Source organism: Parerythrobacter lacustris, from assembly GCF_024626475.1.
Taxonomy (GTDB): Bacteria; Pseudomonadota; Alphaproteobacteria; order Sphingomonadales; family Sphingomonadaceae; genus Parerythrobacter_A; species Parerythrobacter_A lacustris.
The window spans coordinates 112,430-168,929 of sequence record NZ_JANKHH010000004.1; the positions used below are offsets into that span (position 1 = coordinate 112,430).

The 56,500-nt window shown below is 63.7% G+C and carries 55 protein-coding genes (2 of these 55 cut by a window edge); 40 read left to right on the forward strand and 15 right to left on the reverse strand.

Going from position 1 to position 56,500, the window contains the following annotated elements; translation table 11 throughout:
- Positions 1–1,785, reverse strand: partial view of an Rne/Rng family ribonuclease gene (locus NSO95_RS07095; RefSeq protein WP_257595485.1) — the 5' portion only. 897 nt of this gene lie to the left of the window's left edge; only the first 1,785 of its 2,682 coding nucleotides appear in the window; the start codon lies at positions 1,783–1,785; the stop codon falls past the left edge of the window.
- A 426-nt stretch (positions 1,786–2,211) separates the two neighbouring features.
- Between NSO95_RS07095 and NSO95_RS07100 the strand changes: the two genes are divergently transcribed.
- From NSO95_RS07100 to NSO95_RS07125, 6 genes are all read left to right on the forward strand, one after another.
- Positions 2,212–3,084: an N-acetylmuramoyl-L-alanine amidase family protein gene (locus tag NSO95_RS07100; RefSeq protein WP_257595486.1), complete on the forward strand. Its 873-nt coding sequence runs from the start codon at positions 2,212–2,214 to the stop codon at positions 3,082–3,084.
- A gap of 73 nt (positions 3,085–3,157) precedes the next feature.
- Positions 3,158–5,707, forward strand: a complete 2,550-nt coding sequence (locus NSO95_RS07105; protein WP_257595487.1) for a penicillin-binding protein 1A — start codon at positions 3,158–3,160, stop codon at positions 5,705–5,707.
- A 79-nt stretch (positions 5,708–5,786) separates the two neighbouring features.
- On the forward strand, positions 5,787–6,914 hold the full coding sequence (gene prfB / locus NSO95_RS07110) for a peptide chain release factor 2 (protein WP_257595488.1): 1,128 nt from the start codon (positions 5,787–5,789) through the stop codon (positions 6,912–6,914).
- A 60-nt stretch (positions 6,915–6,974) separates the two neighbouring features.
- Positions 6,975–7,718, forward strand: a complete 744-nt coding sequence (locus NSO95_RS07115; RefSeq protein WP_257595489.1) for a class I SAM-dependent methyltransferase — start codon at positions 6,975–6,977, stop codon at positions 7,716–7,718.
- 25 nt (positions 7,719–7,743) lie between these two features.
- Entirely contained in the window at positions 7,744–9,150 is a 1,407-nt protein-coding gene (locus NSO95_RS07120) for an NAD(P)H-dependent flavin oxidoreductase (RefSeq protein WP_257595490.1), read from the forward strand.
- Between the two features lie 143 nt (positions 9,151–9,293).
- On the forward strand, positions 9,294–9,857 hold the full coding sequence (locus tag NSO95_RS07125) for an alpha/beta fold hydrolase (RefSeq protein WP_257595491.1): 564 nt from the start codon (positions 9,294–9,296) through the stop codon (positions 9,855–9,857).
- Between the two features lie 3 nt (positions 9,858–9,860).
- Here NSO95_RS07125 and NSO95_RS07130 read toward each other — a convergent pair whose 3' ends face one another.
- Entirely contained in the window at positions 9,861–10,877 is a 1,017-nt protein-coding gene (locus NSO95_RS07130; RefSeq protein WP_436278026.1) for a 2-hydroxyacid dehydrogenase, read from the reverse strand.
- A 99-nt stretch (positions 10,878–10,976) separates the two neighbouring features.
- On the opposite strand from NSO95_RS07130, the gene NSO95_RS07135 reads away from it, so the two are divergent.
- Complete coding sequence (locus tag NSO95_RS07135; protein ID WP_257595493.1) at positions 10,977–11,447, forward strand: SH3 domain-containing protein; 471 nt, start codon at positions 10,977–10,979, stop codon at positions 11,445–11,447.
- Between the two features lie 78 nt (positions 11,448–11,525).
- On the opposite strand, the gene NSO95_RS07140 is transcribed toward NSO95_RS07135, so the two are convergent.
- Both NSO95_RS07140 and NSO95_RS07145 read right to left on the reverse strand, forming a co-directional pair.
- Entirely contained in the window at positions 11,526–11,975 is a 450-nt protein-coding gene (locus NSO95_RS07140) for a hypothetical protein (RefSeq protein WP_257595494.1), read from the reverse strand.
- Positions 11,976–12,014: 39 nt separating this feature from the next.
- On the reverse strand, positions 12,015–13,211 hold the full coding sequence (locus NSO95_RS07145) for a thiolase family protein (RefSeq protein WP_257595495.1): 1,197 nt from the start codon (positions 13,209–13,211) through the stop codon (positions 12,015–12,017).
- A 167-nt stretch (positions 13,212–13,378) separates the two neighbouring features.
- On the opposite strand from NSO95_RS07145, the gene NSO95_RS07150 reads away from it, so the two are divergent.
- The 28 genes from NSO95_RS07150 (at position 13,379) to NSO95_RS07285 (ending at position 38,196) form a co-directional block, all read left to right on the forward strand.
- Positions 13,379–14,812, forward strand: a complete 1,434-nt coding sequence (locus tag NSO95_RS07150) for a coniferyl aldehyde dehydrogenase (RefSeq protein WP_257595496.1) — start codon at positions 13,379–13,381, stop codon at positions 14,810–14,812.
- Positions 14,809–16,035, forward strand: a complete 1,227-nt coding sequence (locus tag NSO95_RS07155; protein WP_257595497.1) for an SMP-30/gluconolactonase/LRE family protein — start codon at positions 14,809–14,811, stop codon at positions 16,033–16,035. Before NSO95_RS07150 ends, NSO95_RS07155 begins: the two co-directional genes overlap by 4 nt.
- Positions 16,036–16,136: 101 nt before the next feature.
- A complete protein-coding gene (gene ndhC, locus NSO95_RS07160) occupies positions 16,137–16,511 on the forward strand; it encodes an NADH-quinone oxidoreductase subunit A (protein WP_257595498.1) in 375 nt (124 codons plus the stop codon).
- A complete protein-coding gene (locus NSO95_RS07165) occupies positions 16,502–17,050 on the forward strand; it encodes a NuoB/complex I 20 kDa subunit family protein (RefSeq protein ID WP_257595499.1) in 549 nt (182 codons plus the stop codon). The genes ndhC and NSO95_RS07165 overlap by 10 nt, the downstream gene beginning before the upstream one ends.
- On the forward strand, positions 17,047–17,931 hold the full coding sequence (locus NSO95_RS07170) for an NADH-quinone oxidoreductase subunit C (RefSeq protein ID WP_257595500.1): 885 nt from the start codon (positions 17,047–17,049) through the stop codon (positions 17,929–17,931). Before NSO95_RS07165 ends, NSO95_RS07170 begins: the two co-directional genes overlap by 4 nt.
- Positions 17,928–19,139 carry an NADH-quinone oxidoreductase subunit D gene (locus NSO95_RS07175; RefSeq protein WP_257595501.1) on the forward strand — a complete coding sequence of 404 codons (1,212 nt, stop codon included), beginning with the start codon at positions 17,928–17,930 and terminating at the stop codon, positions 19,137–19,139. Before NSO95_RS07170 ends, NSO95_RS07175 begins: the two co-directional genes overlap by 4 nt.
- Entirely contained in the window at positions 19,136–19,318 is a 183-nt protein-coding gene (locus NSO95_RS07180; RefSeq protein ID WP_257595502.1) for a hypothetical protein, read from the forward strand. Before NSO95_RS07175 ends, NSO95_RS07180 begins: the two co-directional genes overlap by 4 nt.
- On the forward strand, positions 19,311–20,309 hold the full coding sequence (locus NSO95_RS07185; protein ID WP_257595503.1) for a hypothetical protein: 999 nt from the start codon (positions 19,311–19,313) through the stop codon (positions 20,307–20,309). The genes NSO95_RS07180 and NSO95_RS07185 overlap by 8 nt, the downstream gene beginning before the upstream one ends.
- Positions 20,302–20,970 (forward strand): NADH-quinone oxidoreductase subunit NuoE, encoded by a 669-nt coding sequence (gene nuoE / locus NSO95_RS07190; RefSeq protein ID WP_257595504.1) that lies wholly within the window; start codon positions 20,302–20,304, stop codon positions 20,968–20,970. Before NSO95_RS07185 ends, nuoE begins: the two co-directional genes overlap by 8 nt.
- Entirely contained in the window at positions 20,970–21,110 is a 141-nt protein-coding gene (locus NSO95_RS07195) for a hypothetical protein (RefSeq protein ID WP_257595505.1), read from the forward strand. Before nuoE ends, NSO95_RS07195 begins: the two co-directional genes overlap by 1 nt.
- The gene (locus tag NSO95_RS07200) at positions 21,107–21,331 is read left to right on the forward strand and encodes a hypothetical protein (protein WP_257595506.1); all 225 of its coding nucleotides are present in this window, start codon (positions 21,107–21,109) and stop codon (positions 21,329–21,331) included. The genes NSO95_RS07195 and NSO95_RS07200 overlap by 4 nt, the downstream gene beginning before the upstream one ends.
- The gene (gene nuoF, locus NSO95_RS07205) at positions 21,321–22,625 is read left to right on the forward strand and encodes an NADH-quinone oxidoreductase subunit NuoF (RefSeq protein WP_257595507.1); all 1,305 of its coding nucleotides are present in this window, start codon (positions 21,321–21,323) and stop codon (positions 22,623–22,625) included. The genes NSO95_RS07200 and nuoF overlap by 11 nt, the downstream gene beginning before the upstream one ends.
- Positions 22,626–22,771: 146 nt before the next feature.
- A complete protein-coding gene (locus NSO95_RS07210) occupies positions 22,772–23,347 on the forward strand; it encodes a hypothetical protein (RefSeq protein WP_257595508.1) in 576 nt (191 codons plus the stop codon).
- Positions 23,344–24,003 (forward strand): hypothetical protein, encoded by a 660-nt coding sequence (locus tag NSO95_RS07215; protein ID WP_257595509.1) that lies wholly within the window; start codon positions 23,344–23,346, stop codon positions 24,001–24,003. The genes NSO95_RS07210 and NSO95_RS07215 overlap by 4 nt, the downstream gene beginning before the upstream one ends.
- 48 nt (positions 24,004–24,051) lie before the next feature.
- Positions 24,052–24,702, forward strand: coding sequence for a hypothetical protein (locus NSO95_RS07220; protein WP_257595510.1), 651 nt, complete (start codon positions 24,052–24,054; stop codon positions 24,700–24,702).
- The gene (gene nuoG, locus NSO95_RS07225) at positions 24,702–26,711 is read left to right on the forward strand and encodes an NADH-quinone oxidoreductase subunit NuoG (protein WP_257595511.1); all 2,010 of its coding nucleotides are present in this window, start codon (positions 24,702–24,704) and stop codon (positions 26,709–26,711) included. Before NSO95_RS07220 ends, nuoG begins: the two co-directional genes overlap by 1 nt.
- A complete protein-coding gene (locus tag NSO95_RS07230; protein ID WP_257595512.1) occupies positions 26,708–26,983 on the forward strand; it encodes a hypothetical protein in 276 nt (91 codons plus the stop codon). The genes nuoG and NSO95_RS07230 overlap by 4 nt, the downstream gene beginning before the upstream one ends.
- Before the next feature lie 166 nt (positions 26,984–27,149).
- Positions 27,150–28,220, forward strand: a complete 1,071-nt coding sequence (gene nuoH / locus NSO95_RS07235; protein ID WP_257595513.1) for an NADH-quinone oxidoreductase subunit NuoH — start codon at positions 27,150–27,152, stop codon at positions 28,218–28,220.
- Positions 28,217–28,705, forward strand: a complete 489-nt coding sequence (nuoI, locus tag NSO95_RS07240; protein WP_257595514.1) for an NADH-quinone oxidoreductase subunit NuoI — start codon at positions 28,217–28,219, stop codon at positions 28,703–28,705. Before nuoH ends, nuoI begins: the two co-directional genes overlap by 4 nt.
- Before the next feature lie 27 nt (positions 28,706–28,732).
- Positions 28,733–29,353: an NADH-quinone oxidoreductase subunit J gene (locus NSO95_RS07245; protein WP_257595515.1), complete on the forward strand. Its 621-nt coding sequence runs from the start codon at positions 28,733–28,735 to the stop codon at positions 29,351–29,353.
- Positions 29,350–29,655 (forward strand): NADH-quinone oxidoreductase subunit NuoK, encoded by a 306-nt coding sequence (gene nuoK / locus NSO95_RS07250; protein ID WP_257595516.1) that lies wholly within the window; start codon positions 29,350–29,352, stop codon positions 29,653–29,655. Before NSO95_RS07245 ends, nuoK begins: the two co-directional genes overlap by 4 nt.
- Before the next feature lie 102 nt (positions 29,656–29,757).
- Entirely contained in the window at positions 29,758–31,749 is a 1,992-nt protein-coding gene (nuoL, locus tag NSO95_RS07255) for an NADH-quinone oxidoreductase subunit L (protein ID WP_257595517.1), read from the forward strand.
- A complete protein-coding gene (locus NSO95_RS07260) occupies positions 31,749–33,314 on the forward strand; it encodes an NADH-quinone oxidoreductase subunit M (protein WP_257595518.1) in 1,566 nt (521 codons plus the stop codon). Before nuoL ends, NSO95_RS07260 begins: the two co-directional genes overlap by 1 nt.
- The gene (gene nuoN / locus NSO95_RS07265; protein ID WP_257595519.1) at positions 33,314–34,777 is read left to right on the forward strand and encodes an NADH-quinone oxidoreductase subunit NuoN; all 1,464 of its coding nucleotides are present in this window, start codon (positions 33,314–33,316) and stop codon (positions 34,775–34,777) included. Before NSO95_RS07260 ends, nuoN begins: the two co-directional genes overlap by 1 nt.
- On the forward strand, positions 34,774–35,493 hold the full coding sequence (locus NSO95_RS07270) for a biotin--[acetyl-CoA-carboxylase] ligase (protein WP_257595520.1): 720 nt from the start codon (positions 34,774–34,776) through the stop codon (positions 35,491–35,493). Before nuoN ends, NSO95_RS07270 begins: the two co-directional genes overlap by 4 nt.
- Positions 35,494–36,270, forward strand: coding sequence for a type III pantothenate kinase (locus NSO95_RS07275; RefSeq protein WP_257595521.1), 777 nt, complete (start codon positions 35,494–35,496; stop codon positions 36,268–36,270).
- Positions 36,267–37,910 carry a ribonuclease J gene (locus NSO95_RS07280; RefSeq protein ID WP_257595522.1) on the forward strand — a complete coding sequence of 548 codons (1,644 nt, stop codon included), beginning with the start codon at positions 36,267–36,269 and terminating at the stop codon, positions 37,908–37,910. Before NSO95_RS07275 ends, NSO95_RS07280 begins: the two co-directional genes overlap by 4 nt.
- Before the next feature lie 7 nt (positions 37,911–37,917).
- Positions 37,918–38,196: a DUF1467 family protein gene (locus NSO95_RS07285; RefSeq protein WP_257595523.1), complete on the forward strand. Its 279-nt coding sequence runs from the start codon at positions 37,918–37,920 to the stop codon at positions 38,194–38,196.
- A gap of 21 nt (positions 38,197–38,217) precedes the next feature.
- On the opposite strand, the gene NSO95_RS07290 is transcribed toward NSO95_RS07285, so the two are convergent.
- Complete coding sequence (locus NSO95_RS07290) at positions 38,218–40,833, reverse strand: coiled-coil domain-containing protein (protein ID WP_257595525.1); 2,616 nt, start codon at positions 40,831–40,833, stop codon at positions 38,218–38,220.
- Positions 40,834–40,903: 70 nt separating this feature from the next.
- Here NSO95_RS07290 and NSO95_RS07295 point away from each other — a divergent pair, with 70 nt between their 5' ends.
- The 4 genes from NSO95_RS07295 to NSO95_RS07310 all read left to right on the forward strand — a co-directional run bounded on the left by NSO95_RS07295 (position 40,904) and on the right by NSO95_RS07310 (position 44,842).
- Positions 40,904–41,212: an Hpt domain-containing protein gene (locus NSO95_RS07295; RefSeq protein WP_257595527.1), complete on the forward strand. Its 309-nt coding sequence runs from the start codon at positions 40,904–40,906 to the stop codon at positions 41,210–41,212.
- 320 nt (positions 41,213–41,532) lie between these two features.
- Positions 41,533–42,483, forward strand: coding sequence for a hypothetical protein (locus tag NSO95_RS07300; protein WP_257595528.1), 951 nt, complete (start codon positions 41,533–41,535; stop codon positions 42,481–42,483).
- Between the two features lie 37 nt (positions 42,484–42,520).
- Positions 42,521–43,468, forward strand: a complete 948-nt coding sequence (locus NSO95_RS07305; protein ID WP_257595529.1) for a hypothetical protein — start codon at positions 42,521–42,523, stop codon at positions 43,466–43,468.
- Between the two features lie 3 nt (positions 43,469–43,471).
- On the forward strand, positions 43,472–44,842 hold the full coding sequence (locus NSO95_RS07310; protein WP_257595530.1) for a sensor histidine kinase: 1,371 nt from the start codon (positions 43,472–43,474) through the stop codon (positions 44,840–44,842).
- 7 nt (positions 44,843–44,849) lie between these two features.
- Here the strand turns inward: NSO95_RS07310 and NSO95_RS07315 are convergent, their stop codons facing one another.
- Together NSO95_RS07315 and gltX are read right to left on the reverse strand one after the other, a co-directional pair.
- Positions 44,850–46,136: a citrate synthase gene (locus tag NSO95_RS07315; RefSeq protein WP_257595532.1), complete on the reverse strand. Its 1,287-nt coding sequence runs from the start codon at positions 46,134–46,136 to the stop codon at positions 44,850–44,852.
- A gap of 35 nt (positions 46,137–46,171) precedes the next feature.
- On the reverse strand, positions 46,172–47,596 hold the full coding sequence (gene gltX / locus NSO95_RS07320; protein ID WP_257595533.1) for a glutamate--tRNA ligase: 1,425 nt from the start codon (positions 47,594–47,596) through the stop codon (positions 46,172–46,174).
- Between the two features lie 28 nt (positions 47,597–47,624).
- Between gltX and NSO95_RS07325 the strand changes: the two genes are divergently transcribed.
- Entirely contained in the window at positions 47,625–49,829 is a 2,205-nt protein-coding gene (locus NSO95_RS07325; RefSeq protein ID WP_257595534.1) for a ComEC/Rec2 family competence protein, read from the forward strand.
- On the opposite strand, the gene lexA is transcribed toward NSO95_RS07325, so the two are convergent.
- From lexA to NSO95_RS07365, 8 genes are all read right to left on the reverse strand, one after another.
- Entirely contained in the window at positions 49,823–50,509 is a 687-nt protein-coding gene (gene lexA / locus NSO95_RS07330) for a transcriptional repressor LexA (RefSeq protein WP_257595535.1), read from the reverse strand. The genes NSO95_RS07325 and lexA overlap by 7 nt on opposite strands.
- A gap of 82 nt (positions 50,510–50,591) precedes the next feature.
- On the reverse strand, positions 50,592–51,782 hold the full coding sequence (locus NSO95_RS07335; protein WP_257595536.1) for a molybdopterin molybdotransferase MoeA: 1,191 nt from the start codon (positions 51,780–51,782) through the stop codon (positions 50,592–50,594).
- The gene (gene moaC / locus NSO95_RS07340) at positions 51,772–52,251 is read right to left on the reverse strand and encodes a cyclic pyranopterin monophosphate synthase MoaC (protein ID WP_257595537.1); all 480 of its coding nucleotides are present in this window, start codon (positions 52,249–52,251) and stop codon (positions 51,772–51,774) included. Before moaC ends, NSO95_RS07335 begins: the two co-directional genes overlap by 11 nt.
- Positions 52,252–52,439: 188 nt before the next feature.
- On the reverse strand, positions 52,440–53,225 hold the full coding sequence (gene trpC, locus NSO95_RS07345) for an indole-3-glycerol phosphate synthase TrpC (protein ID WP_257595538.1): 786 nt from the start codon (positions 53,223–53,225) through the stop codon (positions 52,440–52,442).
- 270 nt (positions 53,226–53,495) lie between these two features.
- Positions 53,496–54,488 (reverse strand): anthranilate phosphoribosyltransferase, encoded by a 993-nt coding sequence (trpD, locus tag NSO95_RS07350; protein ID WP_257595539.1) that lies wholly within the window; start codon positions 54,486–54,488, stop codon positions 53,496–53,498.
- The gene (locus NSO95_RS07355; RefSeq protein WP_257595540.1) at positions 54,485–55,084 is read right to left on the reverse strand and encodes an anthranilate synthase component II; all 600 of its coding nucleotides are present in this window, start codon (positions 55,082–55,084) and stop codon (positions 54,485–54,487) included. The genes trpD and NSO95_RS07355 overlap by 4 nt, the downstream gene beginning before the upstream one ends.
- A gap of 115 nt (positions 55,085–55,199) precedes the next feature.
- Positions 55,200–56,165: a prolyl aminopeptidase gene (gene pip / locus NSO95_RS07360; protein ID WP_257595541.1), complete on the reverse strand. Its 966-nt coding sequence runs from the start codon at positions 56,163–56,165 to the stop codon at positions 55,200–55,202.
- A protein-coding gene (locus NSO95_RS07365; protein ID WP_257595542.1) for a phosphodiester glycosidase family protein crosses the window boundary here: on the reverse strand, positions 56,162–56,500 show its final stretch. The gene runs 483 nt beyond the window's last position; only the last 339 of its 822 coding nucleotides appear in the window; its start codon lies beyond the right edge, outside the window; the stop codon is at positions 56,162–56,164. The genes pip and NSO95_RS07365 overlap by 4 nt, the downstream gene beginning before the upstream one ends.

The window sequence follows — 56,500 nt, forward strand, 5'->3', positions numbered from 1 at the left end:
GATCTCGACCAGATCGGCGCGCTTGGCGTTGAGCAGGTAAACCGCGGCCTCGGTGCTGGCGGCGAGGGTGATCAGCGTTCCCTTGCCCTTGGCTGCTTCATCCTCGATCAGGCGCAGCGCAGAAAGCCCCGCGCTCGATGCTGTGCGGACGAGCCCGGTGCCGTCGCAGTGCGGGCAGTCGCGGGTGGTCGCCTCGAGCACGCCGGTGCGCAGCCGCTGCCGGCTCATTTCCATCAGTCCGAAGCCCGAAATGCGCCCGACCTGGATGCGCGCGCGGTCGTTCCTCAGGGCATCCTTCATCGCCTTTTCGACTTTGCGGATGTTGGAGTTGTACTCCATGTCGATGAAGTCGATCACGACCAGACCGGCCATGTCGCGCAGGCGCAGCTGGCGGGCGATTTCCCTGGCGGCTTCGAGGTTGGTCGCGGTCGCGGTCGCCTCGATCCCGTGTTCCTTGGTCGAGCGGCCCGAGTTGATGTCGATCGACACCAGCGCCTCGGTCGGGTTGATCACCAGATAGCCGCCTGATTTGAGCTGGACCACCGGATCGTACATCGCGCGGAGCTGATCCTCGGCGCCGTAGCGCTGGAATAACGGGACGGGATCGGAATAGGCCTTCACCCGGCGTGCGTGGCTCGGCATCAACAGCTTCATGAAGCTCTTGGCGAGCTTATAGCCCTCCTCGCCCTCGACGACGACTTCCTCGATTTCCTTGTTGTAGATATCGCGGATCGCGCGCTTGATCAGGTCGCTGTCCGAATGAATCAGCGCCGGAGCCGCCGAAGCAAGCGTCTTTTCGCGGATTTCGTCCCACAAGCGGGCGAGATAGTCAAAGTCGCGCTTGATCTCGGGCTTGGTACGGCTGAGCCCTGCGGTGCGGACGATCAGCCCCATCGACTTGGGCAGCTTGAGATCGCCGACGATCGACTTGAGACGCTTACGGTCCTGCGCGCTTGATATCTTGCGAGAGATGCCGCCGCCATGGCTGCTGTTCGGCATGAGTACGGTGTAACGACCGGCAAGGCTGAGGTAGGTGGTCAGGGCAGCACCCTTGTTGCCACGCTCTTCCTTGACGACCTGGACCAGCAGCACCTGGCGGCGCTGGATGACGTCTTGGATCTTATAGCGGCGGCGAAGCTCCTGGCGGCGGGCGCGGACTTCGTCGACTTCTTTGGCGCGGCTTCTGCTGCCCTTGCCCTTGCCCTTAGTCTGGCGGCGGCCGCGTCCGCGACCCCGGCGATTGCCGTTCTCACCGTCTTCGTCGGCTTCGGAGGCTTCGTCATCCTCGTCGTCGTCTTCGTCGTCGCCGTTCTCGAGCTGGCCTTCATCGATGGTCGAAACATGATCCTTGTCGGACGTGTCGATCTCCTCGACTCCGTCTTCGGCCATATCTTCGGCCAGCGCCTCGCCGGACTGCTCGTCTTCGGCGTCGTATTCGTCGCCCGGCATTTCGCCGCGATCTTCTTCTTCGGCACGCAGGCGGGCCTCTTCCTCAGCAGCCTCGGCCTCCTCGGCCAGCAGGCGCTCGCGGTCTTCCTTGGGGATCTGGTAGTAGTCGGGGTGGATTTCGCTGAAGGCGAGGAAACCGTGACGATTGCCGCCGAAGTCGACGAAAGCCGCCTGCAGCGATGGCTCGACCCTGGTTACCTTGGCGAGATAGATATTGCCCTTGATCTGCTTGTGTTCGGCAGATTCGAAATCGAATTCCTCAATCCGGTTTCCCTTGAGCACCGCCACCCGAGTTTCTTCGGTGTGGCGCGCATCGATAAGCATGCGGGTTGCCATTCAAATGTCTCCAAACGCCGCCGGGCGGGGCAGACCCCAAGCAGGACGGGCGTTCATATATGTGGAAGCCGCCCGCCGAGAGTGGCGTAGCGGCGATATCGGACCGGTCATGGCGCAGTTTGCGCCCGTACCGGGGTGATGTGTCTGCGGAAGAGAGAATGCGCGTCGAGCGTGCGGCCATCGCCGACCATGCAGCGACATCGGCGATGCGCCGTGTCGTCTGGGTCGGGGGGAGGCTTCTCATGTCTGCATCAACCTGTTGCGAACCCGGTTTCGATTATCCGGGACCATCTGTTGGCCTGCGGGTCCGGTCGCTTGTAAGGCTCGGGAACGGAGGCGAAACTGGTTTTGATGGGCTAGCACCGTGGGTTTCGCATCGCAACCATATTGCGCAACCATGCCGCAACACCGTAACGAGAACCGGCAATGTCATTGCGTGCGCAAATCCTGCTGGTTTTTCTCGTACCGGTTTTTCTGGTCGGCGGGCTGGTGGCGTTCGGGCTGACGATACCGATCCCCCATCTTGGCCGCGCCTATGTCATCAAGTTCGATTTGCCCGAGGCGGGATCGCCCGTCGACCTGCCCGAGATCCTCGGGCCGGAGGATCGTTCGCGGCCCTTGATAGTGATCGATGCAGGTCATGGCGGCAAGGACCCGGGTGCCAGCGGCGCGGGATTCCGCGAGAAGGATGTCGTGCTGGGACTCGCCATCGCCCTGCGCGACGAGTTGCTCCGGCAGGGCGGGGTGCGCGTCGCCCTGACTAGGAGTGACGACCGCTTCCTTGTGCTGGAGGAACGCCCGGAGATCGCGCGCCGCCTCAATGCCGACCTGTTCATCTCGATCCACGCGGACTCCGCCGGTGAAATCCGCGATGTCAGCGGCGCCAGCATCTATACCCTGTCGAGCGAAGCTTCGAGCGAGGCGGCTGCTCGTTTCGCCGAACGGGAGAATAACGCCGACCGGGTCAATGGTGTGGCCTTGGAGGGGACGAGCGACGAGGTAAGCACCATTCTGGTCGAACTTGCGCAGCGCCGGGTGCAGGAAACCAGCGCCGAATTTGCTGTCCTGATCACGCGCGAAGGGCAGGGCACGCTGCGCTTCCACCCGCAGGCGCGCCGCTCGGCGGCGCTGGCCGTGCTGCGCGCGCCGGATGTCCCTGCGGTGCTCTACGAATCCGGCTACATCACCAACCCGGCCGATGCCGCACGACTGACCTCCGAGCAGGGCAAGCAAGATTTCGCCGAAGCGATGGCCCGCGCGATCCGCATCTTCTTCGCCCGGCAGTCGGGTTCGACGTGATGCAAAGCCCCCGTAGATAAGCCTCAAACCGGCTGGCGCGATGCGGAATCGGCGTGCTAAAGGCCCGGTCACCATGGCTGAAAGCACGCTTCAATCGATCAGTTACCGCATCCGGCGCGAGGCCAGCGGTGTCTTCAATTGGGTGAAGGCTAAGACCCGTCCGGTGAACGAGTGGTTCGGTCGCAATTGGCGGCACAAGCGCTGGTTCCGCTGGCTGAGTTCAGCACTGGGCGCGTTCCTGCTGGTGTTTCTGGCTGGCTACATAGTGCTCACGCGCAATCTGCCCGATGTCGAAACGCTGCGCGACTACCAGCCGCCGCTGCCCACGGTGGTGCGCGGCTACGACGGCGAAATCGTTCACAGCTATGCCCGCGACCGGCGAGTCCAGTTGCAATATGCCGATTTCCCTGAACCGCTGATCGAGGCGTTCCTTGCGGCGGAGGACAAGACCTTCTTCAGCCACGGCGGGATCGACGCGGGCGGGCTGTTTGGCGCAGTCATCGACTATGTCAGCAAGATGGGCAGCGGCGAGCGTGCGGTCGGCGGGTCGACGATAACCCAGCAGGTGGCGAAGAACATCTTCCTGTCGAAGGAGTATTCGATCACCCGCAAGCTCCGCGAAATGATCCTGGCTCGGCGTATCGAAGGCGTGCTGAGCAAGGAGGAAATTCTCGAGCTTTACCTCAACGAAATTCCGCTCGGCCGCCGCAGTTTCGGAGTCCAGGCGGCGGCGAGGACATATTTCGACAAGGATGTTGCCGATCTCGAACTGCAAGAGGCAGCGTTCCTCGCGATCCTGCCCAAGGCACCCGAGACCTACAGCCGCGAAAAGAATTTCGACGAAGCAATCTCGCGGCGCAATTTCGTCCTCGACCAGATGGCAGAGAACGAGTTCGTCACCCCGGCCGAGGCCGCCGCTGCCAAGGCAGCGCCGCTCGGCATCGTACCAGCACGCACCCAGCGTTCGGCAGATGCGGGTTACTTTCTCGAGGAGGTGCGGCGGCAACTGCTCGAAGACTTCGGCGAAACAGCCGAGAATGGCCCCAACAGCGTCTACGCCGGCGGCCTGTGGGTGCGGACCTCGCTCGACCCTGAGTTGCAGGCTGCCGCACGCGACGCGCTGCGCCAGGGCCTCATCCGTTACCACGCAGGAAGAGGCTGGAGCGGCCCACTCGCAACGATCGATTTCGACGACGGGCCGTGGGCCAGTCAACTGGCTGCGTCACCGCTTGGCATCAATTACCAGAACTGGCGCGTCGGCGTTGTCACCGAACGCAATGGCGGGAGCGCGCAAGTCGGATTTTCCGACGGCAAGACCGCACCGCTCACCGGATTGCCGCAGGCGATCAAGGTGGGCGATGTTACCGCAGTTCGGCCGTCGGGCAACGGCTATGCGGTTGGTACGGTACCCGCCGTCTCCGGCGGATTTGTCGCGCAGGCACCGCAGACCGGGAGAATTCTTGCGATGCAGGGCGGGTTTGACGACCGGCTGTCGGACTTCAACCGCGCCACACAGGCGGACCGCCAGCCTGGTTCGACGATCAAGCCATTCGTCTATGCCTCCGGGCTCGACAACGGCATGACCCCGGCGAGCGAGATTCCCGACCAGACATATTGCTATTACCAAGGCTCGAACCTCGGCGAGAAGTGCTTCCGCAACTCCGGTGGCGGCGGGGGCGGCGTGCACACCATGCGGTGGGGGCTGGAGCAGTCGCGCAACCTGATGACGATCCACATCGCGATGGAGACGGGCATGCCCAAGGTGATCGACACCTTCGAGACGATGGGCATCGCGGACGAGGGCGTTTACAAGCCGTATCCCGCCTTCGCGCTGGGCGCGGGCGAGACCAAGGTGATCAATATCGTCAATGCCTATTCGGCGTTGGCAAACCACGGCAGACTCAACCGGCCGACGCTGATCGACTATGTTCAGGACCGCAAGGGCAAGGTTATCTGGCGCGCCGACCAGCGCGATTGCAACCGGTGCGACATGGAAGAGTGGGACGGCAAGCCGATGCCGCGCTTCGGCTTGTCGGGCGTGCAGGCGATGGACCCGCGCACTGCCTACCAGACCGTCCATATGCTCGAAGGCGTGATCCAGCGCGGGACAGCGACCGTGCTGCGCAGCCTCGACATGCCGATGTTCGGCAAGACGGGGACCACCACCGGGCCGACCGACGTATGGTTCATCGGCGGTACCTCGGACCTCATCGCCGGGGTTTATCTGGGATATGACACGCCGCGCAATCTGGGCGGCTATGCGCAGGGCGGCACGGTTTCGGCACCAATCATCAAGGCGTTTTTCGAGAAGGCCAAGCCAAAGCTGCGGCCCGAACCCTTCGTTGCCCCGGCGGGTGTACGGATGGTGCGGGTCGATCGCCTCTCAGGCAAGCGCGTGTTCGATGGCTGGCCGACCGGTGATCCCAAGGGCTCGATCATCTGGGAAGCCTTCAAGCCCGACACCGAACCACCCCGGGCGACCCGGCGCGATGAAATCGAAGCCAAGCGGCAGGAAATTCTCGCGCTTATCAGGCGCGGGCAGCGGGCGGCACGCACCGAAGAGCAGGAAGTCGTCGAGACCGACCAGCAGGACTTCGTCGAAGGTCAGGGCGGCATCTACTGACGGCCGGAGCGGGCGGGGCTTCCCTTTACAATCCAATTCCGTCCGCTAAGCGGGCCGCCAATCTGTTGGAGTGAACGCCATGCGTGCCGAAGGGCAGGCCCATATCGACCGGATCGAAGCCGCGCTGCAACTCGTCCGCCAGTCGCTCGACTGGGAGCGTGCTTTGCGCCGGCTGGAGGAACTGAATTCCCGCGTACAAGACCCTTCGCTGTGGGACAATCCGAAGGAAGCGCAGGCGATCGGCCGCGAACAGAAGCAGCTCGAAACCTCGGTCAATACGGTGAAGGCGATCTCAAGCGAGATGGCCGACGCGATCGAATTCGTCGAGATGGGTGAGGCGGAAGGCGACGACGACATCGTCGCCGAGGGACTTGCCACGCTCGCCAGCCTCGCCGAACGGGCGGATGCCGACAAGGTACAGGCGCTCCTTTCCGGCGAGGCAGATGGCAACGATACCTATCTCGAAATCCACGCCGGCGCAGGCGGTACGGAGAGCCAGGACTGGGCCGAGATGCTGTTCCGAATGTATGCCCGCTGGGCCGAACGCAAGGGCTTCAAGGTCGAAACGGTCGAATACCAGGCGGGCGATGCCGCAGGGATCAAGTCCGCAACGCTGCTGTTCAAGGGTGAAAACGCCTATGGCTATGCCAAGACCGAGAGCGGGGTGCATCGGCTGGTGCGCATCAGCCCCTACGACAGCAGCGCGCGGCGCCACACCAGCTTCAGCTCGGTGTGGGTCTATCCGGTGATCGACGACACGGTCGACATCGAGATCAACCCGGCCGACCTCAAGATCGACACTTACCGCGCGTCGGGCGCCGGCGGGCAGCACGTCAATACGACCGATTCCGCCGTCCGCATCACCCACCAACCCAGCGGCATCGTGGTCGCCAGCCAGGTCGACCGCAGCCAGCACAAGAACCGCGACATCGCGATGGGCATGCTGCGCGCACGCCTTTACGAAGAGGAAATGCGCCGGCGCGAGGAGGCAGCAAGCGCCGAGCATTCGTCGAAGAGCGATATCGGCTGGGGCCACCAGATCCGCAGCTACGTCCTCCAGCCATACCAGATGGTGAAGGATCTGCGCACCGGTGTAACCTCGACAAACCCGGATGCCGTGCTCGACGGGGCGCTGGACGACTTCATCGCCGCCTCGCTGGCGCAGCGTGTCACGGGTGAGACCGTCGACGTTGAGGACGTGGAATAGGTGCTCTGGCCAGCAGCGTTGCCATTTGCGCAACTTGCCGGTGCCGCCTAGATGTTATCCATGACCCGCGCCGCGCTCCTCGCTCTCGTGCTACCTGTCGCGCTCGCCGCCATATCCTGCACGCCGCCTGCGTCCGATCGCCGCGAATCCTCGCGGCAGTTCCCGGAGCCTGACCGCCCGGTTTCCTCGCTCGGCTCGAACGAGTTCTCGACCGAAACCACGCGTGACAATCGCGGTGAAGCGGAGACGGTGATGGATCTCGCCGGAATTGAGACCGGCATGACGGTGGCCGATATCGGGGCCGGCGAAGGCTATTATACCGTCCGCCTCGCCGACCGAGTGGGCAAGGGCGGACGCGTGCTGGCGCAGGATATCGACGATGCCGCGCTCGGGCGGCTCGGCACGCGGATCGAGCGCGAGCGGTTCGACAATGTCTCGATCAAGCTCGGCGCTCCGGACGATCCACGACTGCCCGAGAACAGCTTCGACCGGATATTCCTCGTCCACATGTACCACGAGGTGCAGGAGCCTTACGCGTTCCTGTGGCGGATGTGGCCCGCGCTCCGCGAAAACGGACAGATCATCGTGGTCGATGTCAACCGGCCGACCGACCAGCACGGGATCGATCCGTTGCTGTTGTCGTGCGAATTCCGCAGCGCCGGGTTCGAACTGGTGGCATTCAAGGACAAGCCTGAGCTTGCGGGGTACTATGCACAGTTCAAGCGAGCCGCTAACAGGCCCGAGCCAAAAGACATAAAGCCGTGCCGAGGGTCGCCGCAAGATGCGGGCAATGCAACCGGCTGAGGTTGCCTGAAAGAGTGGAATTGTAATGAGTTTCAAGGGACTGAGCCCGATCGTTTACGGCGGCCGCGAAGTGTGGCCGCTGGTTGAGGGGGGCAAGGGCGTGTCGGCCACCAATCATCTGAGTTCGGGCGCGTGGGCCGCTGCCGGCGGCATCGGCACGGTCAGCGCGGTCAATGCAGACAGCTACGACGAGGACGGCAACCCGGTCCCCCAAGTCTACCCCCAAGCAACCCGCAAGGAGCGTTTCGAGCAGCTCGTTCGCTATGCGATCGACGGTGCCACCGAACAGGTGAAGCGCGCGCACGAGATTGCCGGGGGCAAGGGCGCGATCAACATCAATGTGTTGTGGGAAATGGGCGGCGCCCCGCAGGTGCTCGAGGGCGTGCTCGAGAACTGCAAGGGCCTGATTACCGGCGTCACCTGCGGTGCAGGCATGCCCTACAAGCTGGCCGAGATCGCCCAGCGCCACAACGTGCATTATCTCCCTATCATCAGCTCGGCGCGCGCCTTCCGCGCGCTGTGGAAGCGCAGCTATTCCAAGGTGCCCGAACTGATGGCGGCGGTGGTCTATGAAGACCCGTGGCTGGCCGGCGGGCACAATGGCCTGTCCAATGCCGAGGACCCGCGCGTGCCGGAAGACCCGTACCCCCGGGTCAAGGCGCTGCGCGAGACCATGCGCGCCGAGGGTGTGTCGGAGGATACTGCTATCGTCATGGCTGGGGGAGTTTGGTTCCTGCGCGAATGGAACGACTGGATCGACAATCACGAACTGGGCAAGATCGCGTTCCAGTTCGGCACACGGCCGCTACTGACGCACGAAAGCCCGATCCCGCAGGTATGGAAGGACATGCTGCGCACGGTCGAGCCGGGTGACGTGCTGCTGCACAAGTTTTCACCCACCGGTTTCTATTCGAGTGCGGTCAAGACGCCGTTCCTCTACGACCTGATCCATCGCAGCGAGCGCCAGATCCCGATCTTCAAGCGTGACGAGGAAGAGGGCACCGTGCCGCTCTCCGACCATGGCAAGGCGAAGTATTTCTGGGTCCATCCGGGCGACCAGCGCAAGGCGCTCGCCTGGATGCACGAGGGCTTCACCGAGCCGCTCAAGACGCCGGACAATACGGTGGTCTTCGTCACCCCCGAAAGCGCCGAGCAGATCCGCGCCGACCAGCAGGGGTGCATGGGCTGCCTCAGCCACTGCCAGTTCTCGAGCTGGAAGGATCACGACGATCACACCACCGGCCGCCTGGCCGACCCGCGCAGCTTCTGCATCCAGAAGACCCTGCAGGACATCGCCCACGGCGGCGACCCGGACGAGAACCTCGCCTTCGCCGGACACGCCGCTTACCGCTTCAAGCAGGACCCGTTCTATTCGAACAACTTCACCCCCACGGTGAAGGAACTGGTGGACCGGATTCTGACCGGGGATTGATGATAGTGGCGGCAGGCGACCGACCGGCCACGCCGCCGCCCCTCCGCAATGTATGGCGGGAGTTTGCCGCCGCTCCCAAGCTTGCGATAGGGCCTCTGCGACCACCCGTCACCATATCGGGGGCTGGGCGGGGACGACCGGTTATGGTCATTCCCGGGATGATGTCTGGAGACAGCTCGACAGCCTATCTGCGCCGGTCGCTCGAGGCTTCGGGATTCGACGTGCGCAAGTCGGGCATCACCTTCCAAACAGGCATCGAAGCGACGCGGTTCGGGAGCCTTCAGGCACGCGTTTTGAATATTCGCGAGGCAACCGGCAAGAAGCCGTTGCTGGTCGGGTGGAGCCTTGGCGGATTGTATGCGCGCGCGCTCGCCCATGCAGCGGCGAAAGATGTTGCAATGATCATGTCGCTCGGTTCCCCTTTTTCGGGCCCTCGGACCGCCAATCGTGCATGGCGGCTCTACAATCTCGTCAACGACCATTCGGTTGATAGTCCGCCGATCGCAATCGATGTGTCGTGCAAACCGCCGGTGTTTACGATAGCCGCTTGGTCGCGTCGGGACGGGATCGTCTCGGTTGCCAGCGCCCAAGGCTTGCCTGAGGAAAGCGACGAGACGCTCGAACTCCCCGGCTCCCATTTCGACTTGGGCACGTCGAGTCGCTGCGTGCGCCCAGTAATCGAGCGCCTGGGCAGGGTGCCCGAATAGGGCCTAGACCAGCGCATCCAGCACCTGGTCTGGCGGTCTGTGTCCGTCGGCCCAGAAGCGGATGTTGGCGATCACCTTGGCGCCCGATGCCTCGCGGCCTTCGCGGGTAGCGCTGCCGATGTGGGGGAGAGTCATCACATTGGGATGCGCGAGAAGGCGCGGGTCGACCTGCGGTTCGTCCGGATAGACGTCGAGACCGGCCCCGGCGAGCTTGCCCGATTCCAGTGCCGCGATCAGCGCCTCCTGATCGACCAGCTCGCCTCGCGCGGTGTTGATGAAGGATGCCCCCTCCGGCATCAGGCCGAACCGCCGTGCATCCATGAAGCCGATGGTCGAAGCGGTGGCCGGACAATGCAGCGTCAAAATGTCGGCCGCGGCGATCAGATCGTCGACATTCTCGACATAGCGCGCGCCGAACATCGATTCGAGCGCCCGCGGCAGCGGCTTGCGGTTGTGATAGGCGATTTCCAGCCCGAAGGCGCGAGCGCGGTGCGCGACCGCCTGCCCAATCCGGCCCATGCCGACGATGCCGAGGACCTTGCCGCCCAGCTGCCTGCCCAGCATCCGCGACGGGGCCCAGCCGGTCCATTCGCCGCTCCGCACCAGTGCTACGCCCTCGCGGACCCGGCGCGGCACGCCGATGATCATCTCCATCGTGATATCGGCGGTATCGTCGGTGAACACGCCCGGCGTGTTGGTGACCATGATCCCGCGGTCGCGCGCGGCCTTCAGGTCGATATGGTCGGTTCCCGCGCCGAAATTGGCGATCAGGCCGAGCCGGTCGCTCGCTCCGGCGATCAGTTCGGCATCGATGCGGTCGGTCACCGTGGGGACGAGCACGTCGCAATCCTGCATCGCTGCGGAAAGCTGATCGCGGGTGAGGGGTTCGTCGCCAACGTTTAGCACTGCATCGAACAACTCGCCCATGCGCGCTTCGACGCTCGGCATCAGGTGGCGAGTGACAATGACGCGAGGGCTGCCTTCGACGCGGCGGGACGATCGATTGTGCGCGGAATCCATGTCGGCGGGGCTAAGCTGGGGGCGTCTGACGGTCAAGCCGCTTGCGCAAGCGATGCGTCCCGCTTGAAGCACCCCCGTCGCTCGTTCTAGGGGAAGGGCATGACCATGCGAATCCTAGCCGCGGCCCTTATCCTCCTGGCCGCCCTGGCGACTCCCGGCTCGGCGCAGGATCGGGAGGTTCCCTATTGGGCCACGATCAAGACCGACGAGCTCAACATGCGGGTCGGGCCGAGCGTGGAATACAAGATCGCCTGGGTCTACAAGCGCAAGGGGCTGCCGGTGAAGGTGATCCGGGTGGTCGAGGGCTGGCGGCTGATCCGTGACCACGACGGCGACGAGGGCTGGGTCACCGCCAACCTGCTCTCCGCCGAGCGCGGCGGGCTGGTTGTCGGCGAGGGGTTGGTGGCAATGCGCGAAAGCCCAAGTTCCGCCAGCAAACTGCGCTGGAACGCCCAACCGGGAGTAGTCGGAAAGCTGGGCGAGTGCGAAGCCGGTTGGTGCCGGTTCGATGTCGCCGGGCGCGCCGGTTGGGTCGAAGCCGGACGGTTGTGGGGTGCCGGCGAGCCCTGATCCGCTCTATTCGGCCGCCACCAACAATAAGGGGCGGCACCAATTGCCGCCCCTTTGGTATTTACCGGTGATGGCAGTTTACATCCCTGCGGCCGCGTCTTTGCGCTTCATCACCGTCACTTTTTCACCGTCGTCATTAGTGGCGACATAGCTGCCGTCTGCAGCCGGTTCACCGTCGGTCCAGCAAACCGGCGCCGAACCCTCTGCCGCCGCATTGAAGCAGGTCTGGTCCTTGGTCATCGCCACGGTTCCGCGTTCGGCTTCCTTGCCATCGGCCATAACGGTGTAGTTGTTTGCCGCATCGATTGTGACCGTTGTTTTCGCACCATCGGCAGCGGTCACATCATAGGTGCCGGCCAGAACCTCCTCAGCCGGAGCTTCGGCAGCAGCGGTCTCGGTGGTTGCAGTTTCACCCTCTTTCGGTGCCTCGGATTTCGAACACGCAGCCAGCGCAATGCAACCGGCGATCAGAATCAGTTTTTTCACGGTGGTTCCCCTCTCGTTGAGAGCGCGCACGATACCATTCATCTCCGGCAGTGCCGAGTCTTCAGTTAGGCGAACCGGGAATCAGGCGAGTTCGACCGCGATCGCCGTCGCCTCGCCGCCGCCAATGCACAGGCTCGCGACGCCGCGCTTCTTGCCCTGATGCTTGAGCGCATTGATCAGCGTCACCACGATCCGCGTGCCGCTCGCGCCGATCGGATGGCCCAGCGCGGTCGCGCCGCCGTTGACGTTGATCTTCGCGTGATCGATCCCGATGTCGCGCATGGCGAACATGGCAACGCAGGCGAAAGCCTCGTTGACTTCCCACAGGTCGACGTCGTCGACGCCCCAGCCCGCGTTCTTGAGCACTTTCTCGATCGCGCCAACCGGGGCGACGGTGAAGTCTTTCGGCTCGCGCGCATGGGCCGCCATGCCGACGATCTTCGCCGCCGGCTCAAGCCCCTTCTCGGCTGCCACGCTGGCGCGGGTGAGAACCACCGCCGCCGCGCCATCGGAAATCGAGCTGGAAGTTGCGGCGGTAATCGTGCCATCTTTGGCGAAGGCGGCACGCAGGGTCGGGATCTTGTCCGGCTTGCCTTTGCCGGGCTGCTCGTCGGTATCGACTGTCATTTCGCCCGCGCGTGTGGCGAAGGTGACTGGCACGACTTCGCCCGCGAATGCCCCGCTTTCGATCGCGGCATTGGCGCGGCGCAGGGATTCGATCGAATAGCCGTCCATGTCTTCGCGGGTGAGCTGGTACTCGTTCGCGGTATCCTGCGCGAAAGTGCCCATCGCACGGCCTTCCTCGTAAGCGTCTTCAAGCCCGTCGAGGAACATATGGTCGTAGGCGGTGTCGTGGCCGATGCGCGCGCCCGAGCGGTGCTTCTTGAGCAGGTAGGGCGCATTGGTCATGCTCTCCATCCCGCCCGAGACGACGAAATCGATCGAGCCGCTGGCGAGCGCCTCTGCGCCCATGATGATCGTCTGCATCCCGCTGCCGCACACCTTGTTGACCGTGGTCGCCTGGACCGACTTGGGCAGCCCGGCCTTGATCGTCGCCTGGCGGGCAGGGGCCTGGCCGAGCCCGGCGGGCAGGACGCAGCCCATGTATACGCGGTCGAAGTCCTCGCCCGAAACCCCCGAGCGTTCCACCGCAGCCTTGACCGCCGCTGCGCCAAGATCGGTCGCGGAAACATCGGACAGAGCACCCTGCATGCCGCCCATCGGGGTACGGGCATAGGACAGGATGACGATCGGATCGGCTTCGGAGAACTGCGGCATGGGGTGTATCCTTGGCTGCTGAATTTGTCAGCCTGCGCTGTAGTGCTGCACTGCGGCGAAGGCAAACGGGATAGGTATTCGCGCCTCGGTACGTCGTCCCGTTTCGCTTGTGTTTGCCGCACCGCTGCGCAACAACGGTGGCAAAGCGAAACCTTTAGGAGAGCATCATGGCCGCCGATCACGCAAGCGAGCTTCAGTCCATCCTCGACAAACAGCGCAAGGCCTTCACCGCATCGCGCCCCGAAAGCCTCGACGTGCGCCGCGACCGCATCAAGCGGGCGATCGCGCTGCTGGTCGATCATGGCGACGCGCTGTGCGATGCGATGAGTGAAGATTTCGGCAGCCGCAGCCGGCAGCAGAGCATGATGACGGACATCGTCGGGACGATCAATCTCGGCAAATATTGCCTCAAGCACCTCGATGGCTGGGCGAAACCGGAGAAGCGCAAGCTGCAGTTCCCGCTCAGCCTGCTCGGGGCAAAGGCGCAGCTGCGGTTCGAACCCAAGGGCGTGATCGGCATCCTCAGCCCGTGGAACTTCCCGGTCAACCTCAGCATCGGCCCGCTTATGCAGGTTCTTGCAGCGGGCAACCGTTCGATGATCAAGCCGAGCGAATTCACCGAGCGGACATCGGATTTGACCAAGGAGCTGGTCGAAAAGTACTTCTCCGAAGACGAGGTCGCAGTCTGCACCGGAGGGCCGGAAGTCGCCCATGCCTTCTCCTCGCTCCCGTTCGATCACCTGGTCTTCACCGGCTCGACCGCGACCGGGCGCAAGGTGATGGAGGCTGCCGCGCGCAATCTCGTGCCGGTGACTCTCGAACTGGGCGGCAAGTCGCCGGTGGTGCTCGGCCGGAGCGCCAATTTCGAGCAGGCGGGCGAGCGGATCGCGATGGGCAAGATGATGAACGCCGGGCAGATCTGCCTCGCGCCCGATTACATGTATGTACCTGAAGAGCGCGAAGAGGGCGCGATCGCGGCGGTCGAGCTAGGCGTGCGCAACATGTACCCGACGCTGCTCGAGAACGACGACTACGCCTCGGTCGTCACCGATCGGCACTTCGACCGCCTGCAAGGACTGGTCGCCGACGCCCGCGACAAGGGCGCCGAGGTGATCGAGATCAACCCCGCCGACGAGGATTTCTCCAACACCAACGCGCGCAAGATGCCGCTGACTATCCTGCGCAATGTGACCGATGACATGCAGGCGATGCAGGAGGAAATTTTCGGTCCGGTCTTGCCGGTCAAGACCTACAAGTCGGTCGGCGAGGCGATCGATTACGTCAATGCGAACGACCGCCCGCTCGGCCTATACTATTTCGGCGACGATGCGGGTGAGCGCGAAGAGGTGCTGACCCGCACCATCTCTGGCGGGGTGACGGTCAACGATGTGCTGTTCCATGTCTCGATGGAGGACCTGCCGTTCGGCGGGGTCGGCCCGTCGGGCATCGGCAGCTATCACGGGCCGGAAGGATTCCGCGAATTCAGCCATGCGCGCTCGGTCTACACCCAGTCGAAGCGCGATATTGCCGGCATCGCGGGCTTCAAGCCGCCCTATGGCAAGAAGACGGACAAGGCGATTGCGAGCCAGCTGAAAAAATGAGGTTTCGCGTTGCCATTGCGATCCTCGCCTTGGGGATCGCAACGCCGGTTCCGGCGCAGGATTTGCCCGCATGGCGCTCGGTCGATGCGGCAACCGGCCAGATCGACGACCTTACCGGTCTGGAGCGATTGGCGAGTGATTTTCCCGACAGCACCAGCGTGCGGCGGCGGTTGCTCAATGCGCAGCTTGAGGCGGGTGATGCCGAAGGAGCGCTTGCCTCTCTGGCCTGGCTCCGGGTCCGTGGGCATGTCTTCAGCGCAGGTGCGCAGACGCAAATCCCTGACCTGGTCGGTGCGGAGCATGCTGAGGCGGCGCGGGGCCTGCTGATCCAGTATCCGATGGTGATTGCGGCAAGCGAGGTGGTTGCAACGGTGCCGGCAGAGGCGGGGCTGGTCGAATCCGTGGTCTCGCCCTTGCCGGGAGAAGTCTTCGTCGTAACGTCGATCACCGAACATGCGGTCTATCTGCACGCCCCCGACGGGCAATGGCGACGCGGAGATATAGCAGGTGCAAGCGACCTTTCGGGCATCGTCGCCGACGAAGCGCGCAACATCGCGTGGATCGCTTCGGGCAATCTCGACGAGTCGAGCGACAGCGAGGCGCGCTTTTCGGGCCTGTTCATGAAGGCACCCGACCCGGACGCCACTATCGGCGTTGCCGCGCCCGAAGGCGTTACCCTGTCCGATCTCGCGCTGGGACCGGATGGGACGGTTTATGCCAGCGACCCGCTGGGCGGCGGGGTTTACCGCGTCCGTCCGGAGAGTGAGCTGCTCGATGTGCTGGTCGCCCCCGGGATCCTGCGTTCACCGCAGGGGCTGGCTGTGACCGCCGACGGCGCGCGGCTCTATGTCAGTGATTATCGCTATGGCCTTGCGGTTGTCGATCTCGCGAGCGGGGCTGTCGCGCGGCTGGCTAGCGATGTTCCTGCAGCCCTCGACGGGATCGACGGCTTGTGGCGTTATGATGGCGAATTGATCGCGGTGCAGAACGGCACTTCGCCCCTGCGGATCAGTGCATTTGCGCTCTCGCCTGACGGCGCGCGGATCGTTGGACATCGCGCACTCGAACAGACGCATCCGGATTGGACCGAGCCGCTCGGGGGCAGCATCGCGGACGGCGCGCTCTATTATATCGGCAACGGCCAGTGGGACAAGTTCGAGGCGGGCAAGCCGGTCGAGGGCAAACCTGTCGTCGCGACCCAAATCCGTCGCCTGAAGCTGTGAGTGAAACGCACGGGAAATAGCCAAATATGCAAGTTCCCGCCCTTGCACCGGCGCGGATGGGGGCCTAGAGGCGGGCACGAATTTAACCCTGGGATTCCCGCGTGGTCGACTTAAGCCAATATCTCCCGATCCTGTTGTTCCTGTTCGTGGCACTGGCACTGTCGGCGGCCTTCGTGTTCCTGCCGATGGGAGTCTCGCGCCTGACCGGCACGCACAACCCGGACGCGGAAAAGCTGAGCGAATATGAGTGCGGCTTCCCCGCATTCGAGGAGCCGCGCAGCCAGTTCGACGTGCGGTTCTATCTCGTCGCGATCCTGTTCATCATCTTCGATCTCGAGGCGGCGTTCCTGTTCCCCTGGGCGGTCAGCCTCGACATCACCGGATGGGCGGGGTGGATCACGATGATGGTGTTCCTGTTCGAACTGATAGTGGGCTTCGCCTACGCATGGAAAGTGGGAGCGCTCGAATGGGAGTGAACGAGACCCTTCCGACCGCTCAGGCCGGAGACGTGCGCCAGCCCGATGAGGATTATTTCCGCGCGCTGCAGATCGAGGTGAACGACAAGGGCTTCCTCGTCACCAGCACCGAGGACCTGTTCCAGTGGGCGCGGACGGGCAGCCTGTGGTGGATGACCTTCGGCCTTGCGTGCTGTGCGGTCGAGATGATCCACGTCAACATGCCGCGCTACGATATGGAGCGGTTCGGAGTCGCCCCGCGCGCCAGCCCGCGCCAGTCCGATGTGATGATCGTCGCCGGCACGCTGTGCAACAAGATGGCCCCGGCGCTGCGCAAGGTCTACGACCAGATGTCGGACCCGAAATATGTTATCAGCATGGGCAGCTGCGCCAATGGCGGCGGCTATTACCACTACAGCTACAGCGTGGTGCGCGGCTGCGACCGGATCGTGCCGGTCGATATCTATATCCCCGGCTGCCCCCCGACCGCCGAGGCGCTGCTTTACGGCGTGATGCAGTTGCAGCGCAAGATCCGCCGCAGCGGGACGATCGCGCGGTGACCGTCCTGCACTCCGCCCCGAAAATCAGCTCTAACGAAGGCGTTCGTGCTACGCTTTCGAACGCGCTCGGCAGCTATCTGGTCAAGGCGCATGAGGAGCATGGCGAGATCCTGCTGCGGGTGAAGCGCGAGAGCATTGAGGACGTGCTGCGGCTGCTGCGCGACGATCATGCCTACCAGCAACTGATGGAAATCGCCGGGGCCGACTACCCGTCGCGGCCTGAGCGGTTCGAAGTGGTCTACATGCTGCTCAGCCTGACGAAGAACCACCGCATCATGGTCAAGGTCTCGACCGACGAGGCGACCCCGGTGCCGACCGTCACCACGCTGTGGCCCAACGCGGGCTGGTTGGAGCGCGAGGTGTTCGACATGTACGGCGTGCTGTTCGACGGCAACACCGACCTGCGGCGGATCCTGACCGATTACGGATTCGAAGGGCATCCTTTCCGCAAGGACTTCCCGCTCACCGGCTATGTCGAACTGCGCTATTCCGAGGAGGAAAAGCGGGTGGTCTACGAGCCGGTCGAGCTGGCGCAGGATTTGCGCCAATTCGATTTCATGAGCCCGTGGGAAGGTGCGGACTACGTGCTCCCGGGCGACGAGAAGGCGGCGACCTCGCCGGTCGACGAACCCAAGACGACCGAGAAGAAGGGCGATACCGGCGCGGGCGAAAAGACCGACGCCAAGGCCGCCGAAAAGGTCAGCAAGGGCTCGCCGGCTGAAAAGGGCAGCACTGCCGATAGCGACGCGCCCGAACCGACCGAGAGCCGCCCCGATCGCAAGCCGCGCAAGGGCAAGTCGAAGGACACCGCCGCCGCGACCGAGCCGGCGACCAAGCCCAGGGCCACCCGCAGCCGCAAGCCCAAGGGAGACGGTGCATGAGCATGCAGCTCGAACAGTCGCCCACCACTGGCGACGAGGTGATCACCAACTACACGATCAACTTCGGCCCCCAGCACCCGGCGGCGCACGGCGTGCTGCGGATGGTGATGGAGCTGGACGGCGAGATCATCGAGCGGATCGACCCGCATGTCGGCCTGCTCCACCGCGGCACCGAAAAGCTGATCGAGCACAAGACCTACTTCCAGGCGCTGCCCTATTTCGACCGGCTCGACTACTGCAGCCCGCTGGCGCAGGAACACAGCTATGTGCTGGCGATCGAGAAGCTGCTGAACGTCGAGGTGCCGATCCGCGCGCAATATCTGCGCGTGCTGTTCGCCGAGCTGACCCGCATTTGCAACCACATGCTCAACATCGGCGCGCATGTGATGGATGTGGGCGCGATGACGCCCAACCTGTGGGTGTTCGAACTGCGCGAGGATTGCCTCAACTTCTTCGAGCGTGCCAGCGGCGCGCGGATGCATAGCGCGTGGTTCCGCCCGGGCGGAGTGCATCAGGATGTGCCCGAAAAGCTGCTGGTCGATATCGGCCACTGGGTCGACACGCGCCTGCCCGAGCTGTTCGGCGACGCGATGAGCCTCGTGATCGACAACCGCATCTTCAAACAGCGCAATGTCGATATCGCGGTCGTCAGCCGCGACGACGCGGTGGCGTGGGGCTTCAGCGGCCCGATGATCCGCGCGGCGGGCATCCCGTGGGACCTGCGCAAGAGCCAGCCCTACGATGTCTACGACCGGATGGACTTCGACATCCCCGTCGGCACCAATTCGGACTGCTATGATCGCTTCATGGTGCGGGTGAAGGAAGTCTACGAGAGCGCGAAGATCATCAAGCAGTGCCTCGCGGAGATGCCCGCCGGCCCGATCGCCAGCTCCGACGGCAAGGTCTCCCCGCCCAAGCGGGCCGAGATGAAGCAGTCGATGGAAGCGCTGATCCACCACTTCAAGCTCTACACCGAAGGCTTCCACGTGCCGGCGGGCGAGGTCTATGTCGCGACCGAGAGCCCCAAGGGCGAATTCGGCGTCTATCTCGTGAGCGACGGGTCGAACAAACCCTACCGCTGCAAGATCCGCCCCACGGCGTTCTCTCACCTGCAGGCGATGGACTTCATGTCCAAGGGCCACATGCTGCCCGACGCAACCGCCATCCTCGGCGCGATCGACGTGGTGTTCGGGGAGTGTGATCGGTGATCGCTCGCGAACTTTTCATCCTGATCGCGGCATTCGCGGCCTTCGCTTCGGCGGTGGGGGCTTATCTCGCCGCGTTTCACGGCAGCCCGAGCGTCAAGGAAGTGCTTTCGACGGCGTTCGCGGCGGTGATCGGCCTCTATGTCGGGCGCTATCTGCAGGTGAGGTTGCCGCGTGGCTAGTCGATCTGCAATCATCCTCTCGGCATTCTGCGCCATGCTCTTTGCGCTGCCCCTGCACGCGCAAGATGCAAAGGCTGACAAGGCGCCGCCGCATCCGGCGATGGCCGGTTTCCTCGCGGAACTGTCGGCGGGCGACCTCGACGGGGCGGCGGCGAATATCTCTCGCATAGGCGATTTCGGCGACGAGAAATTCTTCGCCTTCGAACCGACGCGTGAAGAACTTGTCGCATTTCTGGCCGGTTGCGAGCTGGTGGCTGGGGACTACGGCCTCACGAACCAGACCGCGACACCGTTGCAGAAAACCGAGTGGGATTGTGCAGAGGGACAGCGCTATTTCATCAGCATGCTGCCGGAAGATGCGCTGGTTATACGTGTCGATCGGGCGCGCCCCTATCTCTGGGTCGCTTCGATCGAGACCGCTGAATCGCGCGCCGCCCGCGAAGCTGCGAGGCTCGCCGAGCAGGTATCGCGGCGCGCAGCTTTCGGTGGCATGGTCCCGCCTCCGCCTATTCCCGTCGTCTTTTCGGACGAGGAGCAGCGCGCGCTCCGCGAGCGGGACGAGCGGGAACGGATCGAAGCTCACTCTAACCGCGACGCAGTGGGTCAGGCGGTCTTGAGCGGCCAGCTCGATGCGATCAGGACATTCGCGACAGAAGAAACCCGCGCACGCTACGCGATACGCGATCCGTTTTTCGATGTTTCGATCGAACAGGCGCGCGGGAAGGGTGCCGATTCGGCAGTCGCGCTCCTGAAGCAGGCCATCGAGGAACTGGGCACGCCCGAATCGGTCGAATGCCATCTGTCGGAGCAAAAATTCGGGCCGCATGTCTGCCGCTGGGGATTGTCGAATTCGCAGAACGGCTTGCTGGCCGAAATGTACTTTCGCGGGCCGGGTGGTTCGCTGAATTCGTTCACCGTGTTGCGCGAGACCCCGGTCGAGACCGCTGAGTTCCGCCAACGCGCAATGGAAGCTGGAGTTATCGATGGCTGACCGTCATCTCGCCCCCGATACGCCCGAGCTGCGCGCGCGGTGGGGATCGTTCGCTTTTTCGCCTGAGGTCAAGGCGAAGGCCGACTGGCATATTGCGAAGTACCCGGAAGGCCGCCAGAAATCGGCTGTGATGCCGCTGCTAGACCTCGCCCAGCGACAGGTTGGCGAGGAAACCGGGACGCAGGGCTGGCTGCCGTTGCCGGTTATGGAATATGTTGCGCAATATCTCGATATGCCGGTGATCCGGGTGGTCGAGGTCGCGACCTTCTATTTTATGTACAACCTTGTTCCGGTCGGCAAATTCCACGTGCAGGTTTGCGGCACGACGCCGTGCGTGCTGCGCGGCAGCGACAACATCATCGCCGCGTGCAAGAAGCGCGGGATGGTGAAGGGCGGGGTTTCGGCGGATGGGCTGTGGACCCTGACCGAAGTCGAATGCATGGGCAATTGCGCGACCGCGCCGATGGTCCAGATCAACGACGACAATTACGAAGACCTGACGGTAGATCGGCTCGACGCGGTGCTCGACGCGCTGGCGGCGGGCGAGACGCCAAAGGCCGGGACGCAGGAGCCGGGCCGGCACACGTCCGAGCCTTCGGGCGGGCCGACCACGCTCAAACAGATGGTCGACGCCAACCACGATTACCGGGGGGAATGGTGATGGAATACGCACCCTTTATCGTTGCCGCATTGCTCGCCTTCATCGCCTACAAGGCGATCGCTGGCATCGTGAAGTTTGCCGCCATCGGCGCGCTGCTGATCGGCGCGGCCTATGTCTATTCGCAAGGCTATTTCGCATGATTACGGATAGCAAAAGGATACAGTGGCGGGACCGGGATGTTGGCCAAAAGATGTCGATCATCTTCGGCTATCTGCTTTTTGCACTAGCGGCAGCATTCATGGTGTACACAACCTTTATTGCGGCACCCTTCGTTGAATGGCCCAAGCTGATTTTGGCTTTTTCCCTAGGAATGGGTTTCAATGAGTTAATTCGTCGGTGGAGGCTGCATAATGCTCGCTGACCGGGATCGCATCTTCACCAACCTCTACGGCTTCCAGGACTGGGGGCTGAAGGCGGCGCAGGCGCGTGGGGACTGGGACGATACGAAAGCCCTGATCGCGCGCGGGCAGGATGCAATCATCGAGGAAGTCAAAGCCTCCGGTCTGCGCGGGCGGGGCGGAGCGGGTTTCCCGACCGGGCTCAAGTGGTCGTTCATGCCGAAGGAAAGCCGCGACGGCCGCCCGAGCTTCCTCGTCATCAACGCCGACGAATCCGAGCCCGGCAGCTGCAAGGACCGCGAGATCATCCGCCACGATCCGCACAAGCTGATCGAAGGCGCGCTGGTCGCCGGTTTCGCTATGCGTGCGCGCGCGGCCTATATCTACATCCGCGGCGAGTATATCCGTGAGGCCGAGACGCTGCAGAAGGCGATCGACGAGGCCTATGCTGCGGGACTGATCGGCAAGAACGCCAGCAAGTCGGGCTACGACTTCGATGTATTCATGCACCGAGGTGCGGGCGCCTACATCTGCGGCGAAGAAACCGCGATGATCGAAAGCCTCGAGGGCAAGAAGGGCCAGCCGCGCCTCAAGCCGCCGTTCCCGGCCGGCGCGGGCCTCTATGGCTGTCCGACCACGGTGAACAATGTTGAGAGCATCGCGGTTGTGCCGACGATCCTCCGGCGCGGGGCGGCGTGGTTTTCCAGCTTCGGTCGCGAGAACAACAAGGGCACCAAGCTGTTCCAGATCAGCGGCCATGTCGAGAAGCCCTGCGTGGTCGAGGAAGCGATGAGCATCCCGTTCCGCGAGCTGATCGAAAAGCATTGCGGCGGCATCGCCGGCGGGTGGGACAATCTGCTGGCGGTGATCCCCGGCGGTTCCTCGGTACCGCTGGTTCCGGCTGCGCAGATCATGGACGCCCCGATGGATTTCGACGGGCTGAAGGATGTCGGCTCCGGCCTCGGCACGGCGGCAGTGATCGTGATGGACAAGTCGACCGACATCGTCCGCGCGATCAGCCGCATCAGCTATTTCTACAAGCACGAGAGCTGCGGCCAGTGCACCCCCTGCCGCGAAGGCACCGGGTGGATGTGGCGGATGATGGAACGCCTGCGCACCGGCGATGCGGCGATCGAGGAAATCGACATGCTGCAACAGGTGACCAAGCAGGTCGAAGGCCACACCATCTGCGCGCTGGGCGACGCGGCGGCATGGCCGATCCAGGGCCTGATCAAGCACTTTCGCCCCGAGCTCGAGCGGCGGATCCACGAGCACAACGCGCAGTTTGCGCCAGAGTACGGAGTGGCGGCAGAATGAGGAGGGGCTTCGTATCCGTTCTTGCCGTGACGGCATTGGCTGCGTCCGCATCGGCGCAGGGCCAATCTTCCATGGGCTTCAGATTGGGTCAGGATCAGCGGGATCATCGAACTGCCGGACCCGATACTCCGCCGGAGCAGACCCTGATGCGCACGGCGAAATGCGTAGCGCAGGATCGCCCCACCGAAGTGCGTGCGTATCTGGCAGCGACCCCTGGCAGTGCTGGCGAGGAACAGGCTTACGAGGTCTTCGCGGAGAAGCTCCGGAAGTGCATGCCGAATGTCGATTTTTCCGGGGTTGGAAACATGCAGGCAGCACGAGGCGCGCTGACCATGCGGTTCGAACACTCAACCTTGCGAGGTGCCTTGGCGGAAAGCATGCTACGCGAAGGCAAGACCGAGCTGATGCTCGACAAGATTATGCTCGGCGACGATGGCATGTTCGTCGCGGAAAGATTTCATGGCGAGCGCTCCGACACGATCGAACGCGTGTTCTCGCTGGGCTTTGCCGGTTGCGTCATGGGGCATAATGCGGGGGCGCTCGAAGCATTGTTCCAGACCGAGCCTGGCAGCGACAACGAGAAGCAGGCGATCATGGCGATGAGCCCGAGCTTCGGACAATGCGTGATGGAAGGTCAGAGCCTGAAGCTGCGCGCGCCGACGTTGCGAAATCAACTTGCCGAAGCAGCCTACTACGCGGTCAGTCTGGAGGCACCACAATGATCCTTCCCGCAATCCTGATGCTGTTGCAGGCGGTCCCGACCGCGCCTGCCGACCCGAAACCTGCGGAATGGCCCGATCCCGAGCGTGAAAGCGCGATGGGCGACACCCGTATTGCCGAATATGACAGCGTGAGCGCGCGCAAGACGATGGCGCTTTACGCCGCCTGCGTCGCGGAAAGCAGCGCCGACAAGGTTTCGGCGGTGCTTGTGCGCGATTTCCGCACCACCGAGTATCGCAACGGACTCAAGAACCTTTCCAGCGCCAACGAAGGTTGCGCGCGCAAGGTGGGGCTGCGCAACAGTGACCGGCTGCGGATGGGCAATCTGCCCTTCGCCGCTGCCTTGGCCGAAGTGATGATCGCATCCGATGGAGAGCCACTCAAGAGCCGTCTGGCCAGGGCGGCGGCGGGCAAGACCACCGAGACTTTCGCCCCGAGCGATGCCGTCGCGATGTGCGTGGTGCGTTCGGTCCCCGACGATGTTACCGCCTTGCTCCAGAGCGAGCCGGGCTCCGAGGCCGAGACTTCGACTGAAGCGAAGCTGCTGCCGGTTGCCCGGATGTGTGCCGACGGAACGCGGGTGGAAGCGACCACACTCGGCCTGCGCTCGATCATTGCCACCGCGACCTTTCGCCTGCTGGCCGCGCAGGAGGGCTGAGCGATGTTCGATACTACACTTGTTTGCCGTCGGCAGGGAGACAGCGGCATGAGCGCGGTCAGGATCGGCATCACGGGATGCACTGCAGCGCTGCTTGCTCTGAGCTACGCGGTTGCTGCACAGCCTCTCGAGTACGACTACGAAGATGTGGTCATTTCGACGGCGAAGATCGACAAGATTCTGGCCTCACCGGCCGGGTGGGGCGATCCACCGGCCTATTTCATCGAGCAAGGCCGTGCGATCCATTGTTACATCGAAGAAAATCCCCAACGCGCCGCCGAAATACTGACATCCGCGCGCGAGCGGGGCCTCGACTTCACCAGCAAGGAAGCGGTCGCGTTTGATGAAAGCGATTGTCTCAAACCCTTCCTCGAAGTTGCCCGGTCGCCCAAATACGCCGACGATCCGTTCGACCTTTATGGCACCGAAATCGACTTTGCGACCTACCACAGCCTGGCCGCACGCTACATCGGCAGCTGCATGTGGGAAGCGGATACCCCCTTCTTCAGCCAGTTGATGGCCGATGTCGAAAATCCCGCCGGTCTCACTCCGTTCCTGCGCGAGGGTTATTACACCGATGATTTCAACCCGGCGGGGGAGAGCTGCTTTCCCGATTACGACAAGCTCGTGAATTTCAACTACGCTTTACGATACGACGTCGTCCAGCAGTTGCTCGTGCGCAGGGGGCTCGACGACTGATGCCCAAGGTTACCGTAGACGGCGTTGAAATCGAGGTCCCGGCGGGCGCGACCGTGCTGCAGGCGTGCGAGCTGGCGGGGAAGGAAATCCCCCGCTTCTGCTATCACGAACGGCTGAGCATCGCGGGCAATTGCCGCATGTGCCTGGTCGAGGTGAAGCCGGGGCCGCCCAAGCCGCAGGCGAGCTGCGCGCTGCCCGCAACCGACGGTCAGGACATCCGCACCGACAGCCAGATGGTCAAGACCGCGCGCGAAGGCGTGATGGAATTCCTGCTGATCAACCACCCGCTCGACTGCCCGATCTGCGACCAGGGCGGCGAGTGCGACCTGCAGGACCAGGCGGTGGCCTATGGCCGGGGCGGTTCGCGCTACGACATGAACAAGCGGGCGGTGACCGAGAAATACATGGGACCGCTGATCAAGACGGTGATGACCCGCTGCATCCACTGCACCCGCTGCGTGCGCTTCTCCGAAGAGATCGCCGGGGTGGACGAAATCGGCGCGCTCTATCGCGGCGAGGACATGCAGATCACCACTTATCTCGAGCAGGCGGCGGAACACGAGCTCAGCGCCAATGTGATCGATTTGTGCCCGGTTGGCGCGCTGACCAGCCGCCCCTATGCGTTCGAAGCGCGCCCGTGGGAGCTGAGGAAGACGCTCAGCATCGACGTGTCCGATGCGGTCGGCGCCAACATCACGCTGCAGTCCAAGGGCCGCGAAGTCATGCGCGCGCTTCCGCGGATCAACGACGACGTCAACGAGGAATGGCTGAGCGACAAGGGCCGCTTCATGGTCGACGGGCTGGGCAAGCGCCGGCTCGACAAGGTATTCCTGCGCAAGAAGGGCGGCCTCAAGCCCGCCACCTGGGAAGAGGCGTTCGCTGCCGTTGCCAAGGCGAAGCCGGGCAAGGCAATTGCCGCGATCGCCGGCGACATGGTCGATTGCGAGACGATGTTCGCCGCCAAGGCGCTGCTGAAGGCTTGCGGGTCGGGCCTGCTCGAAGGCCGCCAGACCGGCATGGACTACGACGTCTCGAACCTCGCCGCGGTCGCTTTCAACTCGACCTTCGCCGGGATCGAGACCGCCGATGCTGTGCTGATCGTCGGCAGCCACATTCGGTGGGAAGCACCGCTGGTCAACGTCCGCCTGCGCAAGGCGGTAAAGCGCGGGGCGAAGGTCTATATCATCGGGCCGCGGTGGGACCCGACCTATCCGGCGACCTTCCTCGGAGAAGACTTGTCGGTCTTGTCCAAGCTGCCGAAGGACCTGGTCGACGCGTTCAAGGGCGCCGAGCGTCCCGCGATCATCATGGGCGGTGCGGCGCTGGCCAAGGGCGCACTCGGAGCAGGGCTGGCCGCGGCGGAGAAGCTTAAGGTCGTGCGGGATGGCTGGAACGGGTTCAACGTGCTCCACTTCAGCGCCGCGCGGATGGGCGGGCTGATGCTCGGCTATGCGCAGAAGGGTGGAATGGCGGATATCGCTGCAGCGAAGCCCAAGGTGGTGCTGAGCCTCGGCGCGGACGAGATGGATTTCGAGCCCTTCGCCGATGCGCTCAAGGTTTATATCGGCCACCACGGCGACAAGGGCGCGCATGCGGCGGACATCGTCCTTCCGGCGGCGAGCTTTGCCGAAAAGGACGGGACCTACGTCAACACCGAAGGCCGGGTGCAGTTTGCCGAGAAGGCCGTGTTCGCACCCGGTGACGCGCGCGAGGACTGGACGATCCTGCGCGCCCTGGCCGATGCGCTGGGTGTCTCGGTCGGTTTCGACAGCTACGCCGAATTGCAGGCCGCGATGATCGCCGAAGTCCCCTCGCTGGGCGAGGAAGGTCTGGCCGATCTCGGCGCGCTCCCCAAGGCGGACAGCAAGGCCAAGGCGGAGGGCGCGATCTCGGCCTATCCGATCAAGGACTTCTACCTCACCAACCCGATCGCCCGCGCCAGCGCGGTGATGCAGCAATGTTCGGCCGAACTGCTGCATGGCGAAGAGCTGAAGGAAGCGGCGGAATGAGTGCGCTTCCCCAATTCATTCGCCGAATGCCGCAGGTTTTCTATGCACTTGCCGTTGTCTTCTGCTTGTGGCGCTTCTGGAATGAATATGCGGTTCTTTCGCAGACACTTGCCTACGAGTCGGCAGCGAATAGCGGTACCCCGCTACGGCAGATGGCCATGTCCGGAGCGCTGTACTGGGCTTTTGCCGAAGCTGCATACATGGTCGGTACCGGTGTCATGATACAGGTGCTCATCGCGATTTTTGACAAGGTGAAGGGGGCGGCAGAATGAGCCTCTTTGTAATCTTGGGGGGTGGAATTGCCATGCTTGTTGCTCTCCTCATCCTCGCCAAATTTGCGCCTCAAACTCTCGATCGAATTGGCAGTGCTCCTGACGCTGGATCGTCAAGCGCTTCCGGCGGTTCGTACGGCGAAGGCGATCCGGGGGCTGATCTCTAATGACCGAGTTTTTCCAATCCCTCGGCATGGGCTACGAAGCCGCGTGGTTCACCGCGACCATCGCGGGCATCCTGCTGATCGCCTTCCCGCTGATGCTGGCGGTCGCGATGATCATCTATGCCGACCGCAAGATCTGGGCGGCGATGGCACTGCGCAAGGGACCGAATGTGGTCGGACCGTTCGGCCTGCTGCAGAGCTTCGCCGACGGGCTGAAGGTGTTCCTGCAGGAAACCATCATCCCCTCGGCCGCCAACAAGGGGCTGTTCCTGCTCGCGCCGATCATCACCTTCACGGTCGCGCTGATGGCCTGGGCGGTGGTGCCGTTCGGGCCGGCCGCCGTGCTGTCGGACATCAACGTCGGCCTGCTCTACGTCCTCGCGATCAGCTCGCTCGGTGTCTACGGCGTGGTCATGGCGGGCTGGGCGTCGAACTCGAAATACCCGTTTTTCTCCGCCATGCGCGCCGCCGCGCAGATGATCAGCTACGAGGTTTCGATCGGCTTCATCCTGATCTGCGTCGTGCTGTGGGCAGGCACGTTCAACATGAACGGGATCGTCCTGGCCCAGCAGAACCACGTGTGGCTGCTCAACGGCTTCGCGTTCAACCCGCTGCTGTTCCCGATGTGGGTGATGTTCCTCATCTCCTCGCTGGCGGAAACCGCGCGCGCGCCGTTCGACCTGACCGAGGCGGAAAGCGAGCTCGTCGCCGGGTACCAGACCGAATATTCCTCGATGGCCTTCGCGCTCTACTGGCTCGGCGAATATGCCAACGTGCTGCTGATGTGCGCGCTCAACGCGGTGCTGTTCTTCGGCGGATGGCTGCCGCCGCTCGACATTCCGATCCTGTACAATTTCTTCTTCACCGAGGGGCTGACGGCGGTCTTCTGGCTATTCGCCAAGATCCTGTTCTTCTTCTTCATCTTCAGCTGGGTGAAGGCAACCGTGCCGCGTTATCGTTATGACCAGCTGATGCGGCTCGGGTGGAAGGTGTTTCTCCCGCTGAGTCTGTTCTTCGTCGTTCTCATTTCCGGATATCTGATGGCCACCGGCCACTATGGAGCAACCGCATGACTTCGGTCGCCCACCTCATCAAGTCGTTCACCCTGTGGGAGTTCGTAAAGGCGCACGCCCTCACGCTGAAGTATTTCTTCAAGCCCAAGGCGACGATCAACTATCCGTTCGAGAAGAACCCGCTCAGCCCGCGTTTTCGCGGGGAGCATGCGCTGCGCCGCTATCCCAACGGCGAGGAACGCTGCATCGCGTGCAAGCTGTGCGAGGCGGTGTGTCCGGCGCAGGCGATCACCATCGAGGCGGAACCGCGCGAGGACGGCAGCCGCCGCACCACCCGCTACGATATCGACATGACCAAGTGCATCTACTGTGGCTTCTGCCAGGAAGCCTGCCCGGTGGATGCCATCGTCGAGGGGCCGAACTTCGAATATGCGACCGAGACGCGCGAAGAACTGCTCTACGACAAGGCGAAACTGCTGGCCAACGGGGACAAGTGGGAGCGCGCGATTGCCGCGAACCTTGAAGCCGATGCGCCCTACCGTTAGGGGCCGCGCCCAGGACGCTATGAACCCATGATCCAGACCCTTGCCTTCTACCTTTTCGCGGTGCTCGTCATCGCCAGCGCGGTGATGGTGATTACCGCGCGCAACCCGGTGCATTCGGTGCTGTGGCTGATCCTCGCTTTTTTCAACGGGGCCGGGTTGATGGTGCTGGTCGGCGCGGAGTTCATCGCGATGCTGCTGGTGATCGTCTATGTCGGCGCGGTCGCGGTATTGTTCCTGTTCGTGGTCATGATGCTCGACATCGATTTTGCCGAACTGCGCGCGGGTTTCGTGAAGAACTTCCCGCTCGGCATCGCGGTGGCGCTCGTGCTGCTGGCGGAGCTGGTGCTCGGCATCGGAGCCTACCAGGCGGGCGCGCTGCAGCTGGGCGAGCCGAGTGGCGTGGGCGCACCGCGCATGGGCGAAAGCAATATCGAGAGCATCGGCGCGCTGCTTTACGGCAAGTATCTGTTCCTGTTTGAAACCGCAGGCATCATCCTGCTGGTCGCGATGGTCGGGGCGATCGTCCTGACGCACCGTCCGCCCAAGACCCAGCGCGGGCACCAGAACATCTCGAAGCAGAACCAGCGCCGCCCGCAGGATGCGACGGTGATGAAGCAGCCCCCGGTCGGGCAGGGGGTGGAATTGTGATCGGCATCGAACACTACATGATCGTCAGCGCGATCCTCTTCGTGCTCGGCGTGCTCGGCATCTTCCTCAACCGGAAGAACGTGATCGTGATCCTGATGGCGATCGAGTTGATCCTGCTCAGCGTCAACCTCAACCTCGTCGCCTTCAGCGCATTCCTGAACGATCTCGTCGGCCAGGTGTTCGCGATGTTCGTGCTGACCGTCGCGGCGGGCGAAGCGGCGATCGGGCTGGCGATCCTCGTCATCTATTTCCGCGGCCGCGGCACCATCGCAGTCGACGATCCAAGCCGGATGAAGGGGTAACACCAATGAATACCCCTTTCCCGTTCGTCCTGAGCCTGTCGAAGGACGCGAGTGCACCACCGATGGGCTTCGACAAGCTCAGCCCGAACGGAGTTTGCTGAGGTGCATCCGATCCATTTCATCGTGTTCCTGCCCTTGCTGGCGGCGATCGTCGGCGGGCTGACCAACAAGGCCGCGCCGGCCGTCTTCACCAAAGGGCTTACCACTGGCGCGCTGTTCGTTGCCGCGGTGCTCAGCTGGATGGTCTTCCTGCCCTTCGTGGCGGGCACCGCCGAGGCGCAGGTCGTGCCGGTCCTCCAATGGGTGCAATCGGGCACGCTGAGCTTCGACTGGGCGCTGCGGGTCGATACGCTGACGGCGGTCATGCTGGTGGTGATCACCACCGTTTCCGCGCTCGTCCACCTCTACAGCTGGGGCTATATGGAGGAAGACCCGGACCAGCCGCGGTTCTTCGCCTATCTCAGCCTGTTCACTTTCGCCATGCTGATGCTGGTGACCGCCGACAACCTGGTCCAGATGTTCTTCGGATGGGAAGGGGTCGGCCTCGCAAGCTACCTGTTGATCGGTTTCTGGTTCAAAAAGCCGAGTGCCAATGCCGCCGCGATCAAGGCATTCGTCGTCAATCGCGTGGGCGACCTCGGCTTCATGCTCGGTATCTTCGGTACTTTTTTGGTCTTCGGCACGGTCGACATCCCGCGCATTCTCGAAATGGCCCCGGCGATGAGCGGCAGTGACATCACCTTTATGGGGATGCGCCTCTACACCATGGATATCCTGTGCATCCTGCTGTTCATCGGCGCGATGGGCAAGTCGGCGCAGCTCGGCCTGCACACCTGGCTGCCCGACGCAATGGAAGGTCCGACGCCGGTTTCCGCGCTGATCCACGCCGCGACGATGGTGACGGCGGGCGTGTTCATGGTCTGCCGCCTTTCGCCGATGTTCGAAACCGCGCCGGTCGCGCTCGGCGTCGTCACCTTCATCGGCGCAGCGACCTGCATCTTCGCCGCCACTGTCGGCACGACGCAATGGGACATCAAGCGGGTCATCGCCTATTCGACCTGTTCACAGCTGGGCTACATGTTCTTCGCGGCGGGCGTCGGCGCCTATGGCGCGGCGATGTTCCACCTGTTCACCCACGCCTTCTTCAAGGCGCTGCTGTTCCTTGGCGCGGGCTCGGTGATCCACGCGATGCATCACGAACAGGACATGCGCTATTACGGCGGCCTGCGGAAGCACATCCCGCTGACATTTTACGCCATGCTGGCGGGCACGCTGGCGATCACCGGGCTCGGTGTCTATCATCTGGGGGTCGGCTTCGCGGGCTTCTGGTCGAAAGACGCGATCATCGAGGTCGCCTTTGCGCGCGGGACCGAGGTCGCCAGCTTCGCCTTCTGGATGGGCGTGTTCGCGGCCCTGCTGACCAGCTTCTACAGCTGGCGCCTGATGTTCCTGACCTTCTGGGGCAAGCCGCGCTGGATCGAGAGCGAGCATATTCAGCATTCGGTCCACAAGACCCCCGAACAGGCGGGCGAAGACACAACCGGCGGATACCATCCGCACGAAAGCCCGGTTTCGATGCTGATCCCGCTCGGCGTGCTGACCGTGGGTGCGATCGCGGCGGGGCAAGTGTTCGCCCCGGCCTTCCTCGACAGCGCCGATTTCTGGGACGGGTCGATCTTCTACAACGAGCCGCTGATCCATGCGATGCACGGCGTTCCGGTGCTGGTGAAATACGCCGCCTTCATCGTGATGCTGCTCGGCTTCGTAATCGCCTGGTACGGATATATCCGAAACACTGCATTCCCGGCCAAGGTCGCAGAGCAACTGGGTCCGGTGTACCGGTTCCTCTACAACAAGTGGTACTTCGACGAACTGTATGACCGCATCTTCGTGCGCCCGGCGTTCTGGATCGGCCGCCAGCTGTGGCAGCGGGGCGATGTCGGCATCATCGACCGTTTCGGCCCCAATGGCGCGGCCTGGGTGGTCGAGCGCGGGGTGGGCGTCGCCAAACGCGTCCAGTCGGGATATCTCACTAGCTATGCGCTGATCATGCTGCTCGGGCTGGTCGCGGCTGTTACCTGGATTTTGATGTGATGGACGGCTTTCCGATCCTCTCGCTGCTGCTCGCGGTGCCGCTGGTCGCGGCCGTGGCCTGCCTGTTCCTGAGCGACAATGGCGCGCGCTGGACCGCGTTGGCGGCGACGCTGGTCAACCTTGCGCTCGGCGTGGTGTTGTGGCTCAATTACGACATCGGCGGGGCGCAGTGGCAGTTCCAGGAAAGCCTGAACCTGTTCGCGGGCTTCAAATACGCACTGGGGATCGACGGCATCGCGCTGATGCTGATCGTGCTCAGCGTGTTCCTGATGCCGATCTGCATCCTTGCCAGCTGGGAATCGATCACCAGGCGGGTGGGCGAATACATGGCCGCGTTCCTGTTCATGGAACTGCTGATGATCGGCGTGTTCGCCGCGCAGGACCTGTTCCTGTTCTACATCTTTTTCGAAGCGGGCCTGATCCCGATGTATCTCATCATCGGCATCTGGGGCGGTGATAACCGCATTTATGCGAGCTACAAGTTCTTCCTCTACACGCTGCTCGGCTCGGTGCTGATGCTGATCGCGATGCTGTGGATGGTGGGCGAGGCCGGCACGACCGACATCCCGACGCTGATGCAGTACGACTTTCCGGCGGGCGCGCAGACCTGGCTGTGGCTCGCTTTCTTCGCCAGTTTCGCGGTCAAGATGCCGATGTGGCCAGTTCATACCTGGCTGCCCGATGCCCACGTGCAGGCGCCGACCGCCGGCTCGGTGATCCTCGCCGGCGTGCTGCTCAAGATGGGCGGATACGGCTTCATCCGTTTCAGCCTGCCGATGTTCCCCGAGGCCTCGGCGCAGTTCTTGTGGCTGGTGCTTGGCCTGTCGATGGCGGCGGTGGTCATCACCAGCCTGATCGCACTGGTGCAGCATGATATGAAGAAGCTTATCGCCTATTCGAGCGTCGCGCATATGGCGATCGTCACCGCGGGCCTGTTCGCCTTCAACCAGCAGGGCCTCGAAGGCGCGATGGTGATGATGCTGAGCCATGGCCTCGTATCGGGCGCGCTGTTCCTCTGTGTAGGGGTGATCTACGACCGGCTGCACACGCGCGAGATCGGCCGTTACGGCGGGCTGTCGATCAACATGCCCAAATATGCGCTGTTCTTCCTGCTGTTCACCATGGCCAGCATCGGGCTGCCCGGCACCAGCGGCTTCGTCGCCGAATTCCTTAGCCTCGCGGGCATCTACGAGGTGTCGAGCGTCGCCACCTTCGTCCTGACCACCGGCATCATCCTCGGGGCTGCTTACATGCTCTATCTCTATCGCCGCGTTGCCTTCGGCGAGCAGAAGAACGCCGACGCCGCCGCGATGCCCGATCTCAATTTGCGCGAATGGATCATGCTCGGTCCGATCGCCGCCGCCGTCCTTTGGATGGGGGTCTATCCTGAAAGCTTCCTCGCCCCGATGCGCAAGGATATCGCCGCGCTCGATGCGCGTCTTGCCCGCGCCGAGCCGGCCGGCGATGCCCGGCTCGAAGCGGGCGCGCCGCGCGAACATGCCGCGAATTACGTGGAGTCCGAAGGGCACCATGAAACGGGCGGCAAGAGCGAGGGAGAGCACTGATGAGCTACGCTTCCTCCTTCTACTTCACCCTGCCCGAAGTGATCCTTTCGCTGAGCGGGCTGGCACTGCTGATGGTCGCGGCCTTCGCGGGCAAGGCTTCGGCCCGGATCGTCACGATCCTCTCCGTCGCAGCGCTGTTCGGGGCGGGCATTTTCACCGCCCATCTGCTGAGCGACCCGGCCTTCGCGCTGGGCGGCGATGCCTTCAGCGGCGTCTACCGGATGGACGCCTTCGGCAGCTACGCCAAGATCCTGATCTACCTCGCGACCATCGGCATCCTGATGGTCACGCAGCGGTATTTCGATTCCACAGGTGAATACCGGCCCGAATACCCCGTGCTGATGATCTTCGGCGCGGTAGGCATGGGGATGATGGTCTCCGCCGTCGATCTGATGACGCTCTATCTCGGCCTCGAGCTGTCGAGCCTGTCGTCCTACGTCCTCGCCAGCTACGCGCGCAGCGACGGACGTTCGGCGGAGGCGGGGCTGAAATACTTCGTTCTCGGTGCGCTGGCGTCGGGCATTCTGCTCTACGGTATGAGCCTGGTCTATGGCTTCACCGGCGCGACCGACTACCTCTCGATCCTCGCCGCGATGTCGGACGGTCTTTCGGGCGGGATGCTGTTCGGGCTGGTCTTCGTGCTCGCCGGCCTCGCGTTCAAGATTTCGGCAGTCCCGTTCCATATGTGGACGCCCGACGTCTACGAAGGCGCGCCGACCCCGGTCACCGCCTTCTTCGCCACCGCCCCCAAAGTTGCGGCGATCGCGCTGCTGATGCGCGTCGCGCTCGACCCTTTCGGCGCGCAGGTCGATGCCTGGCGGCAGATCGTGATCTTCTCCGCGCTGGCGTCGATCGTCGTTGGCGCGCTGGGCGCGATCGGGCAGGCGAACCTCAAGCGGCTGCTCGCCTATAGCTCGATCAACAACGTCGGTTTCATCCTGATCGGCCTCGCCGCCGGGACGCAGGCAGGCGCGGGCGCAATGTTGGTCTATCTGGCGTTCTATGTCGCCATGACGCTGGGCAGCTTCGTCGCGGTGCTGATGCTGCGCGATGGTGAGGGCCGTCAGGTCGAGACTCTAGCCGACATTGCGGGCCTCTCGCGTTCGCACAAAGGACTCGCACTGTGCCTCGCGGTAATGATGTTCAGCCTCGCGGGCATCCCGCCGCTGATGGGCTTCTGGGGCAAGTTCGTGGTGTTCCGCGCCGCGGTCGACGCCGACCTCATCCTGCTCGCCGCGGTCGGTATCGCCGCAAGCGTCATCGGTGCATTCTACTACCTCAAGATCGTCAAAGTGATGTATTTTGACGAGCCGGCCGGGGTGGTTGCGGGCAAAGGCGATGCGGCCAGTTGGGTCGTGCTTGCGCTGACTACGCTGTTCGTCTCGCCGCTCGGCTTCCTGCTGACGATCTGGCTCGGCAACTGGACGAACCGCGCGGCAGCCGCGCTCTTCTTCGCCGCTTGATACACACTGTCGCCGAGACCGGATCGACCAATGCCGACCTCGTCGCGCGGCTGCGTGCGGGGGAATACCTTCCCGAAGGCGACTGGCTCGTGGCCGAGCGCCAGACGGCGGGCAGGGGGCGGCAGGGCCGCAGCTGGTTCGACGGCTACGGCAATTTTATGGGTTCGACCGCGATCCACCTCGCCGCATGCGATCCGGTGGCGCACACGCTCGCGCTGGTCGCCAGCCTCGCGCTTTACGAGGCGGTCCTGCCGCTGCTGCCCGATCCCTCTACGCTGACGCTCAAATGGCCCAACGACCTGATGCTCGGCGGCGCGAAGCTGTCGGGGATTCTCCTGGAACGGGAAGGGCAGACGGTGGTGCTCGGCATCGGGGTCAACCTTGCCGCCGCGCCCAACCTGCCGGACCGCCGAACCGCATCGCTCGCCGACATTGCCCCGGCCCCCGATCGCGAGCTCTTCGGAACTATCCTCGCGGGCCATTTCTCGCGCGAACTCGCGCGATGGCGTCAATTCGGCGTGGAGCCGATCCGCAGCCGCTGGCTCGCCGCCGCCCATCCCATAGGCGCGCCGATTGCGGTTCATGATGGCAGCGGTGACCAGCTGACCGGAGAATTCGCGGGCCTTTCTCCCGAAGGTTCGCTCTTGCTACGCTTGGAAGACGGCACCACACGTGCCATCCACGCGGGCGACGTGATGCTCGCCGAGGAGGCCTGAATGCTGCTTGCTGCAGATGTCGGTAACACCAATGTCGTCTTCGCCCTGTTTGAAGGGCGGGAGATCAAGGCGCGCTGGCGCATCGCGACCGACCCGCGCCGGACGGGCGACGAATATGCGGTTTGGCTGATCCAGTTGCTCAAGATCGAAGGTTTCGAGCGCGAAGACATCACCCAGATCATCTTCGCCTCGGTCGTGCCGCGGGCGAACCACAACCTGACCGTGCTGGCGGAGAAATACTTCAAGATCACGCCGATCGTCGCCGGGCAGGGTGCTGCCGCGTGGCCGTTCCAGGCCGATGTCGATCAGCCGAGCTCGCTCGGGGCAGACCGTGCGCTTAATATCCTCGCCGCGCATGAGAAATACGGCGGCGACCTGATCGTGGTCGATTTCGGCACCGCCACCAAGTTCGAGGCGATCGACTTCAACGGCAACTACAAGGGCGGGATCATTGCACCGGGGATCAACCTCTCGCTCGATGCGCTGGTCGGCAAGACTGCTAAGCTCCCGCGCATCGCCATCCGCGCGCCCGACAACGACAGCGTGATCGGGCGCAACACCGAGGACCAGATGCTGATCGGGGTGTTCTGGGCCCATGTCGCCATGATGGAAGGCCTGATCGCCCGCATGCGGGCGGAGATCGGTCGCCCGGCAAAGGTCGTCGCGACCGGCGGCCTCGCGATCCTGTTCGACCAGAAGACCGATATTTTCGACCATGTCGATGCCGATCTGACGATCGACGGCCTCGCCCTGCTGGCGGAGCGTGCGACCAAGTGAAAAAGGACTTCACCCCCGAAGACGAACTGCTGTTTCTCGCGCTCGGCGGATCGGGCGAGATCGGGATGAACGTCAACCTCTACGGGTGCGACGGCAAATGGTTGATGGTCGATCTGGGGATGACCTTCAGCGGCAATGAGTACCCTGGCGTCGATCTGGTCTTCGCCGACCTCGAATTCATCGAGGAGCGGACGAAGGACCTTGTCGGCATCGTGCTGACCCATGGGCACGAGGACCATATCGGAGCGGTGCCCTATTTCGCGGCCGATCTGGGCGTGCCGCTGTTCGCGACGCCGTTCACCGCGGAACTGGTGCGGCGCAAGCTGGAAGAGGCGGGTCTGTCGAAAGATGTGGCGCTGTTCGTGATCGACGATCTCGAGCCATTCGATCTCGGCCCTTTCACCATCCGCTATGTCCCGCTGGCGCACTCGATTGCAGAAGGCAACGCGCTGCTGATCGACACGCCCTATGGGCGCATCTTCCATACCGGCGACTGGAAGCTCGACGAGGACCCGATCATCGGCGAGCCGACCACCGAGGAAGAGCTGACCGCCATCGGCGACGAGGGCGTGCTCGCGCTGGTGTGCGATTCGACCAATGCCTTCAACCCGAACCCGAGCGGGTCGGAGGGGGCGGTGTTCCAGGGCCTGATGGCCGAAGTGCGCAAGCATAGCGGGCGCCGCGTGGTGGTGACGACTTTCGCTTCCAACGTCGCGCGTATGCACACGCTGGGTGCAGTCGCGCGCGAGACCGGGCGGCAGATCTGCATTGCCGGTCGCTCGCTCGACCGCATCCTTGAGGTGTCGCAGGCCAATGGCTATCTCGAAGACTTCCCCGAGCCGGTCGATTTCGACACTGCCATGCGCCTGCCGCGCAGCGAGGTGCTGATCGTCGCCACCGGCGGGCAGGGGGAGCCGAGGGCTGCGCTGGCACGGATTGCAGAGGGCAATCACCCGATCGAGCTTGCCTCCGGCGATGTAATCCTGTTCTCCAGCCGGCAGATCCCCGGCAACGAGATTGCGATCGGCAAGGTGCAGAACCAGCTGGCGGAACGCGGGATCGTCATGGTGACCGACCGCCAGAGCGAAATCCACGTGTCGGGCCATCCCGGCCGGCCCGAGCTCGAAGCGCTCTATAGCTGGATCAAGCCCGAGATCCTCGTTCCCGTCCATGGCGAGATGCGCCACATGCAGGAACAGGCGCGGATCGGGCGCGCTGCGGGAATCGGCGAAGCGGTGGTGCAGAAGAATGGCGACATGATCCGCCTCGCGCCGGGCAAGCCTGCCAAGTTGGCGGAGGTGCGGGCAGGGCGGCTGTTGCTCGACGGAGACATCATCGTGCCCGCCGACGGCGAGGCCATCGCCATGCGGCGGCGGATTGCCTTCAACGGCGCGGTATTCGTTGCGCTGGATCGCGATCTCACCCCGCATATCGATCCTTTGGGCCTGCCGCTCGACGAGGACGAGGCCGATTTTCTCGCCGAGACGAAGGATGAAATCGCGGCGGCCATCGCCAAGCTCAAAGGTCCGGCGCGCAAGGACCCGGCCGAGGTGATGGAGGCGGCGCGGCTCGCCACCCGCCGAGCGGCGCAGCGGTGGAGTGGCAAGAAGCCGCAGGTCCGCGTGATGATGGTGGGTTGAACGAACGATGCAGTGGACCTCGATCCTCGCGATCTACGTGCTGGTATGGGTAATGACCGCTTTCGTCTCGCTTCCATTCGGGATCAGGACGCATGACGAAGTGGGTCTGCCCAAGGTCCCCGGTCAGGCCGACAGCGCCCCGGCGAATTTCCGCCCCGGCAGGTTGGCGCTCAGGACAACGCTGATCGCCGCGGTGCTGACGGCGGCCTATGTGCTGAATTACATTTATGGCTGGATCGGGATCGAGGACCTGAACTTCCTGGGTTGGATGTTCGACGGACAGTAGGATTGAGGTGACACGCAGTACCTACTCGCGCAGCCGCTCGATCGCTTGCGCTAACGCGACATAGAGCTTGCCCATATCCGAACTGAGCAGGGTGACGCCAAGCGCATTGCCATCGCGGGTCGACAGCATGGTGCGCAGCATCGCCTCGAAATCGTGGATGTAGCGGCTGACATTCTCGCGGAAGTCCGGATCGAGGTCGTAGGCCTCGGCGATTTCGCGCGCCTCGGTGTTGTCGAGCAATCGGACCGCGCGGCGGGTGAAGATGCCCCGATCGCCGCGCAGGTAGGAAGCCCAGGCCGTGTCGCTGACGTCGCTCGACAAGGCCTTGGCAATATCGATCGAGTTCGAATTGAGCGCTTCGGTGATCAGCGCAACGCGGCGCGCGAAATCGTTGCCGACCTGCTCCTCCGCCAGCTCGCGCGCACGGGCAACGCGGGTCTCGAGATTGCCCGCCAGCTCGTTCACTTTCGCTAGCTGGTCGCGCAACTGGACGGTTACCTCGCGCCCCGTACCCGCTGCCCGGTCGGCAGCCTCCTCGATCTTGGCAATCGAACTGGCCACGCCGGTATCGACCGCTTGCTCGACGCTCGCCACCGTGCGCGAGCTCACCGCTTCGGCCAGTGCTGTGAGCCGCTCGGTCATGACCAGTTCGAGCTTGTCCGGCGCGCTGCGGGCGGCATCTTCGAGCGCGGCGATTGCGTCGGAAAGGGCAGTTTTCGACTGCTCGCTCAGCGCATCGCTTTGATCGGCAAGTTCGGACAGGCCGTGCCGCAGTTGGGCAATCCGACGTTCCTGGTTATCATGCGACTCGAACAGGCGATGCTGCAATCCGTCGAGATCCTTGATCGCCTCGCGGCTCGCATCTCTTGCCGTGATTACATAGGACGAGAGGTCCTCTCCCTTGCGGCCTGCTTCATTGATGACCGTCTGGAGCTCGCCCGTCTTGATCCGCACGGCCTCGAGCCGTTGCTCTGCGTCGGCCAAGGCACCTGGCAGCACGGCGTTGGTGTGCTGGGAACTTGCCTGGATCAGCTCCAGCAGCCGGACGCTCGCATCGGTAAGGTCGGCAACCGCCTTGTCCGCGCCAAGCAGCAGTGTCTGGCTCTCGGCAAGGCGAGCGGTCAACTGCGTGACATTGCCATCGATACTGTCCTGAGTCGCCTGCCCCTTTGCCGAAATGTCTTCCAGCGTTATCCGCAAGCTGTCGATCCTTGCCGCCAACGCTTCGCTGCGCTCGGCAACCGATTCGGAAAGCGAAAGCTGGGCTTGCTGCCGCTCTGTCATCGCCGCGTCGAGCGTGCTTAACCGTTGCTCAAGGCGGACGATCGAGGCTTCCTCTTCGCTAGCGAGCGCAGCCTGCCGCTGACGCAACTTCTCGACCAGCATCTCATCGCGCGCCGCGATATTGGCATCGACCGCTTCAGCCTCTTGCCGCAGTGCATCGAGCTTGCGATTGGCAGATTCGAGTGCCTGTTCGTCGATCCGCTGGATCTCGCCCACGGCCTCGCGCAACTGGGTATCGAGCTGCCCGATCCGCGCGTGCCAGCGGCCAAGGGCATCCTCTTCACTCGAACTGATCGACTGGCCGATGGTCTGTGCTTCCTCGCGGAGCGCGAGCAGACGCGCACGCAGTGATCGCAGCGCCTCCTCTTCCTCGCTCTCGAGCGAAGCCCGGCTGCCGGCGAACTCATCGGCCAATGCGTCGGCGCGCCGCCGGATCGCGGCGAGCGCATCGACCTCGCGATTGTCGAGCTCGGTGCGGAACTCCTCGCTCCGCTCCCTCAGTGCTGCGAAGCGCCGATCCACGATCACCTCGATCTCGGATGTCTGGTGCTCGAACGACGCCAAGGCTTCACCGATACGCGCCTGAAGCGAGCCGACCTGTTGTTCGCTCGCTCTGCCAAATGCATTCAGGCGATCGAATCCAGCGACAAGTTCAGCGACCTGCCCATGTGCGGTTCGGCCGGCGGTGCCGATGTGGTTGGACACATCGCGCGCCGAATTGGCGATGACCGGCAAATCGTCCCGCAGGCGGTTCATGTTCTCCAGCGCGGTGTTCGAGACCTCGGCGATGAGTTCTATCTGGTGGCTGTTCTCCATCACCAGAGCCTGGAGGGCTTCGGCATTGGTGGACAATCGCTCGCTCGCGCGGCGTCCCAGGGACTCCAGCTCGCGCGATTGCGAGGCAAGGAATTCGCGCGCCAGGCTGAGTTCGCGATTGACCAACGACAGCCGCGTCTCGAGCTCGACCGACTTGAGCGACAGGCTTTCGGACACCTGCCCGAACCGGATTGCTTCACGGTGGCTGTTGCGGGTCGCCAGAAGGCACAACGATACCACCAGCAGCACCGGGACCGACCAGGCCACGATCCAGCCGCTCCATTGGTCCGGTGTACCACCGGCCATCATCGCGCCTCGGTTCACCCAGCCGAAAAACGCGGTCCACCCTGAGATCGCGAGGACCGCCAGCGACGGTACGATCCAGCGCGAGGCTGGAGGGCGGTAACCCTCCTCGGGCTCCCTTTCCTCGTAAACGTCCTCAGCGGCAGATTCCTGCGCCTGAGCAACTTCCGCCTTGGCAACGTCAAGCGCCGCATCTTCGGGGCCAATGGCCCTGATGTTCGATCCCCCGGTCATTGGCGGAAGATATCACAGTTTCCCACAGGTTAAACCCCGGCTTAACCAAACCGCTGTTATCGCCTATCGCATGGCTTTCGAAAGCGGCAATTTCGATGCGACACTCGCGGCAGCGGCAGGCGAAGACCCTGCGCTGCTGGCCGAATTGCGCGTCGCATTCGCGGAGAGTGTCGCGCGTCAGATCGACCTGCTCAAGCGGTCGCGGTGCGATGCTAACTGGGAACTGGCTGCGCAGCGCCTGAAGGGCGTGGCCGCCAGCTTCCACGCCGACTCGCTGATCGTCCTGGCGCAAGAGGCGGTGGACGCTGCCCCCGGAGAGCCCACTGTCGTCCGCCGGATCGAGGCATTCCATCGCGAATTCGTGGGCGGTAGCGACTGACACCCAGACATGGACTTGGCAATCGCCTGGTCTCGGTCCACATCGCATGCCATGCAGGCATCGGGCTCACCATGATTGTCGCGCTTATCGCGTCGCGCGAAACGGCATCGGACCCGGAAGGGGGGATGGTTGGCGATCTTTCGCTCGCTTCCGCCCCATTGGTTGAACACCAAATGCGGTTGGCGCTGGAACTTGGCAGCCGGCGGATCATTTGCCTCGCCGATCGGTCGAGGCCTTCGCTTGTGCGATTGCAGCATTTGGCCGAAGCCGAGGGGGCAAGCTTCATCCTTGCGGAGCGTAATCGGGCCCTCGCTGGTCTGGTGAGTTCGGCGGATCGGTTGCTTGTGCTCACCGAGGGGATCGTGATCGATCCAGACGCGGCCGATATGCTGAAATCCGGCAAGCCTGCGATAGTTTCGGCCCCGCCCGAAAAAGCTATCCCGCTCGGCTACGAACGGATCGATCGCGATCGGGCGTGGGCGGGCGCGATGATCCTGCGCGGGTCGACTGTCGAGCGGCTCAGCGAGCTTTCCGACGATATCGACTGCATTTCCAGTCTTTTGCGGCTCGGGCTTCAGACCGGGACGCCGGTCGTTCCAATCGATCCGGGCGCGCTTGCGACGCAGAAATGGTGCATGGTGAAGGATTCCACCAAGGCCCAGGATTGGACGCGCATCCGGGTTGAACGGTCGATCCAGCCCGAAGGCTGGTGGTGGCCCGCAAACGCGCTCGCAGATCGTGCGGCAAGGGCGCTTGCGATCGCCAAGGGTCCGCCCGATGCGGCACGCTGGGCGGCGCGCGGTGCGACGATCCTGCTGCTTGCCGCCGGGGTGCTGGGTGCTTGGTTCGAATATCCGGTCGCTGGCTTTTGCGCGATTGCCGCTGCGGCACTGGCGGGTCGCGTCGATGGAGCACTGGCTTCGATCCGCGCTTTTGGCTGCGGAGACAGCAAGGCATTGGTGGCATGGAACAACTGCCGGGACGGGTTGGTCGATTTTACGTTGGTTGTAGCAATCGGCTTGGCCGTGCCCAGCTATTCGAACCTGGACGCCGTTTTTGCGGCAGCGATGATAATCGGACTGCTTCGCCTGGCCTCTCTGATTCCGGGGCCACTTCGGGTCATGCTGCTGGAAGACCGGGCTGTAATCGCGATCATGTTGGCCGTGGCCGCCGCTGCCTTGCTGGTCTTGCCTGCTATCCAGTTGCTTTCTTTGCTCGTCCTCGGGCTGATCCTGCTTCCTCTTGTCCGTGCGAGGCTAACGCGGGCTTAACTATGGCTGATTAAGGGTGACAATCGAAGAGGAAGCAATGCACCCACCGTCCGACAGCCCCGTGGAGATGATCCTGCGCGATGAACTCGCGCATGGAGACGGTGTGCTGCAGTCGCTCGCACCGATCCTCGGGCATCTGGTAGCGACCGCGGGGAACCCCCTGTTCAACGATCAGGTGGTCGCTTCCATTCGCGGGCGTGCCGCCGATGTTGCGCGCCAGCTATTGCGCGAGCAAGCTGCCGTTGCCGGTCTGGGCGATCCTGATGGCTTTGCCGATGCGGGTGTCGTCGAGCTGGCCGATGCCCTGATGAATCAGCAGGGTTTCCTCGTCCATTGTCACGCGCTGACGATCGAAGCACAGACGGCCGAGGCACTGCGCAGCCGCTCGGGGATCGATCCCGTCGTCTCGCCGATGCTTCAATCGCTGATCGCATCGAAGAGCCCGGAAATTGCTGGCGGTGCGATGGCGATCCTTGCGGCGCAGGCACGCTTCTTCCAGCAGCATGCACGGATGGAGCTGCCGCTTCGCGAATTGCCGGGCGCGATTTTCGAGCAGGTCCTGCACACTTGGCGCAACTTCGCCGGTTCCGACGCCTCGACAATCACGGCACAGGCCGAAGGGACGCTGCGAAGCACTTTCGATGAGGGGATGAGCCGGATCGGTCTGCTCAACCGGATGATCTCGGCACTCGGCAAGGATGCCCGACCTGCCCTTGCGGTAAGCAACGGTGGCGTTTCGCTTTTCACATCCGCCCTCGCGCATATTTCCGACCAAGCACGCGATACCATCGTCGTCGCGACAAGCGAGCAGTTGGTCGGAAGGCTTGCGCTCTCGTTGCGCGCTGCCGGGCTTGACGCGAGCGTAGTGGCGGAGCAGTTCGCCTATTTCCATCCGGACATCGATTTGCCGGAAGGGTTCGAGGCACTACGCCAGGACCGGGCGCAGGAGCTCCTGCAGCACCGGAAAGCCGGCGATGCGGACTGATCGATGGCACGGCTGACCGGAACTTTCCTGGCGCGCGCGCTGCTGGATGGAGAAGCAAATCTTGTCGAGGCGCAGGAGCCGCTCGCTTCGCTCCAGCTGCGTTGCGGCGGACTATTGCCCGGACCGGTCGCAATCCCCGACATTCGTGAGGCCGTGATCCAGTGCCTAGCCAACCGTCGCTCCGTGTCGCGCGGATTCCGCGCGTTCGATGGCGATGAACGGATCGAAGGCTGGATCGAGCTGGTCCCGGACGACAAGGCGGGCGGGTGTTTCCTCGGAGTGTCGGACTGGCAGGCAACGCCCTACGAGACGGAAACCGATCCGGAATACGAACAGCGACGCCTGGATGTCGATCGAACGGTTGCCGAAATCGTTGCGCGTCTGGACCCTTCGCAGGCCATACTGGCCGTGGATGGTCAGGCGGCAGACGTGGTGGATGCGGTTCAGGCAATGCGGTCGGCTGTGGGGAGACCGTGGACGGACTACGTCGTCTTCCCGGGCGATGGCCATCATCAGCCCTTGCATTGGCGGCTTCTGGATGGCTCCCTGTGCAAGATTGCCGGGTCAGAACGTAGCTGGTCGGTCCATCTCGTCCCGCTCGGGACTGCTCGGGACGGCAGGGACGGATTCGAGCTGTACCTCATTCCCGACCGGATATTGTCACCCGTCGCGAGCGAACCGGCCGCAAAGGCAAAGGGAATCACCCAATCGATCGGCCGGGAACTGGCTCCGGTGCTGCGCCAGCCGATCGCCCGGATCATTGCCAATGCCGAGACGATCCGCAACAAGATGGCCGGGCCCCTGGCGGAAGAGTACAGCGCCTACGCCGCCGACATCACCAGCGCGGGGCAGCACCTGCTGTCGCTGATCGAAGACCTGTCTGACCTCGAGGTGGTAGAAGCGGACGACTTCTCGACTGCGCCCGACCAGATCGACCTTGGCGACGTGGCACGGCGGGCTGCGGGAATCCTGTCGGTCCGGGCACAGGAAAAATCGATCGAGATTGCGTGCCCGGAGATGACCCAGCGCGTCGCGGCAATTGCCGAGTTTCGCCGGGTGTTGCAGATCCTGCTCAACTTGATGGCCAACGCAATCCGCTATTCGCCCGAGAACTCAACAGTGACGGTGACCGTAGGTGCAACCGAACTCAGCGCGCGGCTCGTTGTGTCCGATGAGGGGCCGGGGCTGGACGAGGCGCAGCAGGCAGTGGTGTTCGAAAAGTTCGAACGCCTCGGCCGCAGCGGCGACGGCGGATCAGGCCTCGGCCTTTACATCTCTCGCCGCATCGCGCGTGCGATGGGCGGTGAATTGTCGGTCGAAAGCGTTCCGGGGCAGGGCGCGCAGTTTATCCTCGACCTGCCGCCGGACCGGTAGCCACCCTTCAGCGCTGCTCGACCGGCACGTAATCCCGTTCGGCCGGGCCGGTGTAAAGCTGGCGCGGACGGCCGATCACCTGGCCTGGATCGGAAATCATCTCGTTCCACTGCGCGACCCAGCCGACGGTGCGGGCGAGCGCGAAGAGCGCGGTGAACATCGTCGTCGGGAAGCCGATCGCCGAGAGGATCACGCCGGAGTAGAAGTCCACGTTGGGGAACAGCTTCTTCTCGCGGAAGTAATCGTCGCTGAGCGCCATTTCCTCGAGCCGAAGAGCGGTCTCGAACACCGGATCGGTGACCTTGAGCGCGTCGAACACTTCGCGCACGGTTTTCTGCATCACCGTCGCGCGCGGATCGTAGTTCTTGTACACGCGGTGGCCGAAACCCATCAGGCGGAACGGGTCGTTCTTGTCCTTCGCGCGCTCGATGTAATGCGGGATGCGATCGGGCGTGCCGATTTCGCGCAGCATGTTGAGCGCGGCCTCGTTCGCACCGCCGTGCGCCGGACCCCACAGGCAGGCAATACCCGCTGAGATACAGGCAAACGGGTTCGCACCGGATGAGCCGGCGAGCCGGACGGTGCTGGTGGAGGCGTTCTGTTCGTGATCGGCGTGGAGGATGAAGATACGGTCGAGTGCTTTTTCGACCGCCGGGATCACCTCGTACTCCTCTGCCGGAACCCCGAAGGTCATGCGCAGGAAATTGCCGGTATAGCTCAGCGAGTTGAGCGGCTGCATGAAGGGCTGGCCGACCGAGTATTTATACGCCATCGCCGCGATCGTCGGCATCTTGGCGATCAGCCGGTGGCTGGAAATCTTGCGGTGGTGCGGGTCGGAAATGTCAGTGCTGTCATGGTAGAACGCCGACAGGGCACCGACCACGCCGCACATGATCGCCATCGGGTGGGCATCGCGGCGGAACCCGCGGTAGAAAGTCGCCAACTGCTCGTGCAGCATGGTGTGACGAGTGATGGTCATCTCGAAGTCGGACAATTCCTGCGCGCTCGGCAGTTCGCCGTTGAGCAGGAGGTAGGAGACTTCCATGAAACTGGAGTTTTCGGCCAGCTGCCCGATCGGGTAGCCCCTGTGCAGCAGCACGCCCTCGTCGCCATCGATATAGGTCAGTGCGCTTTCGCAGCTAGCGGTGGACTTGTAGCCCGGGTCGAAGGTGAAATGATCGGTCGCGCCGTAAAGCTTGCGGATGTCGATCACATCGGGGCCGACACTGCCTTCCAGGATCGGGAAGTCGTAGGTCTGGTCGCCAATCTCCAGCTTCGCCTGTTTGTCCGCCAATGTTTTTCTCCTTCGTCCAGTGTTCCCGCACCTGCTCAAGCGGCTTGCGCGTCGATCCGCGCCAGCGACTCCTCCCGACCGAGCAGGACCAGTACATCGAAAATGCCGGGGCTGGTTGTTGTCCCCGTCAGCGCAGCGCGCAGCGGCTGCGCCAGTTTGCCAAGACCCAATTGAAGCTCCTCGGCGAGCGCCTTCGTAGTGGCTTCGAGTGCTTCCATTGTCCAGTCATTTTCCGCCGCGAGCCGCTGCGAGACGAGGGTGAGGCGCTGTCGCGATTCGTCGTCCATCAGGGCAGCTGCCTTCGCGTCCAGATCGAACGGACGCTGCTTGAACAGGAAAGCCGCACCGGCGGCGAGTTCGTGCGTGTCCTTCGCCCTCACCTTGATGACCGGCATGGCGCGGGCGAGCAGGTCGAGATCGACTGCGCATTCGATTTCCGGCGCGACCAGCTGCGCCAACCGCGTGTCGTCCGCTTCGCGAATATGGTGTGCATTGAGGTTCAGCAGCTTCTTGAGGTCGAAGCGTGAGGGGCTCTTGCCGACGGCATCGATATCGAACAGCGCCACCGCTTCGTCACGCGTGAACTCTTCCTTGTCGCCGTGGCCCCAGCCGAGCCGGATCAGGTAGTTGAACAAGGCTTCGGGCAGTACGCCCAGCTCATCGCGATAGGCTTCGACCCCAACGGCGCCGTGGCGCTTGGACAATTTGGCACCGTCCTGCCCGTGGATCAGTGGAACATGCGCATAGACCGGCTCGGGCCAGCCGCCCTCGATCGAATCCATCGCCTTGATGATCGGCAGCTGGCGGAAAGCGTTGTTGAGATGGTCGTCACCGCGAATGATGTGGGTGCAGCCCATATCGTGGTCGTCGACCACCACCGCCAGCATATAGGTGGGGGTGCCGTCGGCCCGCAGCAGGACATAGTCGTCGAGTTCGGCATTCGCGACGCGGACCTTGCCTTGCACCGCATCGTCGATGACCGTTTCACCTTCGATCGGGGTTTTCAGGCGAACGACAAAGGGAGTGCCGGCAGGAGCTTCGGCCGGGTCGCGGTCGCGCCAGCGGCCGTCGTACCGTAGGGGCTGCCGGTTGGCGCGCTGTTCGGTGCGCATCGCTTCCAGTTCATCGGGCGTTGCGAAGCACTTGTAGGCATGACCCGCTTCGAGCAGTTGGAGCGCGACTTCGCGGTGCCGGTCGGCGCGCTGCGACTGGAACACCGGCGGTTCGTCATAGTCGAGACCCAGCCAGTCGAGCCCTTCGATGATCTTGTCGATCGCATCCTGCGTCGAGCGCTTCAGATCGGTGTCCTCGATCCTGAGCAGTGCCTTGCCGCCATGATGGCGGGCAAACAGCCAGTTGAACAGCGCGGTACGGGCACCGCCGAGATGCAGATATCCGGTCGGCGAAGGGGCGAAGCGCGTGACCACTTTTCCGCGATCCTGTCCGCTATCGCTTGCCATATCGTCCCGCTTCCCTTCAATCACTTCCATGGCGACGCGAAACGCGCACCTCGTGCCGATCGGGGCCGAGCCCGAGAGCGGCGATGTTGCAGTGCAGCGCACTTGGCGCAGCGCGGTGCGCTTGTCCAGTGTGGCAGCACGAATGGAGCGATTTCTGGGGGGGAGCGGGTTCGATCGCGGGCCCTGGCTGACGGTCGCTTTCGCTGGGGGAATCGCGCTGTGGTTCTGGCTCGGCAATCCCTGGCAATGGGGCGTAGCGATCGCCATTTCCGTCTTGGTTGCATTAGGGGCATCGGCGAGCGCGAGGCCATTCAATGCGTTTCCGGAACTGCGCAAGGCTGCTGCAGCTCTTGGCCTGCTAGTCTCCTTCGGGATCTGCGTGATCTGGTTGCGTTCGGAACTTGTGGGTGCCGAAGCGATCGAGCGGCCCGAGGTTCGCTCGATAGTGGCCAAGGTGCTCGAACGAGAGGAACAACCGGGCGAGGACCGGGTCAGGCTGGTTCTCGCGTTTCAGGATGCGGAAAGCGGGCAAGCGCACAAGGTTCGAGTCAATGTGCCGATCTCGAAGGACGATCCTGCAGCGCAGGAAGAGGCTGTAATCCGGCTCCGCGTCCGCCTCATGCCGCCAGCCCCACCGATGCTTCCAGGCGGCTACGATTTCGCCCGCACGGCTTGGTTCGGCGGCCTTTCTGCGACCGGCTCGCTGATCGGCGAACTCGAGATTGCCGAACCCGCCATGCAAAGCGCCGGTCTGGCAAAGGTGCAGCGGGATCTCGCGGCGCATGTCCGGGCGCGGATCGACGGCTCGCCGGGCACAATTGCCGCCGCCTTTGCCAGCGGGGACCGCGGTGCCATCACCGATCGGGACGAGGAAGCCATGCGCGACTCCGGCCTTACGCATTTGCTTTCGGTCAGCGGCCTGCATGTGAGCGCGGTGATTGCAGCTGCCTATCTGCTCGCGTTGAAGCTGCTCGCCTTATGGGTATGGCTGACCTTGCGAGTACGGCTGCCGCTCGTCGCAGCGGCTGTCGGAGCAACGGCGGGGATCGGATACACCTTGCTGACCGGTGCGGAGGTTCCGACGGTCAGGAGCTGCGTCGGTGCGCTGCTGGTTCTTGCCGCGCTCGCGCTGGGGCGCGAGGCGCTGTCGATGCGAATGGTGGCCGCCGCTGCGTTCTTCGTTCTCCTGCTGTGGCCCGAATCGCTGGTTGGTCCGAGCTTCCAGATGAGTTTTGCGGCCGTTCTGTCGATCGTTGCGTTGCACAACAGCGTCTGGGTCAAGTCGTTCCTTGCGCCGCGCGAGGAGCGCTGGATCGCTACCATAGCACGGCGTGGTACGATGTTGCTGGTAACCGGCCTGGTGATCGAGGTCGCCCTTATGCCGATCGTGCTGTTCCACTTCCACCGGGCCGGGGTATATGGTGCGTTCGCAAATGTGATCGCCATCCCGCTTGTCACCTTCGTTTCGATGCCGCTGATCGCCCTAGCGCTTCTGCTCGACATCGTTGGAGCGGGCGGGCCGTTGTGGTGGCTCGCGGGCAAGTCGCTCGAACTCTTGCTGGGGATTGCCCATTGGACGGCGGTACAGCCCGGCGCGGTAAAGCTGATGCCCGAAATGGGCGTGGGGCTGTTCGCCATGTATGTAGCCGGCGGGCTTTGGATGGCGATGTGGCGCGGGGGAACTCGATTGTTTGGACTGGTCCCTTGGCTGGTCGCGACTCCGCTGTTCCTGCTCGCACCAATCCCCGATGTGCTCGTCTCTGGGGACGGACGGCATGTCGGCATCGTCGGCGAGGGCGACCGGCTGCTCGTCTTGCGCGAAAGCCGGAGCGACTATGCCAAAGACAATCTGCTCGAAATGGCGGGACAGGAGGGAGAGCCGGTATCGCTGTCCGACTGGCCGGGAGCCGAATGCACACGCGACTTCTGTTCGCTCACCATAGAGCGCGGCGGCCGTCCGTGGCATCTGTTGCTCTCGCGGACCCGTGACCGGGTGGCGGAACGCGAACTGGCGGCAGCTTGCGACCTGTCCGATATCGTCGTCTCCGATCGTTATCTGCCGCGCAGTTGCCGGCCGCGCTGGCTCAAGGCCGACAGAAGCCTGCTAGATCGGACCGGTGGCCTCTCAATCGACCTCAAGAACGAGCGTTTCAAAACTGTCGCCGCAGGACAGGGCGAGCATGGCTGGTGGCGCGGGGGTCGCGACGAGCCACCCCCGCGCCGCCGTCAGTGATAGCGGCGCAGCAGCCCCGCGAGCTTGCCTTGGACCTTGACGCGGCCCGATTGATATACCTGCGGTTCGTAGCTCGCATTGGCCGGATCGAGCCGGATCATCGCCCCATCCTTGTGCAGGAATTTGAGCGTCGCTTCCTCGTCGTCAACCAGTGCGACCACGATCTCGCCATCGCGCGCAACATCGGTGCGGCGGATCAGGGCGAAATCGCCGTCGAAAATACCCGCCTCGATCATCGAGTCGCCCGACACCTCGAGCGCATAATGCTCGCCCGGGCCGAGCAGGGCTGCGGGTACTGGAAGGCTCGATTGCCCCTCCAGCGCCTCGATCGGCATGCCGGCCGCGATCCGGCCGTGGAGCGGGATCTCGATCACATCGTTGGCCGGTGCCGCGACCTTCGTCGGGGCCGCAGTCGCACGCGAAACGGCATCGTTCGCCGCGCTCCGCGCCGAAGCCGGCAAAGCATCTTCGGGCTGCTTGAGCACTTCGAGCGCGCGCGCCCGGTTGGGAAGCCTCCGGATGAAGCCGCGTTCTTCCAGCGCCGAGATCAGCCGGTGCACGCCGGATTTGCTCTTGAGGTCCAGCGCTTCCTTCATTTCCTCGAACGAGGGCGAGACACCGGTATCCTCTAGCCGCTGATGAATGAACCGGATCAATTCGTGCTGCTTTTTGGTCAGCATGGCGTTAGCTCCCTGGCCGCCTGTTCCATATCGCCCGCAATGCGAACGAATGTGGAACAATTAGGCAACCAAACTCGATAGGTCAAGCGATTCCGCCGTTTCCGAGCAGATAGACCGGAACAGGCGTTCCCGCTTTGACCCCTGCACATCCCTCCGGCCGTTCGATAAGGCAATCCGCTGCAGCGAGAGCGGCCAATCCGCTGCTGTCCTGCTGGTCGAGTGGCACGGGGCCGCTCGGTTCCAGTCGAGCGCGGACGAATTCACGCCGTGCCCCAACTGCCGGCAGATCGTCACCCGCGGGCAGGTGGATGCACTGTGGTGCAATCGCCGTGGCTCCCAGCATCGCCCGGATCGCGGGAAGGGCAAACAGATAGCCGGTGACATAGCTGCTGACCGGGTTTCCCGGCAGGCCGAGGATCAGCTGCCTGCCGCGTTTCGCCGCCATCAGCGGTTTGCCCGGCTTCATCGCCACCCGCCAGAAGTCGATCGACGCACCAAACTCTTCGAGCGCCGGGCGCACGAGGTCGTGATCACCCACCGAAGCCCCGCCGCTGACGATGATCAGATCCGAATCGCGGGCATCGTCGATCGCTCTGGCGATGGCATCGAGCCGGTCGGGCAAGGGGGGAGGGGTCGCGACTGTGCAGGCCTCGGTGCGGCACATTGCGGCAAGCATGGCGCCATTGCTGGCCGGAATGGTACCGATGTTTGATGTAGCTTCCGCTTCTGCAAGCTCGTCTCCGCATTCGAAGATGGTCACCAGCGGGCGGGTGTGGACCGTTACTTCGCAAATTCCGCCCGCCAGCAGGAGCGCGAGCCCGGCCGGTCCGATCCGCTCTCCCTTCGCCCGTAACCGGGCTCCCTGTGCAAAGTCGAAACCCTTGCGGCGAATGTGGTTTCCGGGTGCCACGGGCTCCTGTGCGATCAGGTCGTCTCCGGAGAGTTCGGCGTTCTCCTTGATCAGAACTCCTTCGGCTCCGTTCGGCATGACCGCTCCGGTCGAGATCCTTGTCGCCTGTCCTTCCGCAATCGACCCGGCGAAAGGCGCGCCGCAGCGGCTTTCGCCGACGATCGTCCAGGGGCCAGCACCAGCCACTGCGAAGCCGTCCATTGCCGAGAGGTCGGCCGGGGGCTGGGTCCGCTTCGCCAAAACATCCGCTGCGCTATATCGACCTGAAGCATCGCGCACCGGGATTGTTTCGAGTCCGGTCGGCGTAACGATGCGCGCCAGCTGCGTCTGCGCCTCTTCCAGCGTCAACATGCTAGCCGGCATCGCTGCGTGTCCAGTCGCCCGATTTGCCGCCGCGCTTAGCGATGAGCCGGACCTGTTCGATGACCATGCCCTTGTCGATCGCCTTGGCCATGTCGTAAATCGTCAGCAGCGCGAGCGATACGGCGGCGAGCGCCTCCATCTCGACCCCGGTCTTGCCGGTAAGCGAAGCCGTGGCGACAGCGCGGATGCCCTCCGGTTCGATCGCGAAATCGATGCTCACCGCATCGAGCGCCAGTGGATGGCACAACGGAATGAGTTCCCCGGTCCTTTTTGCCGCCATGATCCCGGCGATGCGCGCCGTGCCGAGAACGTCGCCCTTGGGGGCATTCCCGGCTTCGATGGCGGCGAGAGCTTCGGGCGCGATGCGGATAAAGCCTTCGGCCACTGCCAGCCGCGCCGTTTCGGCCTTGCTCCCGATATCGACCATGCGCGCGGTGCTCGATGCATCGAGATGGGTCAGCGTGTTCATGCGAGGCTATCCCTGATAATTCGGTTGAAAGGCGACACGAAGGCGACACCAAAACGCTGGTTCGACGGCGGTCGCATTTTGCACCTTCAACTACGCTCCGTTCTCGGCGCCCGATCGCCCGGCAGCGACAGACTTTTCGCAGCATGGGTGGCAGCTTACGGGCGTGTAGGACAGCTCTTTCTGCGCGTTCAGCCTTCGAGCAACTGCCGCGTTGCCGCCTCGACATCGTCCTGCCGCATCAGGCTTTCGCCGACCAGAAAGGTCCGCACGCCGCTAACCGCCAGACGCACGCAATCGGCGTGGCGGTTGATTCCGCTTTCGCCGACCAGCAACGCGCCTTCGGGTGCGAGCGGGGCGAGCCGCTCGGTTGTGGCGAGATCGGTGGTGAAGGTCTTGAGATTGCGGTTGTTGACCCCGATCAGGCGCGATTGCAGTGCGTGGGTGCGTTCCATCTCGGCCTCGTCGTGGACTTCAACCAGTACGTCCATTCCGCGCTCCAATGCAGCAGCCTCGATCTCCGCCATTGCGCCGTCGTCCAGTGCGGCGACGATGATCAGGATCGCGTCCGCCCCGATGCTGCGCGCCTCGGCCACTTGCCACGGATCGACCATGAAATCCTTGCGCAGGACGGGAAGGCTGCAACTCGCGTGCGCTTCGACCAGATAATCCTCATGCCCCTGGAAGTAAGGCGCATCGGTCAGCACTGAGAGGCAGGCTGCCCCGCCGCGTTCGTATTGCATCGCGTGCTCATGCGGACGGAAATCGGCGCGGATCAGGCCCTTGGAGGGGGAGGCCTTCTTGATCTCGGCAATCAGTGCGAAGCCGGTTCCGGCCTTTGCCTCCAAAGCGCTGCGGAAGCCGCGCGGGGCGGTCTGTTCCATCGCAACGGCATCGAGATCGGCGATCGTCGCGAGAGCCTTTCGAGCAGCCACTTCTTCGCGCTTTGTGGCGCAGATTTCGTCAAGCTTATTCATCGGGTCGTGCCTATGGGGAGGCGTGGTGCTGTTGTCGAGGGGGTTGGTTTCACGCGGAGGGCGCAGAGGAAAAGAGAGACGCAGAGATGTTGCGCTTTAGGATATGGCGTACTCCGCCGCGAAGCGGCGTTCGGCTTTTCGCCCGCCAGATTTTCCGGCCGCTTCGCGGCGGGAGTTGCAGGGTTGCCACTGCTTTCCTCCGCGTCTCCCTTCCCTCTGCGATCTCTGCGTGAAACACTGGCCTGGTGCAGCGCCGAAGGCAAAGCCGCGCTATTTCGCCAGCGCGATCCACTTCGCGAGCAGCCTCTTTGCCGAGCCGCTGTCGAGAGCTTCGGCCGCGATGGCTGCGCCTTCCGCCCAATTCTCCGTCCGGCCTGCGACCATCAGCGCGGCCGCCGTATTGAACTTCACGGTTTCGCGGTAGGCACCGCGCTCGCCATCAAGCAGCGCGGCGAGGGCGCGGGCGTTGTGCGCCGGATCGCCGCCGCGGATCGCCTCGAGCGGGGCGTGCTCAAGCCCTGCTAAGGTCGCATCGACCCGGCGCATGGCGAATTCATGTCCGGCCAAATCGGCCATTTCGTTCCCGCCGGCGAGGCTCAGTTCGTCCAGCCCCTCGTCGCCCGAGACGATGAAGGTCCGGTCGGTCCCGAGCCGCGCTGCCGCCTCGCCATAGATCGAGACATAGCCGGGGCGGGCGATGCCGATCAGCTGGCGCCTGACCCCGACCGGGTTCGACAACGGCCCCATCAGGTTGAAGATCGTGCGCCGGCCCAGCGCTTTGCGGATCGGTTGTATCCGCACCATCGCCGGATGGTGGTTGGGGGCGAAGAGAAAACAGATGCCGATTTCGTTCAGCGTCTTTTCCGCAGTGCGCCCCGCCGCCGCCATGTCGAGACCTAGCACTTCGAGCGTGTCCGCCACGCCCGAGAGCGAAGAAATCGCGCGGTTGCCGTGGCGCGCCACCGGCACGCCGCACGCGGCGACGACCAGTCCTACGGCAGTCGAGACATTCAGTGTGTGATGCCCGTCGCCACCGGTGCCGCACACATCGATCGCGTTGTCCGGCCCCGCGACAGGAATATAGCGCGCGCGCAGGGCTCGGGCCGCGCCGGCGATTTCGTCTGCCGTTTCGCTGCGTTCGGTCATTGCGAGCAGGAAGCGGGCGATTTCCTCGTCGGTCGCCTCGCCGTCGAGAATCCAGCCGAAGACCTCCTCGGCCTCGGTTTCGCTCATATGCGGAACGGCAAGGGGAAGGTGCTTCATGCCAGCTCTCGCGTTTCGATCCCGCATAGGCGCAGGAAGTTCGCCAGCAGCGCGTGGCCATGCTCGGTGGCTATGCTTTCCGGGTGGAACTGCACCCCGTGGATCGGCAGCTCCCGGTGACGGAAGCCCATCACCGCGGTGCCGCCTATGCCGGGAGTTTCGCTGGTCGCATTGACCACCAGCGTCTCGGGAATGTCCTCGACGATCAGCGAGTGATAGCGGGTCGCGGTGTAGGGAGAGGGGAGCCCAGCGAACACGCCGCTGCCGTCATGTTCGACCGGGCTGGTCTTGCCGTGCATCAGACCGCCGCGCACCACCCGCCCACCGAAATGCTGCCCGATCGCCTGGTGTCCGAGGCACACGCCGAGCAGTGGCTTCCCGGCATCGGCGCAAGCCGCGACGAGGTCGAGGCTGATCCCCGCCTCGTTCGGCGTGCAGGGACCCGGCGAGATCAGGAACCCCTTGGCCCCGCTCGAAATTGCCTGCCCCGCGCTGATCGCGTCATTGCGCTCGACCCGCACCTCTGCGCCCAGTTCCATCAGGTAGTGGACCAGGTTGAAGGTGAAACTGTCGTAATTGTCGATGACGAGGATCATGACGAGATGCTTCCAAAAACCCGTTCGGGCTGAGCTTGTCGAAGCCCAGCCACAAATGCTTGCGACACCTGTTTTGCTTGCCCTTCGACAGGCTCAGGGCGAACGGAATATCGGATCAATTCCTTATCTCCGCAAACTCGTCTGTAGCCCGCACCAGGCCGTCGACGATGCCCGGTTCGCTCGCGGCATGGCCGGCGTCGTGGACGATGCGCAAGTCGACTTCGGGCCAGGCTTGCTTGAGTTCCCATGCCGAGGTCGGCGGGCAGCAGATGTCGTGGCGGCCCTGCACGATGATGCCGGGGATGCCCTTGAGCTTGTGCGCGTCGCGCAGCAGTTGCGCTTCCTCGAGGTAGAAATCGTTGAGGAAGAACCGCGCGCAGATGCGGGCGAAGGGGACGGCCTTCGAAGGGTCGGCGAAGGCGTCGAGCAGGTCCGGATCGGGCAGCAATGTGGCGACCGAGCCTTCCCACAGCGACCATTCGCGCGCCGCGGCAAGCCGGGTGGCTTCGTCGTCGCTGGTCAGCCGGTCGTGATAGGCTTGCACCAGATTGCTGCGCTCGGCCTTGGGGATGTGGCCGGAGAATTGCTCCCACTGCTCGGCCATGATCTCGCTCGCGCCATAGGTGTAGAGCCAGTTCTTCTCCTTCTCGCGCGCGAGGAATACGCCGCGCAGGATGAGTTCGGTGGTGCGCTCGGGGTATTTCTGGCCATAGGCGAGCGCGAGGGTCGCGCCCCAGCTCCCGCCGAACACCTGCCATGCTTCATGCCCGCACATGGCGCGCAGGCGCTCGATGTCCTCGACGATGCGCCAGGTATCGTTGTGCTCGATCTCGGCGAAGGGGAGCGACTTGCCGCAGCCGCGCTGGTCGAACAGCAGGACATCGTAGCGATCGGGGTTCCACTGCCGCCGATGCGCCGGGCCCATTCCGCCGCCCGGGCCGCCGTGGAGGAAAACCGCCGGTTTCGCGCCTGGCGTCCCGACCCGTTCGTAATAGAGCAAGTGACCTTCGCCCACATCGAGCATGCCGCTCTCATAGGGTTCGATCTCGGGATAGAGCGTGCGGGTGTAGGCGATGGTCATTCCTTGTCCTCTACCACGATCAGCGGACCAAGCGCAGCGCCGCTGTCCATCCGGTCCTTTGCTGGGTCCCACAGGGCGGAGACATTGCCGTCGAGGAACAGCGCGTTGGGGGTCTTGAGTTCGTCGCGGAAATAGCGCGCGAGCTTGCCGAAGCTGACCGGGTCCTCGGAGATCACGAAATGCGCGCGGCCCTGCGCATCGACGCCGACGCCGTTGCGGGTCGCCTTGCTCGGTCCGTCGTCGGTGATTTCGGGATGCAGCTTGCCGCCCACCACCAGCATCGGGCCGCTCTGGGTGCCGAACTGCGGACGGTCGCCGACGTTGGAATAGAAATC

Excerpts from the sequence above, each read along its gene's own strand:
- lexA (WP_257595535.1), bottom strand. The coding sequence starts at position 50,509 with ATGCTGACCAAAAAGCAGCACGAATTGATCCGGTTCATTCATCAGCGG.
- NSO95_RS07275 (WP_257595521.1), top strand. The coding sequence starts at position 35,494 with ATGCTGCTTGCTGCAGATGTCGGTAACACCAATGTCGTCTTCGCCCTG.
- NSO95_RS07210 (WP_257595508.1), top strand. The coding sequence starts at position 22,772 with ATGCGCACGGCGAAATGCGTAGCGCAGGATCGCCCCACCGAAGTGCGT.
- trpC (WP_257595538.1), bottom strand. The coding sequence starts at position 53,225 with ATGAATAAGCTTGACGAAATCTGCGCCACAAAGCGCGAAGAAGTGGCT.
- NSO95_RS07135 (WP_257595493.1), top strand. The coding sequence starts at position 10,977 with ATGACCATGCGAATCCTAGCCGCGGCCCTTATCCTCCTGGCCGCCCTG.
- NSO95_RS07295 (WP_257595527.1), top strand. The coding sequence starts at position 40,904 with ATGGCTTTCGAAAGCGGCAATTTCGATGCGACACTCGCGGCAGCGGCA.
- NSO95_RS07215 (WP_257595509.1), top strand. The coding sequence starts at position 23,344 with ATGATCCTTCCCGCAATCCTGATGCTGTTGCAGGCGGTCCCGACCGCG.
- NSO95_RS07150 (WP_257595496.1), top strand. The coding sequence starts at position 13,379 with ATGGCCGCCGATCACGCAAGCGAGCTTCAGTCCATCCTCGACAAACAG.
- NSO95_RS07125 (WP_257595491.1), top strand. The coding sequence starts at position 9,294 with ATGGTCATTCCCGGGATGATGTCTGGAGACAGCTCGACAGCCTATCTG.
- NSO95_RS07120 (WP_257595490.1), top strand. The coding sequence starts at position 7,744 with ATGAGTTTCAAGGGACTGAGCCCGATCGTTTACGGCGGCCGCGAAGTG.
- trpD (WP_257595539.1), bottom strand. The coding sequence starts at position 54,488 with ATGAAGCACCTTCCCCTTGCCGTTCCGCATATGAGCGAAACCGAGGCC.
- NSO95_RS07145 (WP_257595495.1), bottom strand. The coding sequence starts at position 13,211 with ATGCCGCAGTTCTCCGAAGCCGATCCGATCGTCATCCTGTCCTATGCC.
- NSO95_RS07245 (WP_257595515.1), top strand. The coding sequence starts at position 28,733 with ATGATCCAGACCCTTGCCTTCTACCTTTTCGCGGTGCTCGTCATCGCC.
- NSO95_RS07140 (WP_257595494.1), bottom strand. The coding sequence starts at position 11,975 with ATGAATGGTATCGTGCGCGCTCTCAACGAGAGGGGAACCACCGTGAAA.
- NSO95_RS07130 (WP_436278026.1), bottom strand. The coding sequence starts at position 10,877 with ATGGATTCCGCGCACAATCGATCGTCCCGCCGCGTCGAAGGCAGCCCT.
- NSO95_RS07105 (WP_257595487.1), top strand. The coding sequence starts at position 3,158 with ATGGCTGAAAGCACGCTTCAATCGATCAGTTACCGCATCCGGCGCGAG.
- nuoI (WP_257595514.1), top strand. The coding sequence starts at position 28,217 with ATGACTTCGGTCGCCCACCTCATCAAGTCGTTCACCCTGTGGGAGTTC.
- NSO95_RS07230 (WP_257595512.1), top strand. The coding sequence starts at position 26,708 with ATGAGTGCGCTTCCCCAATTCATTCGCCGAATGCCGCAGGTTTTCTAT.
- nuoH (WP_257595513.1), top strand. The coding sequence starts at position 27,150 with ATGACCGAGTTTTTCCAATCCCTCGGCATGGGCTACGAAGCCGCGTGG.
- NSO95_RS07220 (WP_257595510.1), top strand. The coding sequence starts at position 24,052 with ATGAGCGCGGTCAGGATCGGCATCACGGGATGCACTGCAGCGCTGCTT.
- nuoF (WP_257595507.1), top strand. The coding sequence starts at position 21,321 with ATGCTCGCTGACCGGGATCGCATCTTCACCAACCTCTACGGCTTCCAG.
- prfB (WP_257595488.1), top strand. The coding sequence starts at position 5,787 with ATGCGTGCCGAAGGGCAGGCCCATATCGACCGGATCGAAGCCGCGCTG.
- nuoE (WP_257595504.1), top strand. The coding sequence starts at position 20,302 with ATGGCTGACCGTCATCTCGCCCCCGATACGCCCGAGCTGCGCGCGCGG.
- nuoG (WP_257595511.1), top strand. The coding sequence starts at position 24,702 with ATGCCCAAGGTTACCGTAGACGGCGTTGAAATCGAGGTCCCGGCGGGC.
- NSO95_RS07155 (WP_257595497.1), top strand. The coding sequence starts at position 14,809 with ATGAGGTTTCGCGTTGCCATTGCGATCCTCGCCTTGGGGATCGCAACG.
- NSO95_RS07355 (WP_257595540.1), bottom strand. The coding sequence starts at position 55,084 with ATGATCCTCGTCATCGACAATTACGACAGTTTCACCTTCAACCTGGTC.
- NSO95_RS07100 (WP_257595486.1), top strand. The coding sequence starts at position 2,212 with ATGTCATTGCGTGCGCAAATCCTGCTGGTTTTTCTCGTACCGGTTTTT.
- NSO95_RS07290 (WP_257595525.1), bottom strand. The coding sequence starts at position 40,833 with ATGACCGGGGGATCGAACATCAGGGCCATTGGCCCCGAAGATGCGGCG.
- NSO95_RS07165 (WP_257595499.1), top strand. The coding sequence starts at position 16,502 with ATGGGAGTGAACGAGACCCTTCCGACCGCTCAGGCCGGAGACGTGCGC.
- NSO95_RS07285 (WP_257595523.1), top strand. The coding sequence starts at position 37,918 with ATGCAGTGGACCTCGATCCTCGCGATCTACGTGCTGGTATGGGTAATG.
- NSO95_RS07325 (WP_257595534.1), top strand. The coding sequence starts at position 47,625 with ATGGCGACGCGAAACGCGCACCTCGTGCCGATCGGGGCCGAGCCCGAG.
- nuoN (WP_257595519.1), top strand. The coding sequence starts at position 33,314 with ATGAGCTACGCTTCCTCCTTCTACTTCACCCTGCCCGAAGTGATCCTT.
- NSO95_RS07335 (WP_257595536.1), bottom strand. The coding sequence starts at position 51,782 with ATGCCGGCTAGCATGTTGACGCTGGAAGAGGCGCAGACGCAGCTGGCG.
- NSO95_RS07200 (WP_257595506.1), top strand. The coding sequence starts at position 21,107 with ATGATTACGGATAGCAAAAGGATACAGTGGCGGGACCGGGATGTTGGC.
- gltX (WP_257595533.1), bottom strand. The coding sequence starts at position 47,596 with ATGGCAAGCGATAGCGGACAGGATCGCGGAAAAGTGGTCACGCGCTTC.
- NSO95_RS07310 (WP_257595530.1), top strand. The coding sequence starts at position 43,472 with ATGGCACGGCTGACCGGAACTTTCCTGGCGCGCGCGCTGCTGGATGGA.
- NSO95_RS07305 (WP_257595529.1), top strand. The coding sequence starts at position 42,521 with ATGCACCCACCGTCCGACAGCCCCGTGGAGATGATCCTGCGCGATGAA.
- NSO95_RS07115 (WP_257595489.1), top strand. The coding sequence starts at position 6,975 with ATGACCCGCGCCGCGCTCCTCGCTCTCGTGCTACCTGTCGCGCTCGCC.
- pip (WP_257595541.1), bottom strand. The coding sequence starts at position 56,165 with ATGACCATCGCCTACACCCGCACGCTCTATCCCGAGATCGAACCCTAT.
- NSO95_RS07195 (WP_257595505.1), top strand. The coding sequence starts at position 20,970 with ATGGAATACGCACCCTTTATCGTTGCCGCATTGCTCGCCTTCATCGCC.
- NSO95_RS07175 (WP_257595501.1), top strand. The coding sequence starts at position 17,928 with ATGAGCATGCAGCTCGAACAGTCGCCCACCACTGGCGACGAGGTGATC.
- moaC (WP_257595537.1), bottom strand. The coding sequence starts at position 52,251 with ATGAACACGCTGACCCATCTCGATGCATCGAGCACCGCGCGCATGGTC.
- NSO95_RS07260 (WP_257595518.1), top strand. The coding sequence starts at position 31,749 with ATGGACGGCTTTCCGATCCTCTCGCTGCTGCTCGCGGTGCCGCTGGTC.